The sequence below is a fragment of the Gemmatimonas sp. genome, assembly GCF_044376735.1.
Classification (GTDB): domain Bacteria; phylum Gemmatimonadota; class Gemmatimonadetes; order Gemmatimonadales; family Gemmatimonadaceae; genus Gemmatimonas.
This window is the reverse complement of the sequence record NZ_JBILKJ010000008.1, coordinates 1-56,299: the sequence shown is the minus strand read 5'-3', so window position 1 is coordinate 56,299 and position 56,299 is coordinate 1. Positions and strand designations below refer to the sequence as shown.

55 protein-coding genes (1 of these 55 cut by a window edge) are annotated in these 56,299 nt (G+C 66.6%); 28 read left to right on the top strand and 27 right to left on the bottom strand.

The features are described 5' to 3' along the window. The 5 genes in view from glp to gpmI are tightly spaced (at most 44 nt apart) and all read right to left on the bottom strand, a layout consistent with a single transcriptional unit that may run on beyond the window. Nucleotides 1-1,080, bottom strand: partial view of a gephyrin-like molybdotransferase Glp gene (gene glp / locus ACIRA7_RS02440; RefSeq protein ID WP_396219206.1) — the 5' portion only. Its footprint begins 186 nt before the window's first position; only the first 1,080 of its 1,266 coding nucleotides appear in the window; the start codon lies at nt 1,078-1,080; its stop codon lies off the left edge, out of view. A gap of 26 nt (nt 1,081-1,106) precedes the next feature. Then, a complete protein-coding gene (gene dacB, locus ACIRA7_RS02435; protein WP_396219205.1) occupies nt 1,107-2,699 on the bottom strand; it encodes a D-alanyl-D-alanine carboxypeptidase/D-alanyl-D-alanine-endopeptidase in 1,593 nt (530 codons plus the stop codon). After that, nucleotides 2,696-3,124 carry a 6-pyruvoyl trahydropterin synthase family protein gene (locus ACIRA7_RS02430; RefSeq protein WP_396219204.1) on the bottom strand — a complete coding sequence of 143 codons (429 nt, stop codon included), beginning with the start codon at nt 3,122-3,124 and terminating at the stop codon, nt 2,696-2,698. The genes dacB and ACIRA7_RS02430 overlap by 4 nt, the downstream gene beginning before the upstream one ends. A gap of 6 nt (nt 3,125-3,130) precedes the next feature. Beyond that, on the bottom strand, nt 3,131-3,856 hold the full coding sequence (locus ACIRA7_RS02425) for a hypothetical protein (RefSeq protein ID WP_396219203.1): 726 nt from the start codon (nt 3,854-3,856) through the stop codon (nt 3,131-3,133). A 44-nt stretch (nt 3,857-3,900) separates the two neighbouring features. Further along, complete coding sequence (gpmI, locus tag ACIRA7_RS02420; RefSeq protein ID WP_396219202.1) at nt 3,901-5,469, bottom strand: 2,3-bisphosphoglycerate-independent phosphoglycerate mutase; 1,569 nt, start codon at nt 5,467-5,469, stop codon at nt 3,901-3,903. 164 nt (nt 5,470-5,633) lie between these two features. Between gpmI and ACIRA7_RS02415 the strand changes: the two genes are divergently transcribed. The 9 genes from ACIRA7_RS02415 to ACIRA7_RS02375 all read left to right on the top strand — a co-directional run bounded on the left by ACIRA7_RS02415 (nt 5,634) and on the right by ACIRA7_RS02375 (nt 14,571). Then, a complete protein-coding gene (locus tag ACIRA7_RS02415) occupies nt 5,634-6,293 on the top strand; it encodes a hypothetical protein (protein ID WP_396219201.1) in 660 nt (219 codons plus the stop codon). Continuing rightward, nucleotides 6,293-7,183 (top strand): L,D-transpeptidase, encoded by an 891-nt coding sequence (locus tag ACIRA7_RS02410; RefSeq protein WP_396219200.1) that lies wholly within the window; start codon nt 6,293-6,295, stop codon nt 7,181-7,183. Before ACIRA7_RS02415 ends, ACIRA7_RS02410 begins: the two co-directional genes overlap by 1 nt. 122 nt (nt 7,184-7,305) lie before the next feature. Further along, nucleotides 7,306-8,262 carry a hypothetical protein gene (locus ACIRA7_RS02405; RefSeq protein ID WP_396219199.1) on the top strand — a complete coding sequence of 319 codons (957 nt, stop codon included), beginning with the start codon at nt 7,306-7,308 and terminating at the stop codon, nt 8,260-8,262. Beyond that, complete coding sequence (locus ACIRA7_RS02400) at nt 8,259-9,245, top strand: D-Ala-D-Ala carboxypeptidase family metallohydrolase (protein ID WP_396219198.1); 987 nt, start codon at nt 8,259-8,261, stop codon at nt 9,243-9,245. The genes ACIRA7_RS02405 and ACIRA7_RS02400 overlap by 4 nt, the downstream gene beginning before the upstream one ends. A gap of 64 nt (nt 9,246-9,309) precedes the next feature. Continuing rightward, nucleotides 9,310-9,759 carry a hypothetical protein gene (locus tag ACIRA7_RS02395; RefSeq protein ID WP_396219197.1) on the top strand — a complete coding sequence of 150 codons (450 nt, stop codon included), beginning with the start codon at nt 9,310-9,312 and terminating at the stop codon, nt 9,757-9,759. Then, nucleotides 9,756-10,172, top strand: coding sequence for a YkvA family protein (locus ACIRA7_RS02390; protein WP_396219196.1), 417 nt, complete (start codon nt 9,756-9,758; stop codon nt 10,170-10,172). Before ACIRA7_RS02395 ends, ACIRA7_RS02390 begins: the two co-directional genes overlap by 4 nt. Nucleotides 10,173-10,210: 38 nt before the next feature. Further along, on the top strand, nt 10,211-11,785 hold the full coding sequence (gene guaB, locus ACIRA7_RS02385) for an IMP dehydrogenase (RefSeq protein WP_396219195.1): 1,575 nt from the start codon (nt 10,211-10,213) through the stop codon (nt 11,783-11,785). 177 nt (nt 11,786-11,962) lie between these two features. Beyond that, entirely contained in the window at nt 11,963-13,540 is a 1,578-nt protein-coding gene (locus ACIRA7_RS02380) for an amino acid permease (RefSeq protein WP_396219194.1), read from the top strand. An 8-nt stretch (nt 13,541-13,548) separates the two neighbouring features. Beyond that, entirely contained in the window at nt 13,549-14,571 is a 1,023-nt protein-coding gene (locus ACIRA7_RS02375) for a bifunctional oligoribonuclease/PAP phosphatase NrnA (protein WP_396219193.1), read from the top strand. A gap of 27 nt (nt 14,572-14,598) precedes the next feature. Here the strand turns inward: ACIRA7_RS02375 and ACIRA7_RS02370 are convergent, their stop codons facing one another. From ACIRA7_RS02370 to ACIRA7_RS02360, 3 genes are read right to left on the bottom strand one after another with little or no spacing between them, the layout of a single operon-like run. Further along, nucleotides 14,599-15,699, bottom strand: a complete 1,101-nt coding sequence (locus ACIRA7_RS02370) for a 6-bladed beta-propeller (RefSeq protein ID WP_396219192.1) — start codon at nt 15,697-15,699, stop codon at nt 14,599-14,601. Further along, nucleotides 15,700-16,242, bottom strand: a complete 543-nt coding sequence (locus ACIRA7_RS02365) for a hypothetical protein (protein ID WP_396219191.1) — start codon at nt 16,240-16,242, stop codon at nt 15,700-15,702. It lies immediately after the preceding gene. Further along, entirely contained in the window at nt 16,242-16,622 is a 381-nt protein-coding gene (locus ACIRA7_RS02360) for a hypothetical protein (RefSeq protein ID WP_396219190.1), read from the bottom strand. Before ACIRA7_RS02360 ends, ACIRA7_RS02365 begins: the two co-directional genes overlap by 1 nt. Nucleotides 16,623-16,871: 249 nt before the next feature. Between ACIRA7_RS02360 and ACIRA7_RS02355 the strand changes: the two genes are divergently transcribed. From ACIRA7_RS02355 to ACIRA7_RS02325, 7 genes are all read left to right on the top strand, one after another. Then, nucleotides 16,872-18,032, top strand: coding sequence for a P-loop NTPase (locus tag ACIRA7_RS02355; protein ID WP_396219189.1), 1,161 nt, complete (start codon nt 16,872-16,874; stop codon nt 18,030-18,032). A gap of 7 nt (nt 18,033-18,039) precedes the next feature. Continuing rightward, nucleotides 18,040-18,306: a hypothetical protein gene (locus tag ACIRA7_RS02350; RefSeq protein WP_396219188.1), complete on the top strand. Its 267-nt coding sequence runs from the start codon at nt 18,040-18,042 to the stop codon at nt 18,304-18,306. A gap of 75 nt (nt 18,307-18,381) precedes the next feature. After that, on the top strand, nt 18,382-18,885 hold the full coding sequence (locus tag ACIRA7_RS02345; protein ID WP_396219187.1) for a hypothetical protein: 504 nt from the start codon (nt 18,382-18,384) through the stop codon (nt 18,883-18,885). Continuing rightward, nucleotides 18,875-20,218 carry an MATE family efflux transporter gene (locus tag ACIRA7_RS02340; RefSeq protein WP_396219186.1) on the top strand — a complete coding sequence of 448 codons (1,344 nt, stop codon included), beginning with the start codon at nt 18,875-18,877 and terminating at the stop codon, nt 20,216-20,218. The genes ACIRA7_RS02345 and ACIRA7_RS02340 overlap by 11 nt, the downstream gene beginning before the upstream one ends. A 13-nt stretch (nt 20,219-20,231) precedes the next feature. Next, on the top strand, nt 20,232-20,990 hold the full coding sequence (locus tag ACIRA7_RS02335; protein WP_396219185.1) for an S-adenosyl-l-methionine hydroxide adenosyltransferase family protein: 759 nt from the start codon (nt 20,232-20,234) through the stop codon (nt 20,988-20,990). A gap of 30 nt (nt 20,991-21,020) precedes the next feature. After that, nucleotides 21,021-21,284 carry a hypothetical protein gene (locus ACIRA7_RS02330; protein ID WP_396219184.1) on the top strand — a complete coding sequence of 88 codons (264 nt, stop codon included), beginning with the start codon at nt 21,021-21,023 and terminating at the stop codon, nt 21,282-21,284. 3 nt (nt 21,285-21,287) lie between these two features. After that, nucleotides 21,288-21,716 carry a type II toxin-antitoxin system VapC family toxin gene (locus ACIRA7_RS02325; protein WP_396219183.1) on the top strand — a complete coding sequence of 143 codons (429 nt, stop codon included), beginning with the start codon at nt 21,288-21,290 and terminating at the stop codon, nt 21,714-21,716. Between the two features lie 13 nt (nt 21,717-21,729). Here the strand turns inward: ACIRA7_RS02325 and nhaD are convergent, their stop codons facing one another. The 4 genes from nhaD to ACIRA7_RS02305 form a co-directional block, all read right to left on the bottom strand. Next, nucleotides 21,730-23,172 carry a sodium:proton antiporter NhaD gene (gene nhaD, locus ACIRA7_RS02320; protein WP_396219182.1) on the bottom strand — a complete coding sequence of 481 codons (1,443 nt, stop codon included), beginning with the start codon at nt 23,170-23,172 and terminating at the stop codon, nt 21,730-21,732. 39 nt (nt 23,173-23,211) lie between these two features. After that, nucleotides 23,212-23,946 (bottom strand): hypothetical protein, encoded by a 735-nt coding sequence (locus tag ACIRA7_RS02315; protein ID WP_396219181.1) that lies wholly within the window; start codon nt 23,944-23,946, stop codon nt 23,212-23,214. Between the two features lie 20 nt (nt 23,947-23,966). Continuing rightward, complete coding sequence (locus tag ACIRA7_RS02310) at nt 23,967-24,416, bottom strand: hypothetical protein (protein WP_396219180.1); 450 nt, start codon at nt 24,414-24,416, stop codon at nt 23,967-23,969. Nucleotides 24,417-24,659: 243 nt separating this feature from the next. After that, nucleotides 24,660-25,262, bottom strand: a complete 603-nt coding sequence (locus ACIRA7_RS02305) for an RNA polymerase sigma factor (protein WP_396219179.1) — start codon at nt 25,260-25,262, stop codon at nt 24,660-24,662. A gap of 65 nt (nt 25,263-25,327) precedes the next feature. Here ACIRA7_RS02305 and ubiE point away from each other — a divergent pair, with 65 nt between their 5' ends. The 6 genes from ubiE (at nt 25,328) to ACIRA7_RS02275 (ending at nt 30,492) form a co-directional block, all read left to right on the top strand. Beyond that, nucleotides 25,328-26,098, top strand: coding sequence for a bifunctional demethylmenaquinone methyltransferase/2-methoxy-6-polyprenyl-1,4-benzoquinol methylase UbiE (ubiE, locus tag ACIRA7_RS02300; RefSeq protein WP_396219178.1), 771 nt, complete (start codon nt 25,328-25,330; stop codon nt 26,096-26,098). A 34-nt stretch (nt 26,099-26,132) separates the two neighbouring features. Continuing rightward, nucleotides 26,133-27,623 (top strand): menaquinone biosynthesis decarboxylase, encoded by a 1,491-nt coding sequence (locus ACIRA7_RS02295; RefSeq protein WP_396219177.1) that lies wholly within the window; start codon nt 26,133-26,135, stop codon nt 27,621-27,623. Further along, on the top strand, nt 27,620-28,573 hold the full coding sequence (locus tag ACIRA7_RS02290; protein WP_396219176.1) for a UbiA-like polyprenyltransferase: 954 nt from the start codon (nt 27,620-27,622) through the stop codon (nt 28,571-28,573). The genes ACIRA7_RS02295 and ACIRA7_RS02290 overlap by 4 nt, the downstream gene beginning before the upstream one ends. Then, complete coding sequence (locus tag ACIRA7_RS02285) at nt 28,570-29,181, top strand: UbiX family flavin prenyltransferase (RefSeq protein WP_396219175.1); 612 nt, start codon at nt 28,570-28,572, stop codon at nt 29,179-29,181. Before ACIRA7_RS02290 ends, ACIRA7_RS02285 begins: the two co-directional genes overlap by 4 nt. Nucleotides 29,182-29,398: 217 nt before the next feature. Then, nucleotides 29,399-29,977, top strand: a complete 579-nt coding sequence (locus ACIRA7_RS02280) for a hypothetical protein (RefSeq protein ID WP_396219174.1) — start codon at nt 29,399-29,401, stop codon at nt 29,975-29,977. Further along, nucleotides 29,974-30,492: a metallophosphoesterase family protein gene (locus ACIRA7_RS02275; RefSeq protein WP_396219173.1), complete on the top strand. Its 519-nt coding sequence runs from the start codon at nt 29,974-29,976 to the stop codon at nt 30,490-30,492. Before ACIRA7_RS02280 ends, ACIRA7_RS02275 begins: the two co-directional genes overlap by 4 nt. Nucleotides 30,493-30,588: 96 nt before the next feature. Here ACIRA7_RS02275 and ACIRA7_RS02270 read toward each other — a convergent pair whose 3' ends face one another. The 6 genes from ACIRA7_RS02270 to ACIRA7_RS02245 all read right to left on the bottom strand — a co-directional run bounded on the left by ACIRA7_RS02270 (nt 30,589) and on the right by ACIRA7_RS02245 (nt 37,449). After that, nucleotides 30,589-31,773, bottom strand: a complete 1,185-nt coding sequence (locus ACIRA7_RS02270) for a GIY-YIG nuclease family protein (protein WP_396219172.1) — start codon at nt 31,771-31,773, stop codon at nt 30,589-30,591. 13 nt (nt 31,774-31,786) lie between these two features. Beyond that, a complete protein-coding gene (gene mutM, locus ACIRA7_RS02265; protein WP_396219171.1) occupies nt 31,787-32,644 on the bottom strand; it encodes a bifunctional DNA-formamidopyrimidine glycosylase/DNA-(apurinic or apyrimidinic site) lyase in 858 nt (285 codons plus the stop codon). Then, entirely contained in the window at nt 32,637-33,917 is a 1,281-nt protein-coding gene (gene purD / locus ACIRA7_RS02260; RefSeq protein WP_396219170.1) for a phosphoribosylamine--glycine ligase, read from the bottom strand. The genes mutM and purD overlap by 8 nt, the downstream gene beginning before the upstream one ends. 166 nt (nt 33,918-34,083) lie before the next feature. Then, nucleotides 34,084-35,157 (bottom strand): M48 family metallopeptidase, encoded by a 1,074-nt coding sequence (locus ACIRA7_RS02255; protein WP_396219169.1) that lies wholly within the window; start codon nt 35,155-35,157, stop codon nt 34,084-34,086. 80 nt (nt 35,158-35,237) lie between these two features. Further along, a complete protein-coding gene (locus ACIRA7_RS02250) occupies nt 35,238-36,407 on the bottom strand; it encodes a trans-sulfuration enzyme family protein (protein WP_396219168.1) in 1,170 nt (389 codons plus the stop codon). Nucleotides 36,408-36,618: 211 nt separating this feature from the next. Continuing rightward, nucleotides 36,619-37,449 (bottom strand): hypothetical protein, encoded by an 831-nt coding sequence (locus ACIRA7_RS02245; protein ID WP_396219167.1) that lies wholly within the window; start codon nt 37,447-37,449, stop codon nt 36,619-36,621. A 188-nt stretch (nt 37,450-37,637) separates the two neighbouring features. Here ACIRA7_RS02245 and glmM point away from each other — a divergent pair, with 188 nt between their 5' ends. From glmM to ACIRA7_RS02230, 3 genes are all read left to right on the top strand, one after another. After that, nucleotides 37,638-39,008: a phosphoglucosamine mutase gene (gene glmM, locus ACIRA7_RS02240; RefSeq protein ID WP_396219166.1), complete on the top strand. Its 1,371-nt coding sequence runs from the start codon at nt 37,638-37,640 to the stop codon at nt 39,006-39,008. A gap of 13 nt (nt 39,009-39,021) precedes the next feature. Next, nucleotides 39,022-40,848, top strand: coding sequence for a glutamine--fructose-6-phosphate transaminase (isomerizing) (gene glmS / locus ACIRA7_RS02235; protein ID WP_396219165.1), 1,827 nt, complete (start codon nt 39,022-39,024; stop codon nt 40,846-40,848). Nucleotides 40,849-40,952: 104 nt separating this feature from the next. Continuing rightward, complete coding sequence (locus ACIRA7_RS02230) at nt 40,953-42,569, top strand: peptide chain release factor 3 (protein WP_396219164.1); 1,617 nt, start codon at nt 40,953-40,955, stop codon at nt 42,567-42,569. A gap of 48 nt (nt 42,570-42,617) precedes the next feature. Here the strand turns inward: ACIRA7_RS02230 and ACIRA7_RS02225 are convergent, their stop codons facing one another. Next, nucleotides 42,618-44,129 (bottom strand): hypothetical protein, encoded by a 1,512-nt coding sequence (locus tag ACIRA7_RS02225; protein WP_396219163.1) that lies wholly within the window; start codon nt 44,127-44,129, stop codon nt 42,618-42,620. 140 nt (nt 44,130-44,269) lie between these two features. Between ACIRA7_RS02225 and dtd the strand changes: the two genes are divergently transcribed. Beyond that, nucleotides 44,270-44,752, top strand: a complete 483-nt coding sequence (gene dtd / locus ACIRA7_RS02220) for a D-aminoacyl-tRNA deacylase (protein ID WP_396219162.1) — start codon at nt 44,270-44,272, stop codon at nt 44,750-44,752. 199 nt (nt 44,753-44,951) lie between these two features. On the opposite strand, the gene ACIRA7_RS02215 is transcribed toward dtd, so the two are convergent. Continuing rightward, entirely contained in the window at nt 44,952-46,136 is a 1,185-nt protein-coding gene (locus ACIRA7_RS02215; protein ID WP_396219161.1) for a trans-sulfuration enzyme family protein, read from the bottom strand. Nucleotides 46,137-46,183: 47 nt separating this feature from the next. Here ACIRA7_RS02215 and ACIRA7_RS02210 point away from each other — a divergent pair, with 47 nt between their 5' ends. Then, nucleotides 46,184-46,828, top strand: a complete 645-nt coding sequence (locus tag ACIRA7_RS02210) for a Maf family protein (protein ID WP_396219160.1) — start codon at nt 46,184-46,186, stop codon at nt 46,826-46,828. Here the strand turns inward: ACIRA7_RS02210 and ACIRA7_RS02205 are convergent. Genes ACIRA7_RS02205 through ACIRA7_RS02195 form a run of 3 tightly spaced genes read right to left on the bottom strand, consistent with a single transcriptional unit; the run spans nt 46,813 to nt 50,195 of the window. After that, nucleotides 46,813-47,871: a glycosyltransferase family 9 protein gene (locus ACIRA7_RS02205; protein ID WP_396219159.1), complete on the bottom strand. Its 1,059-nt coding sequence runs from the start codon at nt 47,869-47,871 to the stop codon at nt 46,813-46,815. The genes ACIRA7_RS02210 and ACIRA7_RS02205 overlap by 16 nt on opposite strands. A 1-nt stretch (nt 47,872) precedes the next feature. Beyond that, nucleotides 47,873-48,649, bottom strand: coding sequence for a lipopolysaccharide kinase InaA family protein (locus tag ACIRA7_RS02200; protein ID WP_396219158.1), 777 nt, complete (start codon nt 48,647-48,649; stop codon nt 47,873-47,875). Nucleotides 48,650-48,689: 40 nt separating this feature from the next. Beyond that, nucleotides 48,690-50,195 (bottom strand): anthranilate synthase component I family protein, encoded by a 1,506-nt coding sequence (locus ACIRA7_RS02195; RefSeq protein WP_396219157.1) that lies wholly within the window; start codon nt 50,193-50,195, stop codon nt 48,690-48,692. A gap of 57 nt (nt 50,196-50,252) precedes the next feature. Between ACIRA7_RS02195 and ACIRA7_RS02190 the strand changes: the two genes are divergently transcribed. Then, nucleotides 50,253-50,777, top strand: a complete 525-nt coding sequence (locus ACIRA7_RS02190; protein WP_396219156.1) for an NUDIX domain-containing protein — start codon at nt 50,253-50,255, stop codon at nt 50,775-50,777. Between the two features lie 13 nt (nt 50,778-50,790). On the opposite strand, the gene ACIRA7_RS02185 is transcribed toward ACIRA7_RS02190, so the two are convergent. From ACIRA7_RS02185 to clpX, 4 genes are read right to left on the bottom strand one after another with little or no spacing between them, the layout of a single operon-like run. Next, nucleotides 50,791-51,480, bottom strand: a complete 690-nt coding sequence (locus tag ACIRA7_RS02185; protein ID WP_396219155.1) for a hypothetical protein — start codon at nt 51,478-51,480, stop codon at nt 50,791-50,793. 1 nt (nt 51,481) lies between these two features. Beyond that, the gene (yihA, locus tag ACIRA7_RS02180) at nt 51,482-52,225 is read right to left on the bottom strand and encodes a ribosome biogenesis GTP-binding protein YihA/YsxC (protein ID WP_396219154.1); all 744 of its coding nucleotides are present in this window, start codon (nt 52,223-52,225) and stop codon (nt 51,482-51,484) included. Then, the gene (lon, locus tag ACIRA7_RS02175) at nt 52,222-54,582 is read right to left on the bottom strand and encodes an endopeptidase La (RefSeq protein WP_396219212.1); all 2,361 of its coding nucleotides are present in this window, start codon (nt 54,580-54,582) and stop codon (nt 52,222-52,224) included. The genes yihA and lon overlap by 4 nt, the downstream gene beginning before the upstream one ends. Nucleotides 54,583-54,617: 35 nt before the next feature. After that, a complete protein-coding gene (gene clpX / locus ACIRA7_RS02170; RefSeq protein WP_396219153.1) occupies nt 54,618-55,880 on the bottom strand; it encodes an ATP-dependent Clp protease ATP-binding subunit ClpX in 1,263 nt (420 codons plus the stop codon). Nucleotides 55,881-56,299: the final 419 nt, after the last annotated feature.

Genomic DNA, 56,299 nt, shown 5'->3' with positions numbered 1-56,299 from the left:
GACGCGGAGGAAGTACGTGAGCGGCGCTGGTGTGTCGGCGTGATCGAGAAAGCGCACGGGCAACCGCAGCGGGCGATAGCCGGCGTGTCCGCCGAGCCGCCGAATCAGCGGCCAGGCGAAGAGGGAGCCCGTGACCATGGTGGACACGGGATTGCCCGGCAGTCCGAGCCACGGCACGTCGCGAACGGTGCCGGTCCCGATTGGTCCGCCGGGGCGAATACGGGCGCGCCAAAACGTCTGACGTCCACCCAGCGCGGCCAGCGCGTCGCGGGTGTAGTCGTGGGCACCCACCGACACGCCGCCGGTCGTGATCAGCAGATCACAGCCGTCGTCGAGGGCGCCGACGAGGGCGCCGGTGAGGGCGTCGAGAGTGTCGGGCACGAGCGGCAGCGTGCGGACGTCGGCACCGGCGGTGCGCAGCATGGCCGGGAGCGCATAGCTCGTGGACGACACGATGCGCTGGCCCGCCTCCACCTCGTCGAACCGGTCGAGCATCACCAACTCGTCGCCGCTGGATACGATCGTCACGCGTGGCGCGCGGTGCACGGGCACGGTGTGCGCACCGATGCTGGCCAGGACGCCCAAGTGCGAGGCGCCGATGGTGGTCCCACCGGCGAACAGGTCGCTGCCCGCGGCAACGTCTTCACCACGTGGGCGCACATTCCCACGACCGTTCGCGTCGCGGTCGTCGAACACGGCTACCTGTTCGATCCCTTGGTCCGTGTCTTCGATGCGAAGCACGGCGTCCGCCCCCGGCGGCATCGGCGCACCGGTCATGATGCGCAGCGCGGTGCCCTGCTGAACCCATGGCAGCGTGGTCGCATCGGCACCGGCCGCGCTCATACCCAGGACCGGCAGCACGCGCGGCGCATCGCGCGTGGCACCCATCACGTCGGCGCGCCGCACAGCGTAGCCGTCCATACCGGCATTGTCCCACGGTGGGAGCGCGACGCCGCTGCGTACCGGCGCACCGAGCGCGCGGCCCAGCGCCCGCTCGATCGCGACCTGTTCCGTTTCGGTGGTGCGACCATCCGCCTGCTGCAGGATGGCGTCGAGCGCTTCATCGAATGAGAGTGGCACGTGCCCTGCCAGTGGCAGCGAGTTCGTCAATGCGGCGCGCGCGGCGCGGTGCCGCCCAACGCACGGCCGGCCAATGTCGTGACCAGCAGATCCTGCACGCGCTCCACGTCGCGCGTCGGCACCGTGAAGTTGTTGCTCACCATCGCAAACAGGACCAGCCTGCCATCGGCCGTGGTCACGTAGCCCGACAGTGCGCGCGCCTTGTCCAGCGTGCCCGTCTTGGCGCGGGCATTGCCCGCCGCCGGCGTGCCCTTCATGCGATTGCCAATCGTCCCGTCCACGCCGGCGATGGGCAGTGCCTCGCGATACGTCGCGAACCACGGCGAGCGGCGCATCGCGTCCAGCACGCGCACGATCGCCCGCGGCGTGACATAGTCGTGGCGCGACAGCCCGCTCCCGTCGCGGTATGCGGCGTCGCTGGTGGTGATGCCCCAGCCGGCCAACGTCCGCACGCCCACGGCGCGGGCACTGTCGGCCGATCCGTCACCGCTGCCCCGAAGGCCCGACGTCCGGAACAACAGTTCGGCAATCTGATTCTGCGACGGTTTCTGCATCCGACGCAGCACGTCCGACAATGGCGCCGACTGCAGCACCACCACCGTATCGGCCGCACGACCAACGGTATCGGTCTTCGCGAGGCGGCGACCCGCGATACGAATGCCGCCGTCGTCGAGCGACTGCGTCAGGGCCGCCACATAGGCATCGCTCGGATGGCGATACGACATCGTGATGGAGGCGCTGTCACCCAGCGCCAGCGTGCCCGTCACGACCACGCGATCGCCGATGCTGTCGTACACGGCGTCCAGGCGCGGTGGACGAGGGCTACCGGCCGGTAGCGCCACCGAATCGCGCGTGGTCGCCTGCACCACGAGTCGCGGATACGACCGCGTCGGCGCGCTCACCACCGTCACGGTGCCGCCCACCCGCGCCGCCGCACGCGCGCGCAGCTCCAGCACGCCTTCGTTGAACATCAGTTCATCGACCGCCGCGCTGTACGCCGCATCGAAATCGTCATACGCCCACCCGAAGCCGATGGTGGCGCCCGGGAATGCATCGCCAATCGCGCGAACACGGCCCGCGATGCGTGTGATGCCGCGCGCGGCCAACGCCGAACGAATCGGCGCGAACGCGTTCATCGCCGACCCGCCACTCAACGAATCGCTCACGCCGGGATCGCCGCTTCCCGACACCAGCAGATCCCCGTGCCACGTGGTCCCGCGTTGACGGCCATGCAACAGCACCGGCGTGCGCCAGCGATAGTCGGGACCCAGCGTCTGCAACGCGATCGCACCGGTCAGCAGCTTCTCGTTGGACGCCGGCATGAACAGCTTGTCGGCATCGTTGCTCAGAATCGTATCCCCACGTTCCGCATCGACGATCAACAGCCCCCAGCGCGCATTGCGCCACATGGGTGCGGCCAGCACGGAATCCACGATGCCCTGCAAAATGCCTTGGGTGGTCGGCGACGGGGCGGCCGCCGGCGGCATCAGGACGGCGGCGGCCGGCTCCGGTCGTGGCGCCTCCACCGTGCCGTGTGCACCGCGCGCGCACCCTGCCGCCAGCGCCGTACCGAGCGCGAGCGACCAGATCGCCACCCCGCGTGAGGAGAACACGGTCATGCGTCGACCTCATAGCTACTGCTGAGTGTCGTGTCCTCGGCCAGGTGCACACGAATCACCACCGCGGTGGTGTGCGCGAGCGCGCTTTGCACACGCTCGCAGATGAAGCGTGACAGATTCTCGCCGGTGGGGATCAGTCGGCCGTCGCCGAACTCGGGGACGTCGAGGTTGATGTTGCGGTGGTCGAACCGGTCGCGCACCTCGCGCTGCAGCACGCGGTCGAGAAACCCGAGGTCAACCACGAAGCCGGTTTCTTCATCGACCGGGCCGGCCACGGTCACATCGCACACGTACGTGTGTCCGTGGTAGTTCGGATGCGCACAGGCGCCGAACACCTCGGCGTTTTCCTGATCGCTCCAATCGGGGCGACGGTAGCGGTGGGCCGCGGCGAATGTCACGCGGCGGGTGAGTGACGTGCGCGGCATGCGTGGTCAGCGGAACAGTGGCAGCGTGACGCCCACCGTGACCGTGCGCGCGCCGCGCCACGCCGAGCGATTGCGCGTGTCGGTCAGCACCGACGTCGTGTCCGACGCCTTGACGAAATAGCGGTCGGGATAGTCGTACTGCCACATGAAGTTCGTGAGGTCCACCCGGATCATCGGTCCCTTGCGCGGCAGATAGCGCAGGCCGAGGCCGTAGGAGAACGAGAACTTCGTGCCAAACCGGTAGGCGCCCGTATCGGCGGCCGCGAAGTCCGTGACGATGCCGGCGCCACCGGTGATCGACGGAATGAGCCGATGCCACGTCTTCTTCCCGGTGAGCGCCAGATCGAGCCCGGTGTCGAGTTGGTGCGTCGTCACGCCCGGCGTGCCGATCACCCGCGTGGCCCGCGGATTCGTGGGCAGCAGCAGCTTGCGATCGGACGGCGCGACGATGTAGCGCACGTACAGCGACGCCGGACCGCCGATGGCGACATCGTACCGCAGCGCCGCCGCGAGCGACGACGATGGCGCCACATCGGCCGGGTCACGCTTCATCGCCATCCACCCGCCCATGATCGACAGGTTCTGCCCCAGCTTCACGTCTTCGAACGGGCTGTTGGCGGGGAGATGACCCACTTGGGCCGTCACGAGTGACGGCATCAGGCTGCCCAGCGCGATCAGCCCCATCCCGGCGAAGGAGCGCCGAGCGCGGGTCGAGCACACGAACGTGGACATCGCGGAATCCAGAGGGGAGCGCAGAACGGAAGACAAAGCGGACATCACACGGTGGGTGAAGGCGAGCGATCGCTCAGGTCGCGCAGATCGCGACCCGTGATTTCTGGAGGCAACGTGAGCCCAAGCAGCGCGAGCGCGGTCGGCCCCACATCGCACAGGGCACCGCCGCGTCGCAGCGGGACCGTTTCATCGGGGTCGAGCACGACCAGCGGCACCGGATTCGTCGTGTGCGCCGTGTGCGGCTGATGCGTGACTGGATCGACCATCACATCGGCGTTGCCGTGGTCGGCGGTAATGATCAGCCGCGCACCACCGGCTTCGGCCGCGTCGAGGATGCGACCGAGGCAGGCATCGACCGCTTCCACCGCGCGAATCGCCGCTGGAATCGAGCCGGTATGCCCCACCATGTCGGTGTTCGCGAAGTTGCACAGCATGAAGTCGTGCGTGCGATGCGCCAGCGCGTGGCACAGGATGTCGCACACGCCCGCCGCGCTCATCTCCGGCTGCAGGTCGTACGTCGCGACTTTGGGGCTGGGCATCATCTGTCGCTCTTCCCCGGGGAACGGCTCATCGCGCCCGCCGTTGAAGAAGAACGTGACGTGCGGATACTTCTCCGTCTCCGCGATACGCAGTTGCGTCAGGCCGGCGTTGGCGATGACCTCACCCACGAGGTTCCGCATCGATTGCGGCGCGAACGCCACCGGAAACGGAAACGCGTCGTCGTAGCTCGTCATGGTCGTGATCGACAACGTCGGTCGCGCGCCCGTGTCGAAGCCGGAAAAGTCGGGCATGGCGAGGGCGCGCAGCGTCTGCCGCATCCGGTCGCTCCGATAGTTGAAGCAGATGACGGCGTCGCCGTCGCGCATCGGTGCGATGGCCGCGCCGTCCGGCCCCGCCATCACGTACGGATGCACGAATTCGTCGGTGGTGCCGGCGTCGTAGGCGCGTTGCAAGGCCGCCAGCGCATCGACTTCCACCGGGGCGTCGCCGCGCACCGCCGCGCGATACCACAGGCCCGTGCGCTCCCACCGGTTGTCGCGATCCATGCCGTAGTAGCGGCCGGACACCGACGCGAGCTGCGCGCGGTCACCGATGCTCGCGAGCGCGGCCCGCAGAAACCCCATCGCCGATTGGGGCGGAGTGTCGCGGCCGTCGAGCATCGCGTGCAGCACCACCCGCCTCACTCCGCGCTGCTGTGCCAACGCCACCAGCGCCATCAGGTGCGCGTCGTGCGCATGGACGCCGCCATCCCCCAGCAGTCCCAACAGGTGGAGGGTACCGCCCGTGGCGTGAACGGCGTCGCAGGCCTGCACCAGGGCGCCGTTCTGGAAGAAGCTCCCGTCTTCGATCGCGCTGCCGATCCGCACCAGATCCTGCATGACGATCCGGCCTGCCCCTAAATTGAGGTGCCCGACCTCGCTGTTGCCCATCTGCCCGTCTGGAAGTCCAACGGCGCGTCCCGAGGCCGTCAACAGGGTGCGCGACTCGTGGGCCCAACTGCGATGCCAGTTCGGCGTGTCCGCCATCAGGATCGCATTCGAGTCCCGTTCTTCCCGGTAGCCCCAGCCATCCAGAATGATGAGGGCTACGGCACGTGCAGGTCGCGCAGTCATCAGGAAATTGGGTAAGCTGAAGGGGCCGGCCGCGCCACCGAAGCATGGGGCCGTGCGCGATCCGGTTCGGGATCGCGGAAGCATGTCGCACTGTTGGAATCTACTGGAAGGCGCGACCGCGACACCACCGTCCGCCCCCCTGTTCTATCCCCAATCGAGCTCCGATGCGCGTTCGTCGTCGTACGCTGATGCTGCTGTTGCTGCTGCTGGCCATCGGCGCGTTCGATGGATTCCTGCTCCTCCGGCGGGCGCGCTATCGCGACGAGACGACGCGACTGCGGGCCGGCATGTCCACGCTCGAGCGTACCCGCGCTGATGCCATTGTTGCCGCGCAGGCCGATCGGGCCGAGTTGATGCTCGAACTCATGCGCCGGCAGGCCGACGGGGACGACGACCTGCACCTCGCCATCAGCACCGATTCCTCGTATCTGGCCTTGGATCGGGGGGCCGCCCGCCTGCGCGTGATCACGGCCGAAATCGGCCCGGCCCGTCGGGTCGGCGTGGCGCCCGACACCATGCACGTGGCCATCCCGCGCGGGCTCCGGGCCGTCCAGCGCCTGCTCGTCGCCAGCGACCGCTACGAACTGCCGGCGTGGGTGTGGGTAGATCGTGGGCTACCGGTCCCCACCGTGCGTGCCGATAGCGGGTGGGTCGGTCGCGGTGCCATCGTCACCACCGGTGGCACACTCATCTACTCGCTCCCGGCCTCGGGACCGCTCGCCGACAGCAACTATGTGATGCCCGGCAGCATTCGCGTGCCCGCGGGCGACCTCGCGGCCATTCGTGAGAATCTCTCCTCCGGCATGCGGGTCTATTTCTTCTGATGACCACCACTCCGCTCTCTTCGCGCCGCGGCTCGCCCATCGGTCGGCGCACCGGCTGGCGCGGCGCGCCTCGGTGGCTGCTCCTGCTGGTCGCCGTAGCCGTCGTGCACGCCGTGTGGCTACTCCGCGGCACCCTGCGTGACCGCTTCGAACGCGACGTGGCCCGCATGGTCTTCAACGACAACAGCGAGGCGCTGGAGCAGGCCGAGCTGCAGGCTGGGGTCGTGACCGATAGCCTCCGGGCGGTCCTCGACGACACGCCCCCGCCGCCGTCCGTCGACGCCAACTACCTGGTGGTCTCCATCGCCGACCGCCGCGTCTGGTACAAGAATCGTGACAGCGTGCTGTTCACGGCGCCGGTGGCCACCGGCTCCGGCAAGCAGCTGGTCATCAAGGGCAACAACCGGGTTCTGCGCTTCGAGACCCCACGCGGTCGCCTCACGGTGCAGCGTCGGGATTCGGCCCCCGCCTGGATTCCCCCCGACTGGCACTACCAAGAACAGGCGAACAAGCGCGGACTTGGCCTCGTCCAGCTCGTGCGCGGTGTGCCTCTCAAGCTCCGCGACGGCTCCCAACTCCTCGTCCAAGGGAACGACGTCGTGCGTCGCGGGCCCGACGGCAGCATCCGTCCACTCACGGCGAGTGATGGTCGTGAAATCGTCGCCGACAGCAAAATTGTGATCCCCCCGTACGGCACGAACCAGCGAAAATACACCGACGTGCTTGGCACCCACCGCCTGTACCTCGGCGACGGCTATGCCCTGCACGGCACCAATAACCCCGCCTCGATCGGGCAGGCCGTTAGCCATGGATGTGTCCGATTACGGAACCAGGACATTGCCGAGCTGTATGACCGGGTCGCAGTCGGCACTCCGGTCTACATCTACTGATTCCCGGGTCGGCTATATTTCCTGACTGTCGCTCAATCGTCTCTCGTTTGAGCGCCTAACCCGATGCCGTGACCCAGCGCACTCTCGAGACACCGCAGGCAGCCCAGGAGAGACCACCCTCCGTGCGGCGCCGTCAGACATACAACTGGTACCGGCTCGCCGTCACGGTGGCCGGTGCGGTCGCGTGCGCCGGTGTCATGGCGTTTGCGCATCCGGCATCGGCGGACGTCGCGGCCCATCGTGCCGTGCGCGGTGCCACGCGTCCCGTCGCCGCGCTGCCACGTCTCCCGCTCCTCGATTCCCTGAAGGGCCGCAGCCGCAAACTTCGCGCCCGTTTCCTTAGCCCGACCCGTGCCGCGGGTATTCCGTTGCTGCGCGAGCTGTTCGGAGACAGCGCCGTGTCGCGCGCCGGCGTCTATGCCGCCAACGATACCGCCGGGGCGTTCCATTTCATCACCATGCGTCCGTTCGCCGATAAAGTGAAAGGACGCATCGGCGGCTATCGGATCGGATTCTTCCCCAGTGAGCAGCGCTCCGTGCGTTCGGCCGCCTATAGCAATCCCGACGGCTTTCTCGAGGTCACGGCCCGCAATCAGGACACGCCGATCTCCGAGCACTTCCGGCTACGCGATTTCCTCACGCACGATCAATCCGCGGTCTGGCCGAAGTACCTCGTGCTCCGTGAGCCGCTGGTCGACAAGCTCGAGCTGGTGCTGGCCGAGCTGCGTAGTATGGGCGTCCCAGCCAACCGGCTGCGGGTCATGTCGGGCTTCCGCACCCCGCAGTACAACCAGCAGGGCGTCGGCGCCGGTGGACGGGTGCAGGACAGTCGGCACCAGTACGGCGATGCGGCCGACGTCTATGTCGTGAACGGTGATCGCGACTGGATGAGCGATCTCAATCGCGATGGACGCATCGACACGCGTGACGCGAAAGTCCTGGCTCAGGCCGCCGAGAACGTGGAGCGTAACCACCCCGACCTCATCGGCGGTGTCGGCATCTACAAGGCCACCTCGACGCATGGCCCGTTCGTGCACATCGATGTGCGTGGGACGCGGGCGCGTTGGGGGGCGATGTGATTCGTCGTCGTGTCGCCTTGGTGCTGAGCGGGACGGCGGCCATTGCGGCCGCGGTCCTGTATCAGCCGCCCGCTGAGCTGCTGGCCGGGTCGTCCGCGGTGAGCGTCAAGCGAGCCGTGCCCATTGTCGAAGCGGCACCGGAGTCGCGCGGCGTGAGTGGCGACGTCCACATGCAGTTTGTGCGCGCCGGTGAACGCGTGGCGTTCCCCGTGCGTGTACGTGGCAACGCGCAGGGGTTCACGTACCAGTGGATCGAGGTGCGCAGCAATAGCTCGGCCGATGTCGCGCGTCCGCTGCAGGGCGACACGTTGCTTGCGCCGCTTACGCCTGGCTTCTACGAACTGGTCGTGACGCGGGCCGGCGTGGCGCAACGCATCACCGAGCCGCGTCTCGCGGTGCTCGTGCCCTTCGAGCTCAAGCTGGGCAGTACGCTCAACGGCTATCAGATCGGTCGTTATCCCGCCGAGTGGGGGCGCGACGAGCAGGCCGAGCGTCCGGCCGGCTTTGCCGAGGTACGGGAGGCCGACCTCGATATGCAGCTCACGCGGCACATCAAGGTGCGCGATTTCGTGACGCACGATCGGCAGACGATCTGGCCGCGCTATGTAGCGGTCGATCCGCGTGTGCTCGACAAGCTCGAACTGGTCATGCGCGAATTGGCGCGCCGTCGCGGTGAAGAGCACATGGATTTCGATGTCGAAGTGCACAGTGGCTTCCGCACGCCGATCCACAATGCCGGTGTCGAAGGCTCGGCTCGCGATTCGCGCCACCTCTATGGTGACGCCGCCGACGTCGCGATCGATGCCGATGGCGACGGCAAGCTCACGATCTTCGATGCCTATCGGGTCGAGCAGGCGGTCGACTGGGTGGAACGGCTGCACCCTGAACTGGCCGGTGGGCTCGGTGTGTACAGCAGCCGACGCTTCGCCACGCCATATTGCCATATTGACGCGCGCGGCGAACGGAAACGCTGGCGCGGCTGAGTCGTAGGGCAGGGTGGCGCTCCTGTCCCGCCCGAACGTGCGTCCCCGAGACGCCGGAGGTTCGATGAATCCGTACGTCCGCGACCGCATCAATCGCAAGCTCGACACGCTCTCCGATGAGCGTCTCTATCAGATCCTCGACTATGTCGAGTTTCTGGAGTCCAAGTACGCTGAGAAGTCCGCCCCGGTGGCCAACGTCTTCACGCGATTCGCCGAAGGCGTCGAGGATAAACTGCGCGCCGGCGGTGTCGCGGTCGGCACGGTGGCCGAGACGATGGGCTTCCTCAACAAGGCGATGGGCGTGCTGAATGGCGTCGCCCAAACCACGATGACGGTGGCCGGCGACGTGGTGAACGCGGCGAAGACCGCCGCCGATCAGGTGGGGGCTCCCCCGCCGGCCGCGCCGTCGCCCGTCACACCGCCCGTCACACCGCCCCCCGCACCGGGTATGCCACCGTCCGCGACCGCGACACCGTCGGCGCCGCCGTCGGCGCCGCCTGGCGCGGCCGCATGATGAAGAACGGGGACGACGAATTGCCCCGGCCGCAGACCGGTCTGAAGCGCTCCGTGCTCGGCGCCATCCGGCAGATTCCGTCCTACCTCCGGCTGCTTGTCGGATTGATCGGCGACCGTCGGGTGTCGAAGTTCGACCGCATCCTCGTGCTGGCCGCTGCGGCCTACTTGGTGTCGCCCCTCGACTTCATTCCGGACGTGATCCCGTTTTTCGGCGAGGTCGATGACCTGTTCCTGCTGCTGACCGCGCTGCAGCGCCTGATCGCCAACGCGGGGCGCACCGTATTGCTCGATCACTGGCGCGGTGCGCCGGACGAACTCGACGACATGAACCTCGCGCGGCTCGCGAGCGCGGCTGGATTCTTCCTGCCCATCGGGCTCCGTCGTCGGCTGCGAAAAATGGCCGGGCGCTAACCGCTGGACAGCGTCCTCGAGGCCGTCTACTCTTCAAGATGGCACCCTCGACGACAGACCACCCGACGCAGCAGCAACCGCCCGCCGCCGACGCCACGTCGGCGAGCGGGCTTTCGCGTTCCCATACCAGCAGCGCCAGCATCGGTGCGCGATCGCCCTCGCGCGTGCGCGACGACCTCGCGTTGACGTTCGACGATGTTCTGCTCGCCCCGCGCCATTCCACGACGCATCCGCGGGAAGTCAGCATCGCCTCGCGCTTCACGCGCGGGATCACGCTGAACGTGCCCCTCGCCTCGGCCGCGATGGACACCGTGACCGAGAGCGAGATGGCGATCGCGATGGCGCGGTTCGGCGCCATCGGCGTGCTGCACAAGAATATGTCCATCGACCGGCAGGCCGCCGAAGTCGATCGCGTGAAGCGCAGCGAGAGCGGGATGATCCTCAATCCGATCACGCTCTCACCCACTGCCTCGCTCCGCGAGGCGGTCGCGCTCATGATGCGCTTCAAGATTTCCGGCGTCCCGATCGTGGATGACAGCGGCTTGCTGGTCGGTATCCTGACCAATCGCGACCTGCAGTTCGAGCGCGATCTCGACCGCCCGTTGCGCGATGTGATGACCTCGCAGGACCTGGTCATCGCCCCCGTCGGCACCACCCTCGACGAGGCGGAGCGCATCCTGGGCAAGCATCGCATCGAGAAGCTCCCGGTGGTCGACGAGCGCGGCGTGCTCAAGGGCCTCATCACCGTGAAGGACATCCATAAGCGGCGCCAGTATCCCGACGCCAACAAGGACATCCACGGTCGGCTGCGCGTGGCCGCGGCGCTGGGGGCGGGCGGAGATTACCTCGATCGTGCCCGCGCGCTGATTCAGGCAGGGGTCGACGTGCTCATCATCGACACGGCGCACGGCCACAGCGAAGGGGTGCTGCAAGCCACCGCCCGGGTACGCGACGCGTTCCCCGAGGTGCAGCTGGTTGCCGGCAACGTGGCCACCCGGGCCGGGGCCGCCGCCCTGGTGGAGCGCGGCGTCGATGCCGTGAAGGTCGGTGTGGGACCGGGCTCCATCTGCACCACGCGCGTCGTCACCGGCGTCGGCGTCCCGCAACTCACCGCCGTCATGGATGCGGTGGAAGGGGCGGGCGATGTCCCGGTCATCGCCGACGGTGGCGTGAAGTATTCGGGGGACATCGTGAAAGCACTCGCCGCCGGTGCCTCGAGTGTCATGATGGGGTCGATGCTGGCGGGCACCGAGGAGAGCCCGGGCGAGTCGTTCCTGCTCGAGGGACGTCGGTTCAAGATGATCCGCGGCATGGGATCGCTGTCGGCCATGCAGGACGGTTCGGCCGACCGGTATTTCCAGGACGGCGAAATGTCCCCCAAGAAGCTGGTGCCGGAGGGCATCGAAGGGCGCGTGCCGTACAAGGGCGCGGTCGGCGACGTGATCTTCCAAATGATCGGGGGGCTACGAAGCGGCATGGGCTACGTCGGCTGCGGCACGATCGAGCAGCTGCGCACGGACGCAGAGTTCGTGCGCATCACGACGGCCGGATTGCGCGAATCGCACCCCCACGACGTTACAATTACCCGCGAGGCGCCGAACTACTCGCTCTGAGGTTCGGCCCTCGGCTCGACCTCACGGGCCCCCTCCCCACCACGGACGCGGTGAGACCGCGTCCGCGAAGTGACGCGAAGGCGGTCCGCGCCGTATCGTTCCGTCCAGTGCTCCCTCCCTGCAGATGCGCGGTGCCGGCATCCGCGTCCCACCCCACCCCGTCCCCCCCCCCGACTGATGGGAATCTGGTCCAAGAAGTCGATCACGGCGCTGCGCGCCGAAGCCGCGAGTTCCGAGGGCGGCCTGAAGCGAACGCTCGGCGCGCTCAATCTCACGATGCTGGGAATCGGCGCCATCATCGGTGCCGGCATTTTCGTGCTCACGGGTACGGCGGCCGCCAACTTTGCCGGACCCGGCGTCTCGCTGTCATTCGTGCTGGCCGGCCTCGCCTGTCTGTTCGCAGGGCTCTGCTACGCCGAATTCGCGTCGATGATTCCGATCGCCGGCTCGGCCTACACGTACAGCTACGCCACGATGGGTGAAGGGGTGGCCTGGTTCATCGGCTGGAACCTGGTGCTCGAGTACCTGTTCGCCGCAGCCACGGTGGCGGTGGGCTGGTCGGGCTACTTCAGCGCGATGCTGAGCAGCGTTGGCATTCATGTGCCGGCGGCGTTTGCGTCCGCCCCGCTGACGGTGGAGAACGGGCATCAGGTGGTGCGCGCCTTTACCTGTGTGGACGCCACCACGGGTTCGACACTCGTTGATGCCGTCACCAAGGCCGCGTTCGTCGCCCGCGACGCCTGCACCGCGGCGGGGGGCGAAGTCGTGAACGGCTTGATCAACCTGCCGGCGATTCTGCTCATTCTCGGGTTGACCATGCTGCTGGTGCGTGGCGTGCAGGAATCGGCCACGTTCAACAACATCATCGTCGCAATCAAAATGGTGATCGTGTTGCTCGTGATCGGCTTCGGCTTCATGTACGTGAATACCGACAACTGGCACCCGTTCATCCCCGACATGGTCACGAACCCCGACGGCAGCACGAAGTTCGGCATGTCGGGCGTGCTGCGCGCGGCACCGGTCGTGTTCTTCTCCTACATCGGCTTCGACGCCGTCTCCACTGCGGCACAGGAAGCGAAGAATCCGCAGCGTGACCTGCCGATCGGTATGATCGCGTCGCTGTTGATCTGTACCGTGCTCTACATCCTGATGTCGCTGGTGATGACCGGGCTCGCCCCGTACACGGCACTCGGCGTGGCGCACCCGGTATCGGCCGCCCTGGAAGCAGTTCCGCAGCTCAAGTGGCTCGAGTACCTCGTGAACATCGGCGCCGTCGCTGGGTTGTCGTCGGTCGTGCTGGTGATGCTCATGGGCCAGCCGCGTATCTTCTACACGATGTCGCGCGACGGCCTCCTTCCGAAGATCTTCGCCAAGGTGCATCCGAAGTACCAGACACCGGCCGCGTCCACGTGGATCGTCGGGATCATCGCGATCATCATCGCGGGCTTCTTCCCGCTTGGCCTGCTCGGTGAGCTCGTGTCGGGTGGAACGCTGGCAGCCTTCGCCACGGTGTGCATCGGCGTACTCGTCCTGCGCAAGCGCTCTCCGGAACTCGAGCGTCCGTTCCGTACGCCTTGGGTGCCGCTCGTACCGATCCTGGGAGCGGGGGCCACGCTGTACATGATGTATCAGCTGCCCGGGCTCACCTGGACGCTGCTCGGTATCTGGACGGCGATCGGCATGACCGTGTACTTCGTGTACGGCATGGGGAACTCGAAGATTGGCAAGGCGGATAACACAAGCGGCGCCAAATGAGTGATGGCGTGCTGACGGCGTCCACGTCACGGCGCGACGCGATCGAAGCATGGTTTGCGACCCTACGCCCCGGCATGACCGTGGCGCTGTCGACGCATATCAACTCCGATGGCGACGGCTGTGGTTCGGAGACGGCGTTGGCACGCCTGCTGGCACAGCGTGGGATTCATGCCCGTATTGTGAATCCCACGCCCTGGCCGGCCATGTTCAACTTCCTCCTCGGTGATGACATTGAGGAGGCCAGTGCGCGCGGGGCCGTCGCTCTCGACGGCATCGATGCGCTGATCGTACTCGACATCAACGACGTACGCCGCCTCGGGCAGCTCGCCGACAAGGTGCGTGCGCTCACCGTGCCGATTTCGGTGGTCGACCACCATGTCGCCGGCGATGAACCCGTGGGCCACATCGCGGTGGCCGACACCGCCGCCTGCGCCACCGGCGAATTGGTGTTCGACATCGCCATGACGCTCGGTCTGGAGCTCACGCCGGCGGTGGCGCAGTCGCTGTACGCGGCGATCCTGACGGATACGGGCAGCTTTCGCTTCAGCAACACGTCGCCGCGCGCGCACGCCATTGCGGCCGCGCTGTTGGCGGCCGGGGTGAACCCGGAAGAGATGTACCGCCGCATCTACGCTCAGGTAAGCGTGGGGCGCCTGCAGCTGCTGCGCGAAGCGCTGGGCACGTTGCACGCCGACCCCGAGATCGGGCTGTCATACATCGCGGTGGCCGCCGGAGCGATGGAGCGCTTCGATATCTCCAGCGAAGAGCTGGACGGTATTGTGGAGCATCCGCGATCGATCACGGGCACGCGCATGGCGATGTTCTTCCGCGACCTCGGGCACGGCAAGGTGAAGGTGTCGTTCCGGAGTACCGGATCGGTGGACGTGCAGCAGTTCGCGCGTCGCTACGGTGGCGGGGGGCATGCCAAGGCGTCAGGGGCGTTGCTCACGGGGAATCTGGCCGAGGTGCAGGAGCAGGTGGTGGCAGACGCCCGTGCGTATCTGACCGGCGGGGACACCGCGACGGCGTAGGGGTGCGCCTGCATTCGGACGCCCGTGCTATTTCCGTCGCTGCTGCTTGGCGATCTCGCGTGGGGAGAGGGGCGTGGTGGAGAGCGCCACCACCAACGACGTCTCCGTACCGATCAACGCGGCCACGAGTCGGCCGTCTGGCGTCATGGCGAGTGCCGAGGGCGCAAATGGCAGTCGGCGCGAATAGAGATACGCGCCGTCGCTGGCGCGGTAGTAGTCGAGCAGTTGGTGTGGATGCAACTTCGTCGCGCCTGCCTCGATAATGACCGTGTCTCCACGCTGCATGGCACCGCGGGTGATCGGGCTGACCTCCGAGATCATGGTGGTCTGCGTCGTGATGTGCTTGGCCGTGCGCTCGAGTCGACGCTGCGTGGTCACCACCACCGCCTCAGCTCCCGCTTCGATGTACGGGAATCGTTTGGCGGTGCCATTCGACGACACGCTGTACCACGAACTCCCAAAGTACGGCGCGACGGCCACGGTGTCGCCCACGCACGCATCGGCGATATAGGCGGCGTTGGCGAACGATGGGGCAGTCTGCCGCGCGGTGGCGACTGGCAGCGAGGTGCGCGTCAGTGTTTTCCCGCTGCTGTCGATCAGCGCCAATGCCCGTAGGGCGCCAAGATACTTCACCCGGATGCGTCCTCGAGGCAGCAGGCACATCGCCTCCACCGCGGGGCCGTCGGGCACGATCGTCGTCCAGAGAAATCGTCCGGAGTCCGAATAGACGGTGAGCCGACTGGTTGCGGCGTCGAGCACACCCACATGCCGCGCGGTGGCCGCCACCTGGATGGGTTGCTTGAACTCTCCCGGACCTTGGCCGGTCGCCTTGAGGACGAATCGCTTCGCACCAGACGTGACATCGAACGCGTGCACTTCCCGTGTGCCGGCGTCGAGTACGACCACCACCTGGTTGGTGATGGCGATCCCACGTGGTTCGACCAGGAGATCCGGATCCTTGGTCCCGCCGCGCACCCACTCCCGGATGTAGAACGAATCCGCGTGGAATCGGCGAGTCGTGGACGACCGCTGTGCCTGGACGGCGGTGCTGCTGATGGGTGTAGTGACCACCAGCGCCACGATGATCCGGGCAAGCGCGCGAAGCGGTACGCGAGACGTGACAGGCATTCAGAGTTCCTCGATCCAGGTGAGTCCTTCGATGATGCGCCGCAGTCCGGCCACTTCGCGTGAAGAGCGCGGACTCTGCGTGGTGAAGCGCACGCGCCCTTCCTGATCGAGCACGAGCAAGGCGGGCGTGGTGGTGTGACCGAGGGACGCGAAGTGCCGCACGACCGCGGGCGGGGCCGCGCGGAGGGGGATCGCGGCCGTCCACGACGGCAGTGCCATCCGGATGTTTGTCGAGTCAGATACCGGGCCCACATACCAAACGACGGCCAGCTGGATATGTCGTGGTGTCGAACCGCGATGCAGCACGTGCAGCATGCGCAGATTGCCGGAGCAATCGGCGAGTTGCAGCAGGACCGCGGCCTGCACGGCCCTGGGAGCCCGCGCACTCGCCGACGTGGCCGGCGTCAGCGTGCGCGCGGCGTGCCGCATCGCACCGGGGAGCGTCCGCTGCGGCATCGCTCGCGCGACGTCGTATCCGACGCCGGCGAGCGAGACCACAAGCGCCGCGACCACCCAATGCCGCAGGGTCGGGGCGCGATGCATCAGTCTTCGCAGAGTTCGATGTTCTCTTCGAATCCGTCGTCCGACGTTCCACTGGTGGGCGTGGCGCTGCACGTCTTGTACGCACCCCCAGTGGTGGAGCCGGAGTTTTGGGCGGTCCGGTCCTTGTACAGCGTCTTGTGGCCCGTGGAGCAGTTCGTCTGCGTAAACTTGAACCCACCAGTGCGCAGAAACAGGTTCAAGTCGAATTGGATGGTCGTCTCGCAGGTGGTGATCGGCTGCGATCCGCACGCCGTGAGCGTACCCATCGCACAGGCCGTCGGCGTCACCGTCGTACTCTGCGCCCGCGCGCGCGACACATCGACCGTGGCCACTGTGAACAGCACCGCGAACACGCCGAACGCGGCGCGGGGAATGGTCATCATCATGAGATACCTCGGGATCTATCCGTGAAGTGGTGCGCCGCGGAATACGTCGCACCGGTCGCCGCGCCCCGGATCCGCGTGACGGGGCCAGCATACCACCCCCGCGTCATTCGGCTGTCATCCGATTCGTGCACCCGTGGCCATTCCACCGCCGAACCGCCGTCTGGACGGTCGCTTCCCGCTTGGAGCGTCCCCGCAAGGCGCCTACTTTTCGGGACGTAGTTCTCCCGATACCCCGACTCTCCCATGCAGCCTCTCATGGAGCGGATCACCGGCGCCCTCGCCACGGTCCGCAACCCCCGCACTGGCGCCGATGTCATGGCCGCCGACATGGTGCGGGATATCGCCACCACCGTCGACGGCAAGGTGCGCCTCACGCTCCTGCTGGCGGCCGATGACGACGCCACGCTCGTGCGCGACGTCCGCCAGGCCATCGAGGCGCTCGCGGGCGTGTCCGATGTCCGCGTTGATGTGCGCGACCCCGCGCAAACCGAACCCACACCGGCGCGCCGCGCGCCGACTTCCGCACCGCCAGCCATGAATCAGCCGCAAGCGCCCGCCACCGGCGGCATGGGACGCGCTCTCCCCGTCATGGATGCCGCCCCCAAGGCGCCGCCCAAGGTCCCCGAGCCGGTCGCCTATCCGCAGCTCGGTCGCATCATTGCCGTGTCGTCGGGCAAAGGCGGCGTGGGCAAGAGCACCGTGGCCGTGAACCTCGCCGTCGCGCTCGCCAAGATGGGTAAGCGGGTCGGCATCATGGACGCCGACATCTACGGCCCCAACCTGCCGCTTATGCTTGGCGTCGACGCGGCGCCCTCGGTGGTGGACGAAAAGATCATTCCGCTCGAGGCCTACGGCATCAAGGTGATGTCGATCGGCTTCCTGATCGAGAAGGAACAGCCGGCCATCTGGCGCGGCCCGATCGTCATGAAGATCCTCACGCAGTTCCTGAAGGACGTGGCGTGGGGCCAGCTCGACTACTTCCTGGTCGACATGCCACCGGGCACCGGCGACGCGCAGCTCTCGCTCGTGCAGGCCACGCAGGTGCACGGCGCCGTGATCGTGACCACGCCGCAGCAGGTGTCGGTGGGTGACGCGCTCCGCGGCGTGAAGATGTTCGAGCGCACCGCCGTGCCGGTGCTCGGCATCGTGGAGAACATGTCGTACTTCGAGAACCCCGAAACGGGCAAGCCGATCGCCGTGTTCGGTACCGGCGGTGGCGCTCGGTTGGCGGCGGAAACCAACCTGCCGCTCATCGGACAGGTGCCACTCGATCCGCGTATTCAGGAAGGCGGTGACACCGGTCGTCCCATCGTCGACGCCGAGCCGACCTCGCGCGCTGCGAAGGAACTCGAAGCGATCGCCCAGCGGGTCGTGGAGCGCCTTGTCGGCATCTACGGCGCCTAGTCGATCGATGAACGACACCACCACCGCCACACAACAGGCGTACGATGCGCTGCTCGCCGGCATGACGCCGGCCGAGCGGCTGCAGCGTATGCTGTCGCTCACCTGTCTCGCACGCGATCTCGCGTGGGCGGGAGCCGAGCGCGCGGTGGGGCACTTGGGTCGGCCGAAGGTGGTGGAGCGGTTTTTTCTTCAGCTCTATGGGCCGGACGTCGTGGTGCCACCACGCGTGCTCGCTGCGGCGGCCGAAGCATCGGCGGTCCCACATGGGTTGTGACAGCCTGTGACTGCAGATCCTGCTGAGCTCTCGCTCGTCATTGAACGGATTGTGGCCGCGTTCAGGACGGCCAGCGTGCCGTACTTCATTACCGGGTCATTCGCGAGCAGCGTGCACGGCGAGTTCAGGGCGACGAACGATGTAGACTTCGTGGCGGACTTCCGTCGCGGTGATCTGCCGGGACTCCTACGCGAGCTGTCCTCCGAATTCATCGCTGATCCCGCGGTTGCGGCAGTCGCAGTCTCGAGGGGAGAGTCCTTCAACCTCATCCACGCCACGACGTATTTGAAGGTTGATGTATTTCCTGCGACCGGAGAGTTCGAGCGTCAGGCGATTCGTCGCGCGATCACCGTAACCCTGTCTGGCGCCGGTGCGGCAATCGCGGTTGCGGCCGTCGAGGACATTCTGCTGGCCAAGCTGCGATGGTTTCGGATCGGCGGCGAGGTGTCTTCGGTACAGCAACGCGACATTGACCGACTCGTCGCCCTCAACCGCGAGCAGCTCGATCTCACGCACCTCGCGCAATGGGCTGCAGTCCTCGGCGTCAGCGATTTGCTAGAGCGCGCGATTGCTGGCTGAAGACAACGCCCCACGCGGCGCGCTCGTCGGGGAGCCGTTAGCCCTCACGATTCGCCGCGTGGCGCTGCCGGCGGTCGTCGCGAACCTGCTCATGACCACGTTTCACAACGTGGACACGTACTGGATCGGACGCACGCTCGGCCCCGATGCGCTCGCCGCCGCGACGAGTTCGATCTTCTGGATCTGGCTCGTGATATCAATCGGCGAGATGGTCAGCATCGGCCTCGATGCGATCGCCGCGCGTCGACATGGCGAGCGCCGCCCGTCGGAGGCGGCGCGCACGATCAGCGAAGGCTTCGTGCTCGCATTGTTGCTCGGCGGCGCGATTGCGCTAGCCACGCCGTTCGTGTTGCATTGGCTGTTTGCCGTGATGAACACCGGCGCCGCGGTAAGTGCCATCGGCCGGCAGTACCTCGGCACCTATCTGCTCGGCATGCCGCTCATCTTCGGCTTCTTCGCCGTCGATGCCGCCTTCCGCGCGAAGGGCGACACGCGCACGCCGCTGTATATCCTGGTGGTCACCACGGTGTTCGGGCTCGTGCTCGACCCGATCCTCATTCGCGGCTTGGGGCCCGTGCCCGCGTTCGGCATTCGCGGCGCCGCGCTCGCCACGCTGGTCCCGCGCGGACTCGGCTGCATTGCCGGCGTGATCATTCTGCAGCGGCGCAGCATGCTGCGCTGGGCGAAACCGCGGTGGGATGTCATTGCGAGTATCGCGCGCGTGGGGGCGCCAGCGGCGCTCACGGGCGTCGCGTTCAGCGCGATTTACGTGCTGCTCACGCGCATCACCACGCAGTTCGGCACACCGGCCTTGGCGGCACTTGGACTTGGCTTTCGCATTGAAAGCGTGGTGTACGTGGTGTCGGTAGGCATGGGTGCGGCCGTGGCGGCGATCGTAGGGCAGAGCATGGGTGCCGACGATCCCGATCGCGCCGAACGCGCGGGTTGGACGGCGACCGGAATCGTGAGTGTGGTCGGCGCGATCATGGCGGGAGCCTCGTTCCTCTTTGCCGACAGCTTTGCGGCCATTTTCTCCACCGATCCGGCCGTGATCGCCGAGGCGGCGCACTACCTGCGCATTGCGGCTTTCTCGCAGCTGTTCCTGGGCGCCGAGGTGGTGCTGGAAAGTGCGATGGGCGGCGCCGGGTGGACGCTGTGGCCGATGATCGGCTCGAGCACGATTACGTTCCTGCGACTGCCGATCGGGGCGTGGGCGGCGGCACAATGGGGCACCAGCGGCCTGTGGTGGACGCTGGCGCTCACGGCGGCGGCGCGTGGTCTGCTGATGGCGGCGCTGTGGGGCAGTGGACGGTGGCGGCGCGTGCGGGTGTAGCGCACGTTACGACATGATCGCTCCCGCCATCACGCTGCTCACCGACTTCGGCACTGCCGACGGCTACGTCGCCGAAATGAAGGGCGTCCTCACCACGCTGGCGCCCGGCGTTCCGCTGCTCGATCTCACGCACGATGTACCGGCGCAGGATGTGGCGTTCGCGCGCCTCACGGTCGCGCGCTACTGGCGTCGCTTTCCGGTGGGCACGGTACACCTCGTGGTCGTCGATCCCGGCGTCGGCACGTCGCGCGAGGCGATCGCCGTGTGCAGCGAAGGACGCTATCTCGTGGGGCCCGACAACGGCGTGTTGTCGCCGGCGCTGTTCGCGCTCGACGCGCGCGTGGTCTCGCTCGCGGTCGATGTGCAGGCGTCGCCCACCTTCCACGGGCGTGATGTGTTCGCGCCGGCCGCGGCGCAGCTTGCCCGCGGGATCTCGATTGATGTGATCGGCGAGCCGTTCGCGCAGCCCGTGCGACTGCGTACGCCGCAGCCACGACGCGCCACCGATGGCGCCTTGCACGGCGAGATCCTCACCATCGATCGCTTCGGCAACGCGATCACCAATCTCGCCGCCCGCGACGGAGTGGCGGTGCAGGTGGGCGGCCACCAGGTGCGCGTGGTGCGCACGTACGGTGAGGCGGCGCCCGGTGAACTGGTGGCGCTGGTGGGGTCCAGCGGCTTTGTGGAGATCGCCGTGCGCGACGGGCATGCGGCGGCCCGACTGAGGCTGTCGCGCGGTCAGGCGGTGGAGCTCGCACCGGTGATGCGTTGACATCATATAAATGATGCGTTAGCATCATGCATGCGCACGACTATCGATCTCGACGACGCGCTCCTCCAGCGTCTCCGTGACACCGCCCACCGCGAAGGCGTGCCGTTCAAGGCGCTGCTGCATCGCGTGATTCTGCGGGGGCTCGAAATGCCACCAGAGGCACAGGTGCCGTATCGCACTCCGTCGTATTCGATGGGGCAGGTGCGCGAAGGCATCGATCTGGTGAAAGCGCGATGGATCGCAGACGACCTCGAGGACGAGGAGATCATCCGCAAGATGGCCGAAGGCCGTTAGCGCGTGATCATCCCCGACGTCAATCTGCTGGTGTACGCCGTGCATGCCGAGAGCGAACAGCACCCCGCCGCACGGGCGTGGCTGGATGCCCTGCTCACGGGTGATGAGCCGGTGGGCTTCTCGTGGACCGTGCTCACGGGGTTCATTCGCGTGAGTACGAATCCGCGTGTGGTCTCGTCGCCTGCTCGGCTCGATCGTGCCACGGAATTGGTGGACCTGTGGCTTCAGCAGCGCATCGTGAGCGTGGTCGAGCCCGGACCCGGGCATTGGCCGATTCTGCGCGCCTTGCTGCGCGAAGCCGGCCGCGGTGGCAACCTCACCACCGACGCCCATCTCGCCGCGCTCTGCATCGAGCGCGGTGCCACGTTGCACAGCGCCGACGGCGACTTCGCCCGCTTCCGCGGACTGCGCTACGAGAACCCGCTGCGCTGAGCCTTCGGCCGTCCTACCGCACCGCCACGCCGGTGAACAGCGCGCCGTTCACCAGAAAGTGCACCCAGATGCTGGCCACGTAGCCCAGGGCAATTGCCCAGCTCCACTTCAGGTGCGCCATGAACGTGTACGTGCCGCGCGCTTGGCCCATCAGCGCGACACCGGCGGCGCTGCCGATGGAGAGCAGAGACCCGCCCACACCGGCGGTGAGCGTGACCAACAACCATTGCCCGGTGTCCATCGGCGGTTGCATCGACAACACCGCGAACATCACCGGGATGTTGTCGATGAGCGCCGACAAGACGCCGATGGCGATGTTCGCCTTGGTGGCACCAAAGCCGCCGTACGCCACCTGCGACAGCGCCTCGAGATAGCCGATGGCTCCGAGACCGCCCACGCAGAGGATCACGCCGTAGAAGAACATCAGCGTGTCCCATTCCGCCTTCTCGAGTCGCTTGAACACATCGAACGGTTCGCGTTCGGCCCCCGCGTGCGAGACCACCTCGAAGGGATTGTCCGAATCCACGCTGTGCCGCTCCGCTCGCACGGCGATCTCGCGAATCGCCGTGCGCTGCAATGTCCAGCCGTACAGCTTGAGGGCGCCGAGGCCGGTCATCATACCGAGCACCGGCGGTAGGTGCAGGAACTGATGCACGCTCACGGTGGCGGCGATGGTCAGCAGGAACAACCCGACGATCACGAACGCCCCCGGTTGCAGTCGCATCTGATCGGTAATCGGCGCCGGTCGTCCTTCCCCCACCGCGGTGCTCATGATGGCCGCGGGAACCAGCCAGTTCACCAGCGACGGGAGAAAGAGCGCGAAGAACCCGGTGAAGGGGATGAGCCCCTTCTGCCACACCATCAGCGTCGTGATATCGCCGAATGGCGAGAACGCGCCGCCGGCATTGGCCGCCACCACGATGCTGATGAGCGATACGATCACGAAGCGCGGATTGCCGACACCGACACTGAGCACGACGGCGCCCATCAGCAGGGCCGTCGTGAGGTTGTCGGCGATCGGCGAGATGCAGAACGCCAGCGCCCCCGTAATCCAGAACAGGCTGCGCAAGCTGAAGCCGCGCGATACCAACCATCCACGGAGCGCGTCGAACACGCCGCGCTCCTCCATCGAGTTGATGTACGTCATCGCCGCCAGCAAGAACAAAAAGAGCTCGGCGTACTCGAGCAGGTTGTGCCGAACCATCTGTTCGGCGAACTGCGTGAGCGCGAGCTTCGCGGCCGGGTCGGTCGCAGCGTCGGCGGCCTGCGCGTAGCGCCAGCCGATGAGCGCCCAGATGACGCCCGCCGCGATCAGCACCGGCTTGGATTTGCGAAGATGCAGGTACTCTTCGCCGATCACCACGGCGTAGGCCAGCAGGAACACCACCAGCGCGGCAATGCCGACGCCCGATGTCGTCAGATCGAGACGCGCGGCCGCTTCGGAGAGTTCAACCATCATGAAGCATAGCCACGGGAACGCGCACCGCCGCGCCGATTACAACTCGGCGCCGTTCCCCGTACCGTTGTCGGTGCTCACCGGCCGCCGCGCGGCCACGACGCCCTGCACGGGCGTGGGCGTTTGCCAGCCCGGGGCGGCGACTTCGGTGGTCGTGGTGGTCGAGGCCGCGCCCCAGCGCGAGCTGAAGCCCGTCATGCCGAAGCGCGAGCCGCCGAAGCGCATGGACAGCTGCGCCACGCCCATGCGCGACTTCACCACGGCGCCCAGTCCCACGGTGGCTACGGCCCAGGTGAAGGCCACGGCAATGAGTCGGGCGATGGCACCGGCCACCGGCACCTTGGCGGCGATAGCCGCGCCGAACCAGATCAGGCTGAGCGTGAGGAGCCCGACCGTGAGTCCGCGCACCGCCGCGCTGCGATCGCTGCTGCCGGCACCGCGTCCCGCCAGCGCCCGTCCGATCACCAGCGCCACAGCCAGAATGCCAAGCGTAAAGGCACCGGCGTAGGCCAGGGCCCAGGCCAGGGCCGCGATCGGGATCATCAGGATGCCGATGATGGTGATCGCGCAGGCCACGAGCAGCACAACCAGCAGGGGCACGGCCAGCAATTGCCAGAGCAGTCCCACCCAGAAGCTGCCGGAGATGTCGCGGGCAGCGGTCTTGGCGACCGCCGTGAGCGCCTCTTCGGCGGTCATGAGCACCACGAGGCCGATGATCAGGCCGATGCCGAACACGCCGGCGACCGCGAGCAGATTGGTGGTCGCCGTCAGCATGTTATGACCATGTCACAACCTTATCGGGCCCGACGCGAGGCGGTGGCGAGGGCCCGAAGCCCAACGACCCCCATCCCCACGATCGCCACGAATCCACCCACGGCAAGAGCGGCCATTTCCGGCGATCCGCTCTGCATGGCGGCCATGCCCGGCTGCCCCAGCACGGTCGACGCCACGTCGTTCGAGGCGGCCACGATCTGGTCGCGAACCCCTTCGGCCCCGAGCTGCGTGAGAATGAACGCCATGTCGGCACGGGCCACGACCCACGTGGCGCCGGCGGTGGCCAGCCCCGCCGTGAGCGCCGCGCCGAAACCGGCGGCGATTCGCGCCGGGCGCGTGGCGGGGACGAACTCCTGCACGGTGCGCGTGGCGGCGGCATGCCACGGCTCGAACACCTGCACCTGAGACATCACCCGATCGGAAAAATTCGCGGACGGGGCGAAGTCGGGGAGCGCATCGAGGGCCACCATGAGCTCCCGGGCACGCTCCAGTTCCTGACGGCACGAAATGCACGATTTGACGTGCGCTCTCAAAGGAGCGACGCCAAACCCTTCCTCCCCGTCCAGCAGGAGCTCGATTTCGTCGGATCTCAGGTGTCTGTCATGCATTGGTGGCCTCCACGGGGCATTACGCGCCTGCCCAAAGGCAGGTTTCACAGGGTTTCCGTCGGTTTCTCGACGAGTGCTTCGGTAATCGGTCCGTCACCGGTTCCATCAGTCGCGTAGCCCCTCGAGCGCCTTCCGGAGCTCGTGGCGGGCCCGATGGATGTAGGTCTTCACCGTGCCCAGGGGCAGGTCGAGCGTGGCCGCGATTTCCTCGTAGGCGCGCCCTTCCACATGACGCAGCATGATGCAGGCCCGATACTCGGGGCGCAGCCTGGCGATGGCCTGCTCAATGGCCGAGCCCAGCTCCTTGGCCTCAAGTTCGTCGAGGGCGCTCTCCTGCTCGGACTCGAGGTTGAGGGTCGTGGCCTCGACCTCGCTGGCCGTGGAGGCGTGCGGGGAACCGTCGATACTGATCGTATCCAGGCGCCGCTTCCGGAGATGATCGATGGCGACGTTGTTGGCGATCTTGAACAGCCAGCTCGAAAACTTGAACTCGGGGCTGTACTTGTCGATGTGGTTCAGGACCTTGACGAAGGCGTCCTGCGCCAAGTCCTCCGCCGTCTCCCGGTCTCGGACCATCCGGAAGACGAGCGAAAACACCGGCCGTTCGTAGCGGCGCACCAGCTCGCGGAACGCGAGCTCACGGCCCTGCTGCGCCAGGCGAACGACATCGGCATCGGGGAGCGTCCCCAGCTCGTCGAGAGTCTGCATCGGTTGGCATAACCTAGCACGGGCATGCGCTTGCTCGCACTCCCCCGCCTGTCGATGTTTCGCCCATGCCAGTCGTCCCGCCTCCGAACGAGGCCCCCGAACGCGCGCAGTCCACCGGTCGCGCCGAACAGGCCGCCCGTGGGGACGGGAAGCGCGAGTACGTGCAGCAGATGTTCTCCGACATCGCGCCGCGCTATGACCTGCTCAATCACGTCCTGTCGATGAACATCGACAAAGCGTGGCGGCGAAAAGCCCTGCGCGCCCTGCGGTGGACCCAGTGGCCGGCCGGGAGCTACCTCGATCTCTGTGCCGGTACGCTCGATGTGGGTGCCGCCCTGGTGAAGCAGCCGGGGTTCACCGGCTTCGTGGCCGGTGCCGATTTCGCCGTGCCGATGCTCCGGTGCGGCAACGGGAAGGCGTCGCGGGAGGTGCTCGCTCCGGTGGGTGCCGATGCGCTGGCCCTGCCGTTTGCCACGGCGTCATTCGACGGCGCGATCGTGGCCTTCGGTATCCGCAATGTGGCCGATCTCGACGCCGGACTGCGCGAAGTGCATCGCGTGCTCAAGCCCGGCGCCCGCTTCGTGATCCTCGAGTTCTCCACGCCGCCATTGGCGATCGTGCGCACGTTCTATCATCTCTACTTTCATCACGTGCTCCCGCTCGTGGGGCGCCTCGTGAGCGGCCACGGCAGCGCGTACACGTATCTGCCCATGTCCGTCTCGCATTTTCCTACCGAAGAGACGCTCGCCGGCCACATGCGCCGCGCCGGTTTCACCACGGTCACGTGGGAACGCCTCACCTTCGGCATCGCCGCGATCCATGTGGGGACCGCGTGAGGAACAACGTGACGCTCTGCTTGGTTGACTGCTGATGTCTCTCGATACGCTTTCCGACTTCATCGCGGCCATCGATCGCGCCGGCGAACTGCATCGCATCACCGAGCCGGTGAAGGTGCATCTCGAGATCACCGAGATCGCTGACCGCGTCTCCAAGATGCCCGGCGGCGGCAAGGCGCTGCTGTTCGAGCATCCGATTCTCCGCGACGGGACCCGCTCGCAGTTTCCCGTCGCCATCAACCTGTTCGGCTCGATGCGCCGCATGGCCATGGCGCTTGGTGTCGACGATCTCGATGCCATCGGCGACCGCATCACGGCGCTCATGGACCTCAAGGTCCCCGATGGCTTCCTCGGCAAGCTGTCGTTGCTGCCGCGCTTGCTCGAAGTGTCCAAGTTCCCGCCGCGCACCAAGAGCGGCACGCCGTCGTGTCAGGACATCGTGTGGCAGGGCGACGAGATCGACCTCGACAAGATCCCCGTGCTGCACTGCTGGCCCGAAGACGGCGGTCCGTTCGTGACCATGACAGCAGTAATCAGCAAGGATCCGGTGCGCGGCATCCGCAATGTGGGCATGTACCGCGTGCAGCAGCTCGACAAGAAGTCGGTGGCGATGCACTGGCAGCGGCACAAGACCGGCGCCGAGCACATGCGGCAGATGGCCGAGCGGGGCGAGAAGATGCCGGTGTGCATCGTCGTTGGGGCTGACCCGGCCAGCATGTTCTCGGCGAGTGCGCCGCTACCGCCCAACATCGATGAATTCCTGTTCGCCGGCTTCCTGCGTCGCGATCCCGTCAAGCTCACGAAGGCGGTGTCGTGCGATCTTGAAGTGCCGGCGGACGCCGAGTTCGTGATCGAAGGCTACATCGATCCGGCCGAGGCGCTGGTGGTCGAGGGGCCGTTCGGCGATCACACCGGTTTCTACTCCGAAGCCGATCTGTACCCGAAGGTGCACGTCACCGCCGTCACGATGCGGAAGCACGCGGTGTACTCCACCACCATCGTGGGCCGTCCGCCCATGGAAGACTTCTACCTCGGGCACGCCACCGAGCGCATCTTCCTGCCGCTGCTCAAGCTTACCACGCCGGAGGTGGTGGACTACCACATGCCGGCCGAGGGTGGCTTTCACAACCTCGTGTTCGTGAGCATCGACAAGAAGTATCCGGGGCACGCCGACAAGGTGATGCACGCCTTGTGGGGGCAGGGGTTGATGTCGCTGGCGAAAGTGCTGGTGGTCGTGGATAAGGAAGTGAACGTGCGCAATCCCGTGGAAGCGTGGTGGGTGGCGCTCAACAACATGGATCCGCAGCGTGACGTGCGCTTTACCATGGGGCCGGTGGACGTGCTCGATCACGCCAGCCGCGCCTTCACGTACGGCAGCAAGATGGGCATCGACGCCACGCGGAAGTGGCCGGAGGAGGGCTTCACGCGCGCGTGGCCCAAGGTGATCACCATGGACGACGCCACTCGGCGTGCGGTCGATGCGAAGTGGTCGAAGCTGGGATTACCGCCCATGGGTAAGCCATGAGCAGCGTCGTGCCGCCGAAGGGTGCCCGCGACGGCCAGCTGATCACCGGCGAGTCGCTGCTGGTGCGCCTGGCAAACTTCGTGAAGTTGCCGCACACCGTGTTCGCGATGCCGTTCGCGCTGGTGGGGGTGCTGTGCGCGAGCGTGGTGGCACCGGTCACGGTGGCGATGGTGGGCTGGGTGTTGCTGGCGTTCACGGCGGCGCGTTTCGCCGGCATGGGGTTCAATCGTATCGTCGATCGCGATGTCGATGCGATCAATCCGCGCACGGCCAAGCGCGAGCTTCCGGCGGGTACGCTCTCGTTGGCGCAGGCCAAAGGATCGGTCGCCGTGGCCAGTGTGTTGTTCGTGGTCGCGGCGTGGCAGTTGAATCCGCTCTGTCTCGTGCTGTCACCAGTCGCGCTGCTCTGGGTGCTGGGGTACAGCTACACCAAGCGCTTCACGCGCTATTCGCACCTGTGGCTTGGCCTTGGACTCGCCATCGCGCCGGTGGGTGGCTTTCTGGCGGTGACCGGTGCGTGGAGCGATCCGTGGTGGTTTCTGTGCGTGCTCGCACTGGCCATTGTGTGCTGGAGTGGCGGCTTCGACATGCTCTATGCATTGCAGGACGCCGAGTTCGATCGTGCCAACGGATTGCACAGCATGCCGTCGGCCATCGGCGTGCCGAAGGCCATTCTCTTTTCGCGCACGCTGCATGTGATCGCCGTGGGCTGTCTGGCGGTCGTGGTGTCCACGCAGCCGCTGGGCACTGGCGTGGCCATCGTGCAGGCGGTGTTATGGAGCGGCGTGGCCTTCGTGGCGGCGATGCTGGTGTGGGAGCATCGTATGGTGAAAGCCGATGATCTCACGAAGCTCGATGCTGCCTTCTTCACGATGAACGGCATCATTTCGCTGGGCTTTCTCACGGTGTTCGCGGTCGCTCGCTTTCTCGCCTCCGGATCCGTCGCATGACGCAGGTGGCGGTTCGACATCCGGTCGTGCTGGCGATCACCGGCGCCTCGGGGGCGCCGTACGCGGTGCGGTTGCTGCAACAGCTGGTGCTGTTGCAGGTGCCCACGTGGCTGATCGTGTCGAGTCACGGATTCCGCCTGCTGGCCACCGAAAGCGAGATCCCCGATCTCCACACGCTGCGGATGAACGTGGGGGCGGAGCTGTTCGACGCCTGCGTGACGGTGTTCGATGACAACGACCGCGGGGCCGCGCCGGCATCGGGGTCGGCGAGGTCGAGCGGTATGGTGGTGTGCCCGTGCAGCATGGGTACCGTCAGTGCGATTGCTCACGGCACCTCACGCTCGCTGGTGGAGCGCGCGGCCGATGTGGCCCTGAAGGAGCGACGCACGCTCATTCTGGTTCCTCGGGAAACCCCACTGTCGCTCATTCACCTCGAGAATCTCACCCAGGTCACGCGGGCCGGTGCCACGGTGATACCGGCGGCGCCGGGGTTTTACCACAAGCCTGCCAGTATCGATGATCTGGTGGATTTCGTCGTCGCGCGCATTCTCGATCATCTCGACGTCGAGCACACGTTGGGCAAGCGCTGGGGCGGCGAGGTCGCGTAGTCGCGTGGACTTCGCCCGGACGTCGCACGCGCCCGCGCCACTCGTTCCCTTTGTCGCGGCGGGTCGTCGGAAGACGGATAATGCGAGTGCGTAGGGAGTCCACGCCCAGGAGCTGAATGCCGCCGATCAGGATCGAGCCGATCACGCTCACGTCCGACAAGTACCGCCACGAGTTCAAGCGGAAGGTCACGAACGTGGTGCTGATGTTTGCGCTCTGGTGCCCGTTCGGGTTCGGGATCGCCTCGATCATGGCTACCGGGGGACGACGCGGTTTGGGGTTGCCCTGGGGCTCGCCGTGCTGCTCGCCGCCGTGGCGATCCTCGCCATCCTGTTCGCGCAACGGGCAGGATCCGGCGTCGTGCTGACGTTTCTCGGTGCGAACAACAGATCGGGGGCGCCCCGTGTGATCACGAGCCATGCGGAGTCGCTGGCGGCGCGCGGGCGCTACGACGAGGCGACGGCGGAGTTCGCGGCGCTTCGAGCCGCGTTCCCGCACGATATCCCGTTGCGACGCACGGAGGCGGAGTTTCAGGCGGGCGTTGGGGGGAATCCGCAGATCGCCGCGCAGGTGCTCAACGAGCTGCGCCGGGTGCCGAATCTCCCAGGACCCGTCGAGCGGTATGCCACACATCGGCTGCTGGACCTGTATCTTGGAGTGCTGGCAGATCCCGGCCGCGCCATGGTGGAACTGCGGCGCATGGCCGATCGCTTTCCCGATACGCCCGACGGGCAGGGCGCGCTCGCCGAACTCCGGCGCCGGCGCGAGCACCTCGCACAGGACCATACGCAGACATGAAGGACGCCACGATCATCGGTCTGATCTCCGACACGCACGGACTCGTGCGCCCCGAAGTATTCGCGGCGCTCGACGGTGTGTCGCGCATCTTTCACGCGGGTGACGTGGGGCCGCCGGCGGTGCTGATCGAGCTGGCCACCATTGCGCCGATTCAGGCGGTTTGGGGCAACACCGATGCCCCCGGGCGGCCAGACTTGGTGGAGCGTATCGAAGAAACGATCGACGGCGTGCGTATCGTGGTCACGCACGGCCACGAAATCGGCAGCGTGAATCCACCGCGGTTGGTGAGCGCCTACATGAACGCCGATGTCATCGTGTATGGGCACACGCACGTGCAGCTCGTCACCAAGGCCGCGAAGCGCATCGTGGTAAACCCGGGTGCGGCGGGCCCGCGCCGGTTCAAGCTGCAGCCCAGTGTGGCAAAGCTCTACATCCTGAACGGCAAGGCGGATGTGGAGTTGATTCCGCTGGGGATTCCGGAGGACGTCGTAGTGGAAGAGGACGGATTGGAGTAGGCGGACGGACTCACGTGGGTTTCGAGTCTCGAGTTCGGGTTTCGGGTCGTGAGTGAGCCCACCCACCACGCGAAACTCGAACCCGCCACTCCAAGCTCACGTGAGTAGTTCGGCGTAACGCCGATCTCGCACCAGTGCTTCAAGTGCCCCCACCACGGTGTCGCCCTTGAGCGCCGCATCGTTCGGCCTCGTACGGAACCACGACTCGATCATCAGCAACTCGTCGAGCTGGTCGACCAGCGCACCAGTGGGCACCTGCGTACCGCGCTGCTCCATCGCCTGCAACGCCGTCACGGATTCCGGTTCGCTGCAGCGGGCCTCGGCCACCACGCGACCGTGTCGTACGAGATACAACCGGTCATCGCCGTCGCGCCCGGGCATGGCGTACACGAAGCTGGGCTTGGTGATCGCCTCGCGCACGCGCGCCAGCTGCCCGTCGAGTTCCTGCAACGCCGTGAGCCGATCGCGCAGCCAGCCGGCGCGCTCGTAACTCAGTGCGGCGCTGGCGGCCGACATCTCGCGCACGAGGTGCTGATGAGGCGAGTCATCGCGTCCCTCGAGTACGGCCCGCGCCCGCGCGAGCTGCGCGCGATAGACGTACTCGGTGGTAGCACCGACGCACGGCCCCAGACAGCGGCGCGTCTCGTAGCGATGGCAGCCCGGTGTACGCTCGAGTGACGGATGCACCATGTCGTCGAACAGATCGACGGCATCATGCAGGACCATGGGCACCCGGTCGGTGCAGTCACGAAGCCCCAGCGCATCGTTGAGCACACGGAGCGCCTCGACGAGTGGACGACGCGACGCGAAGGGGCCGATGACCTGCGCCGCCTGTTTGGCGCGCGCGGCAGCACTCGCCCGCTGAATGCGAAGCCGTGGGGCGGGGCCACCGGCCACGGTGATCACCCACCACTTATCGAGCGGACGCGCCGCCTTGATGTTGTACTTCGGAAGATGGGCGCGAATGAGACGCACTTCGCGCAGCAGGGCCGCGAACTCGCTGGGCATCGGCTCCCACTCGATGCGCGCGGTTTCGCGCAGCAGCCGCGCATGACGGTGCTCGGGCCAGGGCAGGCGGAAGTACGACAGCAGCCGTGTGCGTACCTGCGTGCTCTTGCCCACATACAACACGTCGCCGTGCACGCCACGCATGAGATACACACCAGGCACGTTACGCGTCTGCTCGCGCACGTGGTCGCGCAGTCGCTGCACATCGGCATCCGGTGAACCGACCGAGAGGTCGAGCTGGGTGGCCAGCTTGGCGCGCGATTGTCCACGCACCGTACCGCGCAGCTTACCGCTGGCAGTGCGCGCAGAAGACCGTGCTGCGCCCGTCGATCGCGTGCGTCCCGACCAAACGGTAGCCGCAGGCACGGCAGGGTTGACCTGCACGGCCGTAGGCTGCCAACTGCTCGACGAAAGATCCCCGTTCACCGCGGGCATCCCGGTAGTCGCGGAAGCTCGTCCCGCGGGCCGCAATGGAGGCGGTCAACACGGCGCAGAGCTGCGCCCGCAGCGCCCCGCTTTCCTGCGCGGAGAGAGTGCGCGCTTCGCGCGACGGATCGATCCTGGACAGCCACAGAGCCTCGTTCGCGTAGATGTTGCCGACGCCGGCGAGTCGCCTCTGGTCCATCAGGAACACCTTGATGGCCTGTCTCGACTCCCGAACAAGTCCCGAAAACTCGGCGTCGCCGAGTCGCGGGTCAAGAGGTTCGGGACCTAATGCGTTCGAATACGTGGTGAACCGTGCGGGGGACATGAGGGCGACCGTGCCCAGTCGGCGGACGTCGCGGTAGTGCAGGGCGCGCCCGTCGTTCAGCCGCAGCGTGACGGCCACGTAGGCCCGGTCAGCTTCAGTGAGCGTGCCGTCGTCCACGACCAAGCCGCCAGTGAAGCGTGGTTGCACGACCACCCGCCAAAGTGGCTCGGCGGCCTCCGGGACGGCCGTGCAAGGCCGTGTATCCAGCACGATCAGCTTGGCGCGGCGCCAGACGTGCGCGAGGGAGAGCCCGGTGAGCGCCGCGGCGAAGCCGTCGGCATCGGCTTCGCGTAGCACGTCGGCCTTGAGTACGTCCACACCGACGATGGTGGTCCCGCACACCATCGCGTCGAGATCCCGCGCGATGGTTTCCGTTTCGGGAAGTTCAGGCAAGGCGCGCCGCTTCCCGCCAGCCGATGTCGCGACGGTAGATCGCCCCCTCGAATTCGATGCGCGACGCCGCCGTACAGCTCGCCGCTTGCGCCTGGGCGAACGTATCCGCCATCGCCGTGACCGCGAACACACGACCGCCACTGGTGCGCAGCGATCCGTCGGCGGTGAGCGACGTACCCGCGTGATACACCCGCAGGTCGTCGCTGAACGACGGCAACGAGATGTGCTGGCCCGTGATCGGCGCATCGGGATAGCCCGGCGAGGCCACCACCGTGGTCACCGACGCACCCTCACGCCACGTGAACGGCGACAGGCTGCCGATGCGACCACCGTGGGCCACGGTCATCATGGGATCGAGCAGGCTGCTGGTCAGCATCGGGAGAATTGCCTGTGTCTCGGGGTCGCCGAACCGGCAGTTGAACTCCACGACCTTGGGGCCTTCTTCCGTGAGCATCAGCCCCGCGTACAGCAGCCCCGTAAACGGCGTGCCGCGCTTACGCAGCGCGTGCAACGTGGGCAGAAAAATGCGCTCGGTGACGTCGTCCACGAGTGCCGGCGTGGAAAACGACACCGGCGCGTATGCACCCATACCGCCGGTGTTCGGGCCTTCGTCACCATCGAGCAGTCGCTTGTGATCCTGGGCGCCGATCATCGGCATCACGTTGTAGCCGTCGGTGACCGCGAACAGCGAGAGCTCCTCGCCGGTCATGAACGATTCCACCAGGCACTCGCTGCCGGCGTCGCCGAAGGCTTTGTCCTCGAGCACGCGCTCGATCGCGGCGTCGGCTTCCTTGAGCGTGTGGCAGATGATCACGCCCTTTCCGGCGGCCAGACCGCTGGCCTTGATCACAACCGGCACCCCGAAGCGCGTACGAACGGCCTCCTTCGCATCGGCCGACTTCTTGTGCGTTTCCGCGCGGGCGGTGGGAATGCCGGCGGCCATCATCAGCGCCTTCGTGTCGGCCTTCGACGTTTCCACCTTGGCCGCACCCATCGTGGGCCCGAAGACGGGAATGCCGATGTGCTGCAGATGATCCACCAGCCCGATCGCCAGCGGCGCCTCGGGCCCCACGACCACCAGCTTCACCTGTTCACGCTCGGCCATTTCCGCGACCTCGATCGGGTCCGAGGCGTTGACCGAGACCACCCGCGCCAATTGGGCAATGCCAGGGTTTCCCGGGCCGGCCACGATATCGACGGTGGTGTTTTCGCGCGCGAGTGCGTCAGCGAGTGCGTGTTCGCGGCCGCCAGAGCCGAGGAGCAGGATCTTCATGGCGGGAAATCTAGTCCAAAACGAGAGGCATGCGTGCGTTCCCTACCGCCACTGAAACGATCACGCAGAGAGGCAGAGGGCGCAGGGGACGCAGAGAGAAATGCTGTTCTCTGCGTCCCCTGCGCCCTCTGCCTCTCTGCGTGATCAGTTCAACCAAGCGGTCAAATCACACCCCGACCGGCGGCTCTGGAGCCGGAGGTGGCGAAGGAGAAGCCGGTGGTGGTGGCGGCGGCATGTCATCCCCCATGCTGGCCGCACTCGCCGCTGTCTTGAAGGCATCGCGGAATGCGTCGGCCGCGCGATTGATCACGTCACCGACCGTCTCGGCGGCAGCCTTGGCTTTGTCGGCATAGTAATCCTTCGCGTCGCGCAGATCGTCGCGCAGCGGGCGCTCGGCTTCGCTGCCGCGACGGATGTAGTCGCCGCCCAGGATGGCGCCGTACGCGCCCGACTGCTGCCAACGATGCAACTCGCCTGCCCGCACCGTGTGGAACGGGTGTTCGCGCAGCGCCGTGTTGAGCGCCTTGAGCACGTGGTCCCACGCCGACCCGCCGAGTTCGTATTCGGCGGCCTGTGCGAGGTACGCATCGAGGTTGATGGTGTCACCGTAGGCCCGACCGCCCGCGAGCTTGAGGAACGTCATCAGGCTGGCGCGCGGGTCCTGCGTGCCGAGCATGCCGGCGCGATCGGCCGAGAGCTCGGACTTGCGGTACCACTCGAGTAACGCGAGCTGGAACGGGAGCAGCGCGATCGACGCCAGGAGCGGCAAGGCGCTCATGCCGAAGAACAGTACGATCAGGGCGATGGTGCGATACGTGGTGCGCCCGGTCATGATGTGCCCGAGCTGCTGCGCCAGCATGAAGCGCTGCTCCTCGGGATCGAGGAGTTCGAGAACGCCCGAGTTGATCACGATGAACGGTTGATCGAAGCCGACGGCGCCGGCGTTGGCGATCGGGTTCTGCGCTACGTAAAGCTGCGGGATCGGGTGTCCCGCATGGGGCCAGTCGAGCGCCTGCAGGACGTCGAGGTACAGCGCGTGCAGCATGGGGCGCTGCGTGGGGCCTACCAGCACGGCGTCGCCGAGGAAGAGATTGCGGACGCCGCGTTCGCCGAAGGCAGCGGCGATCTTGCGCACCACCTCGTCGAATCCGGGAAGGGCGCGGAGTGTCTGCAGGGCGGCGCGGTCGGCCGGGTGCTCCCAGGAAACCGACGAAATCTGCGTGAGCGGTGTGGCGGGCATAATCAGGGGCTGGAGACACCCTCCCTACGGCGGGAGGGCGCTCAAGTTCCAGTGTGGGACGAATCCCGGTCAGATCATTGTCAGAGCCCTTCCAGCGCCCCGTCGAGATCGGCGATCAGATCCTCGGCGTCTTCGATACCGCAGGACAGGCGGACCATGCCGTCGTTCAGCCCCATCGCCATTTTGATCTCGGCCGGGACCGAGCCGTGGGTCATGCTGAACGGATGATTGGTGAGGCTTTCCACGCCGCCCAGCGACTCGGCCAGCGAGAATACCCGAACCCGCTCGAGGAATTTCCGAGCGTTGTCGATGGTCTTGAGGTCGAGCGTCATCATGCCGCCGAAGCCGCTCATCTGTCGCTTGGCCAGCTCGTGGTGCGGGTGGTGCGCGAGACCCGGATAGATCACCCGGTCTTCTCCGAGGCGCTCCAGTAACCAGGCCCCCACGGCACGGCCGTTGAGGTCATGCTGCTTCATGCGAAGCGGCAGGGTTTTCGTGCCCCGCAGTGCCAGCCAGGCATCGAACGGGCCGGGGACGGCGCCGGCTGCGTTCAGGATGAACTGGAGCCGATCGGCCAACTCATCCTCAAGTACGACCGCGAGGCCGCCGATCATATCGGAGTGACCGTTGATGTACTTCGTGGTCGAGTGCCAGACGATGTCGGCGCCCAACTCCAACGGCCGCTGGAAGATCGGGGTCGCGAAAGTGTTGTCCACGATCAGCAGTGCCCCATGTCGCTTGGCGATGTCGCTCATGGCGGCCAAGTCGGTGAGTCGCATGAGGGGGTTCGTCGGCGTCTCCACGAGCAGTGCGCGCGTGGACGGCGTCATCGCGTCTGCCACCCGCTGCGGATCATCCGTATCCACATACGTGAACGACAATCCAAAATGAGACAGGATTCGATCGAACAACCGGAACGTGCCGCCGTACACGTTCTCGCCGCACACGATGTGATCACCGGCGCGGAACAGCTTCATGATCGAGTCGAGGCAACCCATACCGCTGCCGAACGCGAACCCGTGTCGGCCGCCCTCAAGCGTCGCGACGTTCCGTTCAAGCGCCTGTCGGGTGGGATTCTTCCCCCGGGCGTATTCATAGCCCTTGTTGACGCCGATGCTTTCCTGCACGTAGGTAGACGTGAGGTAGAGCGGCGTCATGATGGCACCCGACACGGGGTCGGGGCGCTGGCCGGCATGGATGGCGCGAGTGGCCATGCCACCCGCGAGGTCGTCGTCGAAAATGCGCGTCATGGGCTCCGTGTGGTCCGAGGCGGTCGAGCGGAGGAAGCTACTGCCGGCACGGAGCGCCTGCGAGTTGCCCTGCGGCCATTTCGTCGTGAGGGGAACCCCCGACCCACGGTGCGGCAGCCGCCGGCCGTCGTCTGGCCCGTGTGGCCGCGCGATCCCAAGCCCGCCGCCTGATTCACTGCGCCGACTCCGTGCGCAGCACCGCGAGGAGCGCTTAGCGTTCGTCGCGGTATAGCAGGCCGTCGCGGAGCGCCGGAACACCCTGTGCAACGCGAGCGGCGGTTACTCGGACACCGGACGCCGTGTGCCAGCGGCCGGCCAGCATCGAGACGTCGTGTTGCGCTATCGCCGTCGCGATGTCGATCTCGCCGCCCGGTGTGAGGAAGGAGACCCGTGCGCCTGCCAGGAGAGGCGCCGCCAGGCAGACCGCCAGTGCCTCCGGATCACCCCACGACAGCAGCGAGAGCAGGTGGTCTTCCGACGTGAGCCGCAGCTCCGCCACGGCGGACCGGCCTGCGGCCAACAGCTCGCGATGCGTGCGGGCGCTTCGCACTCCCGACGCGCTGTAGCACACAATGCACTCCTCGTCGCGTCCCTCGGTCTCCGGGTCGCCTTCGAGCGCGAGCCCGTGGTGCGATCCCAGATCGACGTCCATCGTGCGTGCCGGTGTGATCACGCGCGCCCGCCGCGGTGCGTCGTCCAGCAGCACCACCGGCAACCCGTCGGGAAGCAACGGCATGAGCGCCTCGAGGGTGAACACGGCACCCACCTCGGCGTCGGCCAGCTGCCAGGCAATCGTTTCGGGCGACGCCTGCTCATCGAGGAGCAATGCTCCGCGGCCATCCGAGGCGGCGAGCGCCACGAGAAAGGCGGGTCCGCTCGGCAGCAGCAGCGCGGATCGCCGGCCGGCCAACGCGCGTACCAGCGGGGCCGATCGCTGCAGGAGCGTGAGGCCAGCGGCGGTCAGCGGCGCCGCCGCGAAGGCGCCGAGTCGGCCCCCCGCGGCGGCCATGGCGAGCGGGAGCAGGGCAAGTGGGTCGGACATGTGCGAACAGACTAGTACAGCGTACCGGCGCGTGCCACCGTGGTAACGGGAGACGGCCCTGAATCGTCTGGGAACGTGGCCACCTCACGTAACGAATGCGTCGTCCCTGTGACGGTGTTTGGTCGCGGGCAGCGTGGCGCCTAGCTTTCCGTATTACCCGAAAACACGCCGATTTACCGAGGAATGGGATGGATTTCGAAGGGCTGATGGTGAGTGTGTCTGGTGTGCGCGGACGTGTCGGATATGGGCTGACGCCGGAAGTCGTGGCCACCTTCGCCGCGGCGTTCGGTGCGTGGGCGGCACGGCACGGCGGCCGGACGATCGTTGTGGGACGTGACAGTCGGGTCTCCGGACCCATGTTCACGCGGATCGTGCATGGCGCGCTTGAGTCGGTCGGCTGCACCGTGATCGACATCGGCATGGCTCCTACCCCCACCATTCAGCTGGCCGTTGAGTACCATCACGCGGCCGGTGGCCTTGGCATTACGGCCAGCCACAATCCCATCGAGTGGAACGCGCTCAAGTTCATCGGTCCGTCGGGGCTGTTCCTGTCCGCCGACGAAGGCGCCGAAATGCGCGCGCTGATGGACAGCGGGATTCCGCGCGCCACCTGGGACGCCTTGGGCGAGATCGTGCATGACACCGAGGCGGTGCAGCGCCATATCGACCAAGTGTTGGCGCTCCCGTACCTCGATGTCGAAGGCATTCGGGCCCGACGCTTCCGCGTGGCGCTCGACTGCTGTCGTGGCGCCGGCGGCGTGATCATGCCGCAACTGCTCACGGAGCTGGGCTGTGAGGTATACGCCATCAACATGGAAGCCGATGGGCAGTTTCATCGTCCGCCGGAGCCGGTCGCCGAAAACCTCGGCGAGTTGGCGGCGCTGGTGAAGGCCACCGACGCCGACATCGGCTTCGCGACGGATCCCGACGTGGATCGCCTCGCGCTCGTCCTCGACAACGGTATTGCGCCGGGCGAGGACTACACGCTGGCGCTGGCCGCCCGCACCGTGCTGCGGCACCGGCCGGGCCCGGTGGTGACGAATCTCTCGACGAGCAAAGTGGTGGCCGATGTGGCTGCCGATGCCGGCGTGCCGTTTCACTTCGCCAAGGTGGGTGAGGTGAACGTCGCCATGACCATGCGCGACCTGGGCGCGACGATCGGTGGCGAGGGCAATGGCGGCGTCATCCTTCCGGAAATGCACTTGGGACGCGACGCGCCGGTCGGCGCCGCGCTGTTGTTGCAGTTGATGCTGGAAGAGGGTCGGCCGCTGTCGGCGCTGATCGCCGAACGACCGAAGTATGTGATCGTGAAGGACAAGCTGGATCGTCCGGCCGCGCCGCTCGATGCCGTGTACGTCGCGCTGCGCGCGGCCTTCCCGGATGCCGTGGCCGATACGCAGGACGGACTCCGGCTGGACTGGCCCGACCGGTGGGTGCACCTGCGCCCGTCGGGCACCGAACCCATTGTGCGCGTGATCGCCGAAGGACCCACCGAGCTGGACGCGCGCACCTTGATCATGCAGGCCCGGGCGCCGCTGTCGGCGCTGGGATCACTCTAGACCTCGAACAACCATGTGCGGAATCGTCGGCTACGTTGGTAACCGGATCGCCCCTCCCCTGCTGCTCGAAGGGCTGAAGCGGCTCGAATACCGTGGGTACGACTCGGCGGGCGTGGCCATCATGAACGGCACGGGCGTAGAAACGCGTCGGGCCGCCGGCAAGATCTCCCGGCTCGAGGCCGTCATCGCCAGCGATCCGCCGCAGGGTACCATGGGTATCGCGCATACCCGATGGGCCACACACGGACCGCCCACAGAGCGGAATGCGCACCCGCATGCCAGCCAGAACGGCAAGATCGCGGTGGTGCACAACGGCATCATCGAGAATGCCACCGCCCTCAAGGCGGGGCTGGAAGCGCGCGGTTACGTCTTCCAATCGGACACCGACACCGAAGTGCTCGCCCACCTCATCGAGGTGGCCTACGCCGGGAATCTCGAAGCGGCGGTGATCGAAGCGCTGCGCCAGTGCGACGGCACGTACGGCCTCGCGGCCATTACGAGCGACGAGAAAGACAAGATCGTGGCCGCCCGCAAAGGCAGTCCGCTGCTGATCGGCATCGGCGATGGCGAGTACTTCGTGGCCTCCGACGCGTCGGCAATCCTGGCCCACACGCGCAACGTGGTCTATCTCGATGACGGTGATATCGCCGTCGTGACGCGCGATGGCTACAAGGTGCTCGACCTCGACTCGGCCATTCGCGACAAGCCGGTCACGCGCATTGATTGGGACCTGCAGCAGATCGAGCGCGGCGGCTATCCGCATTTCATGCTGAAGGAGATCTTCGAGCAGCCGACCACGGTGGAGAACACCATGCGGGGCCGCCTCATTCTCGAGGAAGGCTTCTCCAAGCTCGGTGGTCTGAACATCTCGAAAGAAGACCTGCTCAATATCGACAACATCATCATCACCGCCTGCGGTACGAGCTGGCACTCGGCGCTCATCGGCGAAATGATGATCGAAGAGTTGTGCCGCATTCCCGTGGAAGTCGAGTACGCCTCGGAGTTCCGCTATCGCAATCCGATCGTCACGCCTGCCACGCTCTGCATCGTGATCTCGCAGTCGGGTGAAACGGCCGACACGCTTGCTGCCATGCGCGAAGCCAAGCGGCGGGGTGCCCGTACCCTCGGACTGGTGAATGTGGTCGGCTCCACGATCGCGCGTGAGGACGACGGTGGGATCTACCTGCACGCCGGCCCCGAGATCGGCGTCGCTTCGACCAAGGCGTTCACCAGCCAGGTGGTGGCGCTGGCGCTGTTCACGCTCAAGCTCGCGCGCCTCAAGAATCTCAGCGTGGCGCGCGGTCGCGAGATCGCGCAGGCGCTGGCCAACCTGCCGGCGCAGATTCAGTCGATTCTGGACCGTGCGCCCGAAATCGAAGAACTCGCGGAAGAGTTCAAGCGCGCGTCGAATTTCCTGTATCTCGGCCGTGGCTACAACTTCCCGGCGGCACTCGAAGGCGCGCTCAAGCTCAAGGAAATCTCGTACATCCACGCCGAAGGCTATCCGGCCGCGGAGATGAAGCACGGTCCCATCGCCCTCATCGACGAGATGATGCCGGTGGTGTGCATTGCCCCGCACGATGCCGTGTTCGACAAGATCACGTCGAACATTCAGGAGGTGAAGGCGCGCAAGGGCAAGATCATCGCGATCACCACGCGCGACGAGCCCTCGCTGGCCGGCAAGCTCGATTACGAGTTCCGGATCCCCGAAACGGTAGACCTGCTCACGCCGATTCTCGCGAGCGTGCCGTTGCAACTGCTGGCGTACTACATCGCGGTCAAGCGCGGATGCAACGTGGACCAGCCGCGTAACCTCGCCAAGTCGGTGACGGTGGAGTAGGCACCAGCCGCCGTCCCGGCCGGACGCACGCGGTTCGCACCAACAATCATGGTGCGGACCGCGTGGCCGTTTCGGATCCCCCAGGGGAGCGCTTAGCTTTCGGGATGACTGACGCTGTCTCCCCCGAAATCGCCGCCGAACGCCTCGCGCACGAAATCGCCCGTCGCCGGACGTTTGCGATCATTTCGCACCCTGACGCCGGCAAGACCACGCTGACGGAAAAGCTGCTCCTGTACGGTGGCGCCATCCACCTGGCCGGCTCGGTGAAGGCGCGGCGTGCCACGCGGCACGCCACCTCCGACTGGATGAAGCTGGAGCAGGAACGCGGCATCTCGGTGACCAGCTCCGTGCTCCAGTTCGAGTACCTAGGGTATCAGCTCAATCTGCTCGATACGCCGGGACACGAAGACTTCTCGGAAGACACCTATCGTACGTTGGTGGCGGCCGACTGTGCCATCATGCTGCTCGACAACCGCCGCGGCGTGGAAGAGCGCACGCGGCAGCTGTTCGAGGTGTGCAAGCGGCGGCGCACGCCGATCTTCACGCTCGTGAACAAGTGCGACCGGCACGGTGAGGACCCGCTCAAGCTCATTCAGGATGTCGAGGCCGATCTCGGCATCGACTGCTTCGCGGCCACGTGGCCGGTGTTCGACAACGATGTCTTCGTGGGCGTGTACGATCGCCTCAAGCGCGAAGTGCACTTGTTCGAGCGCAGCGGCGACCGCGGTGCAACGCGGGCCGACGACACCATCGTAAGCATCGACGACGTGGCGCTGATCGAAGCGATGGGAGAGAGCGCCTTCGATCGCCTGATGACCGATATCGACCTGCTCGACGCCGCTGGACACACCTACGATCACGACCGGGTGATCGATGGGTCGCTCACACCCGTGTTCTTTGGGTCCGCCCTCACGAACTTCGGCATCGAGCCCTTCCTGCGCGAGTTTCTCGAACTGGCGCCCGCGCCGGGCCCGCGTGAAACGAACGCCGGCAACGTGGATCCGGAGAGCACGGAGTTCACCGGCTTCGTGTTCAAGATCCAGGCGAACATGGATCCGAAGCACCGCGATCGTGTGGCGTTCGTGCGAATCGTGTCCGGCCACTTCGAAGCGAACATGCAAGTGCTGCATCAGCGTAGTGGAAAACCGATCCGCCTGGCGGCGCCACAGCAGTTCATGGCGCGCGATCGCGTCAGCATCGAAGAAGCGTGGCCCGGTGACGTGATCGGCATCATGGACCGCGGTAACCTGCGCATCGGCGACACGCTGGGCGGTGACGGGAAGCTGGAGTTTCAGGGCATCCCGCGCTTTCCCCCCGAGCACTTTGCCCGCGCCATTCCCGCCGATCCGCTCAAGCGGAAGCAGTTCGACAGCGGGCTGCGGCAGCTCACCGAAGAAGGGGCGGCGCAGGTGTTCTTCGCCGAAACCTCGGCGGGCTCACAGCCCATCGTGGGCGCGGTCGGCCAGCTGCAATTCGATGTCATGGCATTCCGTCTCGAGCATGAATACGCGGCGCCGTGCAAGTTCGAGAAGATGACCTATCGCTGGCCTCGCTGGATTACGGGACCGAAGGCCGATGTGGAGCGCGTGGCCACGGGGCAGGGGCGCCTCAAGCTGTTCGACCACAAGGGCCATGTGGTCGTGCTCTTCTCCGATGCGTGGGCCCTCCGACGTGCCTTGCAGCACGAGACCAGCGTGGTCTTCCACGAAACGGCCCCCTGACGAAGAAGGCCCACCGTGTGAACACGCGGTGGGCCTCCTCGTCTGTGGCTACTCCACTTCGTCCGCTGGTGGTGTTGGCGCCGGCGGCGCGACGATCTCGATCTGTCGACCGGCGTGGCCGATCACGAATCCGCCGTCTTCCGACGACGTGAAGTAGATCCGCAGACACGTGAGCGGATTCGCCCCCTTCCGCAGCTGGTCGGCGCACTCGACCTCGCGCTCGCCATCGCGGAAGATGTACGGCGTCTTACGGCTGCCATCGGCGGGGCCGGCGGAGAAATCGACACCGAGATCGGTGAAGACGTCGCCGAGTGGACGGCCGAGGGCGCGGTCCTGGCGACGACGGCCGACTTCGCCGAGCGCCTTCAGGTACGACCACGCCGTATCAGGGTCGGGGAACGAAGATTCGCGGGCCGAGGTGAAGGCCGACGGTAGCAGGCGAAGCGCATCCGAATACAGTGCCTGCGCGCGTTCGACGGCTTCGAGCACCGACTGCGGGGCATCGCTGGCCGGCTTGGAGATCGGCTGGCGTTCCTTGTGGGCAGCCAGCGTCGTTCGGAGGGCGCGGGCCGTAGCGCGCTCGGCTTCGAGCAGTGCGCGTGCTTCCACGAGACGCTCGCGCGTGCGGGACAGCTCGCCCTCCGCGGCGCGGACGGCATCCTCGTACTGCCGGACCAGCGAGATCAGCTGACCCTTGTCCATTTCCACTCCGGACTCGGCCGCCGCGAGGGCCTCCGTGGCATCCGGGCGCTTGCCGTAGGCCGCCGCCCGCTGATCGCGGAGCGTTTCCACGATGGCCGGGTCGGAGAACGGACGCTGCACGGAGACTTCGGCCAGTCGCTGCACCAACCGGCGACGTTCCCCGGGAAGGGCGAGCGCACGCGCCAGCACGAGCGGATGCTGGAACGGATCGGACTCGAGGGTGAAGCCGGGCAGATACGCGCGGGCCGAGCCGAGGAACACGCTGCGCGCGTGACCGCCCACGGCATCGGACAGGGCAAACGTGTCGGAGTGCCGCAGCATGAAGTAGAGGCCCAAGCCGAACATCTCCGCCGCGAACTGCTCTGGCGGTAGCACGTAGCCGCCGTCGGGCAGTTCAGTGAGGAGCAGCACCGGCATGGTGCGGGCCGGATCGCAGAGCACGAACCGCACGAAGGCATCGAGCGTGCCGGCTTCCAGCTGTGTCGGGACCCGCTGAAGCGGGCCGTCGTTTGAGACCAGCGTGAATTGCGTGTCGAGTTCCGCGAGCAGGCGCGGGGGGCGGACTGGCGGGGGCGAGCCATTGCTGAGGCCGCCCTCGGTGCCGACACGGAGGTTGACCTGACGGTGAACCGCGCCGCTCGGGCTCGTGGTCACCACATACGTCACGTGCGTGGACCACTGCAGCGAGCGATCCAGTGGATCGGGCGCGTGCACTACAATGTCGGCCAGCGCCGTTCCGCCGTTGCGGTACGGAGCCCACCGGAGAATCCGGCCACCATCAAGCGTATGATTGGAGGGCGTGTCCCAGCCCAACTGCTGGCCCTGATCAAGCCCAAGCCACGCAACGCACGCGGCCAAGAAGGCCGCGTCGGCGTCTGATGCGGCCGAGCGCGGAGTTATATCAAAGTGTAGGGCAAGTCGTGGTTGCACGGTCGTCATGATTGACATTTTTCTTGGGCACTTCCGAGAATCGGAGTGCGGTGCCAAACTGTCGCGCTATGAGAGTCTTACTGCAGCGCGTCAGCCGGGCCGAGGTACGCATCCTTCCGACAGATCTCGCCGCGGAATCGAGAACGGCCGGTCGTATCGAAGCGGGTTATCTGCTCCTAGTTGGGTTCACGCACGCGGACACCGATGCGGAACTCCGCTGGATGGCCAACAAAATCGTCAGCCTTCGCCTGTTTGCCGACACCGACGGCAAGCTCAATCACGATCTGGCCGAGAGCGCCGGCGCGCTCCTCGTCGTCTCGCAGTTTACGCTGTACGCCGATGTCAGCAAGGGGAAACGTCCAAGCTTCGTGGATGCTGCCCGCCCGGAAACCGCTATCCCGCTATATAACCAATTCGTGATGCTTTTGCGCGAGCACCACCACACGGTCCACACCGGGGAGTTCGGCGCCAACATGCACGTCGAGCTGATAAATGACGGTCCCGTCACAATCTGGCTCGAACGCGAACCGACGGTCTCCGGCACTCGCTGACGCGCACGGCAACGCTTCGTGGCGTCCACGACGCGGAGCGGCAGCAGACGCGACCTTTCCGTGAATACCGTGACGAGCACGATGGTGCGGCGATATCCGCGGATCGCCGTGCCGCTGCTGTCACGGACACGGCACAGCAGTTCACTTCGTGGCACGGTGTGCCGGTGGAATCACGCCCGGATCGAGCGCAGAGACGAACTCAGCGACTCGCGGCGGTGAGTGCCTGTTCAAGGTCTGCGGTGATATCGGCGATGTGCTCGAGACCGACGCTTACGCGAATGAGACCATCGGAAATGCCGACGGCGGCACGCTCGGCTGCCGTGAGCTTCGAGTGCGTGGTCGAGGCCGGATGGGTCACGATGGTGCGCGTATCGCCAAGGTTCGCGGAATGCGAGACCATCTGCACGGCATCAAGGAACCGCCGTCCGGCCTCGAGACCGCCCAGCAGTTCCAACACGACGATGCCGCCACCCTGCGACATCTGCGCACGCGCCAGATCGTGTTGCGGATGCGACGGCAAGAAGGGATAGCGAACCGCCGACAACGCCGGGTGCCCCTCGAAATGCTGCGCGAGCGCGAGCGCCGTGGAACAGTGACGATCCATGCGCACCGCCAGCGTTTCCAACGACTTCGACAGGAGCCACGCATTGAACGCGCTCATCGCCGGACCAGTATGCCGTGCGAAGAAGCGACAGTCGACGATGTACGAGGCGTCGCCGACAATGGCCCCACCAAGCGCACGCCCCTGGCCGTCCATGTACTTGGTGGCGGAATGGATCACCACGTTCGCGCCAAGCGCGAGCGGCCGCTGTAGGTAGGGCGTGGCGAAACAGTTGTCGACCACGAGTGGAATACCGCGGGCGGCCGCGAAGTCGCCAAGCCAACGCAGATCGATCAATTCGAGCCCGGGGTTCGAAGGGGTCTCGATGAAGATCAACTTCGTCGTGGGACGCACCAGCCGCTCCCACGAGGTCGGATCGGCCGCATCGGCATAGTCCGACGAGACGCCCCACTTGGGCAGGACGCGCGTGAAGAGCTGATGGGTCGACCCGAAGAGCGCACGCGACGCCAGCACGTGATCGCCTGACGACACCCGGGCGGCGATCGCCGTGAACACCGCCGACATGCCGGAGGCGGTGGCGATCCCATCCTCACCGCCCTCAAGCAAACAGAGCTTGCGTACGAACTCGTCGGTGTTCGGATTGGCGTACCGGCTGTAGATGTTGCCCGGCACGTCCTCGGCGAACAGCGCGCGCGCATGTTCGGCGTCGTCGAAACGGAAGCTGGACGTCAGGTACAGCGGCACGGAATGCTCACGCTCGGCGGAGCGGGGCACCTGCGTGCGGATGGCACGCGTCTCGAAATGGGTCGATTCGTCGGACATGCGTGACTGGGATGCGAGAGGAAATGTCGTCGCCTAAACTTAGTCGCATGGCCGACTCCACTCCTCCCTCGACTGCTCCGGGAACCCGTCCCCGAGTTATCCTCGCGTCCCAGTCGCCGCGTCGGCGCGAACTGCTGGCGCTGATCGGGATCCCTCATGAGGTGCGTCCGGCCGATGTGGACGAATCGGTGCACCCCGACGAGGCGCCAGTCCCGCACTGCGAACGCCTCGCCCGGGAGAAAGCGCACACACTGGCGGTGCAGTATCCGGACGCGGTCGTGATCGGCTCGGATACCATCGTGGTGATCGATGGCGATATTCTGGGCAAGCCCGGCGACCGGGCAGAGGCGATCGCGATGGTCACGCGCCTGAGTGGTCGCACCCACACCGTGTTCACCGCGGTGGCCGTCGCGCACGGCGGAGTGACATGCTCGGGTGTGGAGTCGGTCTCGGTCACCTTCCGCACGCTCGACGCCGCGCAGATCGCCGCCTACGTGGACACCGGCGAACCGATGGACAAGGCCGGCGCCTACGGCATTCAGGGGTTTGGCGCGACCAACGTGGAGCGCATCGACGGTGACTACTTCGCGGTGATGGGGCTGCCTCTCGGGCGCATGGTCGCGCTACTTCGCGAACTGGGATTCGCGTACGCGTACGGCCCGCTCACGACGGCCGCTCAGGGCGCGCGATAGCGCTCCTGCCAGCGCGTCAGCATCGCGCGAACGTCGTCCACCGTGATCCGGGCCATCCGGTGCTCGCGATAGGTCATGTCGACGGGATACTCCTCGCCGGGATCGCCGTAGGCATCGATCATCAGGTCGCGTGAAAAGTCGTACGGGCCGACGCGCTTCGGGTTGGTATACCCCAACAGCGAGATCACGGGGGTGCGCAGCGCGATGGCCAGATGCAACGGGCCGGTGTCTGGGGAGAGCGCGACGGCCGCCCCGTCGAGAATCGCCGCGAGGCGGCGCAGGCCGCTGCCAAGGGCCGAGTGTGCCATCGGTGCATCGCGCAGGATGATCGCTTCGGCGGCCACTTCGCGCGGTGAACGTCCGCCGACGAGTACCGGCTGCAGCCCGAAGTCGTTCCACAGGATATGGCAGACCGCCGCCCAACGTTCGGGCATCCAGTCTTTGGCCTCTTTGCTGGTGGCCACCACGATGGGGGCAATGGGGCGATCGAACTGCGCGTGGAAGGTGCGCTGCCACGCCCGCTCTTCGTCGTTCCACGGACCCAACGTCCACTGCGGGGTACCGTGCGGGACATCGAGCGCATCGAGGAATTCGAAGTACTGATCCTGCACGTGCTGGCCCGCGTGCGGCGGAATGCGATGCGTGGTGAAGAGCCAGTTGGCGTCGCGTGCGCGCTCGCGATCGAACCCCAGCTTGACCGGCGCGTGCGTGAAGCCCGTGATGAGGCCGGCCTTGAAGTACACCTGCAGTGCCAACACCACGTCAAACCGACGGGACGCCAGTGCACGCCGGGTTTCCAGAAATCCCCGCCATCCCTTCGCACGATCGAACAGCACGATGTCATCGACCAGGGGATGTCCACGCACCAGCGTGGCCGGTCCGGGCTGCAGCACCCAGGTGATGCGCGATGCCGGCGCGTGGGCCTTGATGGCGTGGATGATCGGCATGACGTGCACGGCGTCGCCCACCGCACTCATCATCACGATACCGACGCGATCGAGTGCGACGCGCGGCAGGGGCGGGGTCGTGCGGGACGCGGTCACGCTAGCGTGCATCGGGAGGGGAGGCGGACATCAGGTCAGCGGCCGCCGCCGTGAACGCCGCGAGGCGCGCATCGGTCACGTTGCAGCCGAAGTGCGTCCGCCACTTGCGGACCGATCGGGTGAGACGCGCGACGTTCGCGCGCATGGTGTCGCTGCGGGAGCGGGCGGTGTTCCAGCGCACCACGTCAACGTCGATGATCAGCGCTTCGATGCCATCAGTTGTGGGGCGCAGCAGAATGTTCTTGACGTTGAGATCGGGATGGAGCACACCGTGCTGGGCCAGCTGGACGAGCAGTCGAAGGGTACAGGCCAAGGCGGTCTCGTCGTCCACGAAGGGGGCGAGTCCGGCCAGCACCATCCCAAGATCCGCCGCGTCCGCGATATAGCGCGTCACGACGTCGACGTGACAGAGCCCGAAGGACGCCGGATAGCGGGCGAAGCCGAGTACGTCGGTGGTGGGTATGCCGGCGGCGCGCAGAGCGGCTGATTGCGCCATCTCCACGGGAGCACGGGTCGGACGGCGAAAGCGGTCGGCCGTGATCGGCGACAGCAGGCCGCCGTGCCAGCCATGGCGCACCACTACCGGGATACCGCAGGACGGGAGCGTGGCGACGTACACCGGTGCGCGACCGCGGAGCGCGCGTGGCTGCGGCTGTTCGGCCGCCCAATCGTACAACGTGTCGTATTCGCGTACGATCTCCGCGAGATCATCGAGGACGGCCGACGTGCCCGTTACATCGGCGGCGCCGACGGCGAGGGTGCGCGGGGCCGGACTCATGTCACCACCCCGGCGGAGACGAGCACGAGCGACACGATGGCTATGACGCGGCGCGCGCGCGGCCGATGGCGGTGAGCAGCGCGCGGGCCTTGTTCTCGGTTTCGGCCCACTCGCTCTCCGGCACCGAATCGTGCACGATGCCGGCACCGGCCTGCACCGATGCGATCCCGCCGGCGACGACGCAGGTGCGGATCGTGATCGCCAGATCCATGCGCGTATCGCCGGCGCCGATGAAGCCGACCGCGCCGGCATAGGCCCCGCGGCGCTCGGGTTCGAGTTCGTCGATGATCTCCATCGCCCGCACTTTCGGCGCCCCGGTCATCGTCCCAGCGGGGAACACCGCCCGGAACGCATCGAGCGCGCTTGAGCCATCGGCCAGTTCGCCGTCTACCTGACTCACGATGTGAAAGACATGCGAGTAGCGCTCGACGGTCATGAGATCGGTGACCCGCACCGTCCCGTAGCGCGCGAGACGGCCCACGTCATTGCGGCCGAGATCGACCAGCATGACATGTTCGGCGCGCTCCTTCTCATCCGCGAGCAATTCGGCCGCGAGCGCCGCATCTTCGTCCGCCGTCATGCCACGTGGCCGTGTGCCGGCGATGGGACGTACCGTGAGACGGCCGTCGGACACGCGCACCAGTAGCTCGGGCGAGCTGCCAACCAGTTCCATGCCGTCGAGCATGAGGTGATACATGTACGGCGACGGATTGAGTGCGCGCAGCGCGCGATAGAGCGTGGTCGTGTCGAAGTCGAGGGGCACCGACATGCGCCGAGCGAGCAACACCTGAAACACGTCGCCCGACAGGATGTACTCCTTGATGCGCCCCACGTCGCGGAGGAAATCCTCGCGGCGATAATTCGACTCGGCGGTGGCCGCCGGCGCCGATTCCTCCAGCGTAAGTGGCGGCAGGACGTCGGGCCCCTGCAACCGGGCGATCATGTCGGCCAGCGTGTGGACGGCCTCGGCGTGCAACGCGTCGAGCGCCTCGTCGGACACACCGGCCGGCACTGGCACCGATACGATCACGCGGGCCTGTCCACGCCAATTGTCGATGACGACCATGGCCTTCGTGAACACGAAGCAGGCGTCGGGATAGGGCAGCGCGCGCGGCGGTGAGTTCGGCAGCGTCTCGATGTGCCGGACCACGTCGTAGGCGAAAAAGCCGACGGCGCCGCTCCACAGGGCTCCCAGCTCCGGGGCCGGCACTGGCGCCATGTCGCGCACGAGATCGCGCAGGTCGGCGATCGGATCGGCCGGTGTGCGCGCGCCATGCCAGCCCCGCACCGCATCCCAGTCCTCGACCACGCCATCACGCAGGCGCCAGGCGCCGCGCGGCTCGGTGCCCAGATACGTATAGCGCGCCCACGACTCGCCGCCGGCGGGCGCTGACTCGAGCAGAAACGCGAACGGGCCACGGCGTAGCTTCGCGAACGCGGCGACGGGCGTGCAGAGGTCGAGCAGGCAGTCGCTCCACACGGGGACGAGTCCACCAGCGGCACGGCACGGTGCAGCCTGAGCGCGGAAATCAGCGAGAGCAGTCATCACGAGGAAGTTCGCCGCCGCGCTCGCTGCAGGGCAAGCGACGCGGTAGCATTGCTCATGACCTCTTCACGTGCCGCACAGCCGGCGGTCCCGACGGCCGACGTCCGAATCTCGGTGGGTGTGGTCGATGTCGTCGTGCTCGCGCCAGCCCCGCACGGGCGCCGCGATCGCTGGCGGGTGTTGACCCTTCGGCGGGCTGTCGGCGTGCGGTGTACGGGCGCCTGGGAGCTCGTGCACGGCCGCATCGAGCCGGGGGAGTTGCCCGCCGACGCCGCGCGGCGTGAGGTCCTCGAGGAGACCGGTCTGGTCGTCCAGCGACTGTACGCGCTCGCCGTCAACCCGTTCTACCTCACGCCGCGCAACACGATCCAGATGGCCGTGGTGTTCGCCGCCGTCGTGGAGCACGCCAGCGTGGTCATGCTGAGCGACGAGCACGACGCCACCGCGTGGCGCACGCCCACGGCGGCCATCACGCAGCTGGCGTGGCCGCGGGAACACGAGGCCGTCCGCTATGCGATCCACCTGTTGCGCGATGGTGACGCCGGCGCCGTGGAAGACGTGCTGCGCATCCCCGACGCCTGACGGACGTCCGGCGTCAGGCTGGCGGTTTCTGAGCGGCGGCGGCGCGCGAACGGACCAGCGACCGCTCGCGCTCGATCCGCTGGATCACGCGATTCCAGTCGGTCACGCTCGGGGTGCTCTCCATGAGCGCGGAAATTGGCTGATTGACGTCGACCTGCCCATCGAAAATGAGCAGCGCCGATTGCACTTCGCGCTGCTTGAGGCGGTACTGACCGAAGCCCGGCGTGATCGGCAACATGTCGAGTGGACGGAAGTCGCGACCGGTGTTGCTGATGATGAACTCCTGCGGCGAGAAGCGTGTTTCGCCTTGCTCCTGCGCAAAGAAGCTCACGTACCAGATCGAATAGCTCGGCAGACGGTTCCGCTCCTTCACGGCCAGCAGCTCCCGGTCCTTGCTGGTCACGAGCTCGCGCAGCGACCGGTACGAATCGGGGGAGAGCAGCCGGATGATCCGCTCATCGAGCGGGATGGCGCGCACCTGCAGGCCGTTCGCCGGCGACACCTTGAGCGCGATATCGTCCTGACGCAGCGTGCCGAACCCGGCGGGAATCCAGTTCGGGTCGAGCGTGTCCGCCGGCGTGCCCGACTGGCCGGCCGGCGGCATGGGAGGCGGTCCCTGCGCGACGATCGTCGAGGTCGAGGCACAGGCGGTGAGCACGCTCACCACGACGGCCATCAGGGGGAGTGTGGGCGCCACCTTCACGTCAGGTGTCCTCGCGCGCAGAGAGGTCGCCGGAGGGCCCGTCTGGCCCATCGTTGGGGGAGTCCTCCAACGGATCCGGAAGCTTCCAGTCGGGAAGCGCCAGCAAGTCGATCAAGGCCGACGCCAGTTCATCGCGACCCTGACCCGTGGTCGCGCTGAACGGCACGATCTGATCGATGTCCAACCCGAGGAACTTGGACAGCGTCTCGAGGCGCGGTGTCACTTCGCGCGTCCGCAGCTTGTCGATCTTGGTGACGGCGAAGATCGTGGGCACACCAAGATCGGCGAGGAAGTCGAGCATCGTCAGGTCGTCCTCGGTAGGATCATGGCGCACATCGAGTAGCTGCACCACGCCGCGCAACACCGGACTGTCCGTCAGATACCCCTCGATCAGCGGACGCCACTCGGCCTTGCGTGCCTTCGAGATCTTCGCATAGCCGTACCCCGGCAGGTCGGCCAGGCAGAAGAGCTTGTTGACGTTGAAGAAGTGGATCTCGCGCGTGCGACCGGGCGTGTTGCTGACGCGCGCGAACGACTTGCGTCGCATGAGCCGGTTCAGCAGCGACGACTTGCCCACGTTGGAGCGGCCGGCGAAGGCGATCTCCGGCAGGTCGGGGTCGGGACGCCATCCTCCCTGCTTGGCCATCGGCCCGAGATACTCGAGGCTCTTGATCACCAACGGGTCGATGCGAGGCACCACCACCGGCGCATCCAGCGCGCCGATCGGCGGCGACGCGTCGCTCACGTGGGGCGCTCCATCTCGGAATCCATCACCATCGCATCACTCACGTCGGGCAGGGGAGAACGCAGGGCCAGCGCGAGCACTTCGTCCATGGTACGCACGGGATGCCACGTGACTTCGTTCCGGACATCGTCGGGTAGCTCTGCCAGATCCTTGGCGTTCCCCTGCGGGACGATCACGTGCGAAATGTGGTGACGGTGCGCCGCCACGCCCTTCTCGCGCACGCCGCCGATGGGCAACACACGCCCACGGAGCGTGATTTCGCCCGTCATGGCGACATCGCCCCGCACCGGGATTCCCGTGAGTGCGCTGGTCAGCGCGGTGGCCAGCGCGATGCCGGCCGACGGTCCGTCCTTCGGCGTGGCGCCGGCGGGCAAGTGCACATGGATGTCGCGCGTGCGATGAAAATCGGCCGGAAGTCCCATCGCATGAGCGCGTGAGCGCACATAGCTGAGTGCGGCCGCCGCCGATTCCTTGATCACATCGCCCAGGGTACCGGTCAGCTGCAGGCGTCCGCGGCCGGGAACGACACTGACTTCGATCTCGAGGAGTTCGCCGCCCACGTGGGTGTAGGCGAGTCCCGACGCCACCCCGACCTGATCGCGCAGGCCGCTCTCCTGCTCATCGTGCGGGGCCGGGCCCAGCATCGACGGCAACTCGTCCTTGGTGATGACCACCGTCGCGTCTGGCGCGAGCGCGCGTCGCGCGAGCTTGCGCGCCAGGCGCGCGATGCGCCGGTCGAGATCGCGCACGCCCGCTTCGCGTGTCCACCCACGGATCAGCGCCGACAGCACGTGCGGGTCGAGCGTGACCTGTTCGGGCGGAATGCCGTGCGCCGACAACTGTCGGGGGAGCAGGAACCGCCGCGCAATCGTGAGCTTCTCCGGCTCGAGATAGCCCGGCAGGCGGATGATCTCCATGCGGTCGCGCAGGGCCTCGGGAATGGAGGCTAACGAATTCGCGGTCGTCAGGAAGAGCACCTGCGACAGATCGTAGTCGACTTCGAGGAAGTGATCGTTGAACGCGTGATGCTGTTCGGGATCGAGGACCTCGAGGAGCGCCGCCGCCGGATCCCCGCGCCAGTCGCTGCCAAGCTTGTCGACTTCGTCGAGCAGAATCACCGGGTTGATCGTTTCCGCGCGACGCATCGCCTGAATGATCCGCCCGGGCAGGGCGCCGATGTACGTCCGTCGGTGTCCGCGAATCTCAGCTTCGTCGCGCACGCCGCCAAGCGCCATCCGCACGAACTTGCGGCCAAGGGCGTGCGCGATGGACTTGCCGAGCGACGTCTTCCCGACGCCTGGCGGGCCCACCAGACAGAGGATCGGGCCGGGCAGATGGCCGACGCGACCGAGCACGGCGATGTAGTCGAGAATGCGTTCCTTGACTTCCTCGAGCCCGTAGTGATCGGCTTCGAGCACCGCGCGGGCGTGGTCGAGATCGATGGTATCGTCGGAACGTACCGTCCACGGCAGGTTGAGCGCCCAGTCGAGCCAGCCGCGCGTCACCGTGGCATCGGGGGACATCGGTGACGCGCGCTTCAGCTTTCGCAGTTCGCGATGCGCCCGCGTCGCCACCATCGGCGGCAAGCCGCGGTCGGCCACCTGCTTGGCGAGCTCGTCGAACTCGTCGCCGTCGTCCTGCCCGAGTTCCTTGTGAATCGCGCGCAGCTGTTCCTGCAGGAAGAATTCGCGCTGATTCTGAAACAGCGACCCGCGCACCTGCTCGTCGAGCTTCTTCTCGAGCTTGAGCAGCTCGAGTTCGCTGCCAAGGATCGTGACGAGTTGCGACGCCAGATCGGCCAGCGCCGGGGCTTCGAGCAGGCGCTGGCGCTGATCGATGGGGACTTGCAGGTGGGCGGCGATGCCGAAGGCAATGCGCGGCTCGTCGTCGAGGGCCTGGAGCAGTCCGACGACTTCTGCCGGCAACCGCCGCTGCAGGCCCGCGTACTCCTCGAACATCGTGAGGGCGTGCCGCAGCGTGGCGTGCGCCTGATCGCGCGGCGGCGCCGGAGTCGTCGCCGAAAGCAACGGCCACGGCGTGACGCGCGCCTCGAGCAGGGCGCTGGTGCGCGACGCGGTATAGCGTTGCACCCGGACCCGCGAGACGGCTTCCACCAGAATCTTGGTGGTGCCACCGGCGAGTCGCGTAACCTGCTGCAAGCGGGCGAGCACCCCGACGCGATGCAGGTCGGACGAGCCGGGTGCATGGACGTCGGCGTCACGCTGCGTCACCAGCAGCAGCTCCTGTGTGCCATCGGTCGCCGCGCGTACGGCAGCGAGCGACCCCTCGCGTCCGATCAGGAGGGGCATGGCGACATGGGGGAACAACACCACGTCGCGAAGTGGAAGGACCGGCAGCCGTTGGCTGCCGGTCCTTGAAGTGCGGGGCGTGCTCAGGCTTCCTTCTTCTGCCGCTTCGGCGCGATTTCGAGGAGCGGTGGACCGCCGTGCAACACGGCGGCTTCCGTGACGCGAACTTCGACCACATCATCCCGGGTGGGCAGGTCGAACATCGTGTCCTGCAACGTTTCTTCGAGGATGGCACGCAGGCCGCGCGCGCCGGTGCCACGCCGCAGTGCCTTGCTGGCCACCGCACGCAGGGCGGACTCCTCGAAGGTGATCTTCACATCCTCGAGCCCAAACAGACGCTGATACTGCTTGGTGAGCGCGTTCTTCGGCTCCTTGAGGATCTGGACCAGCGCGTCTTCGTCGAGCGCTTCGAGCGGCACGCACACCGGCAGGCGTCCGACGAGTTCCGGAATGATGCCGAAGCGGAGCAGGTCATCGGGCTCGACTTCGGCAAACGGCGTTTTTGGCGTGGTCTGCTTGATGGAGACCACCTTCCCGTCGTCCTTCTTGGAGTCGAAGCCGAGCTGGCGACGTCCGGTACGGGCCTCGATGATCTTCTCGAGGCCGTCGAAGGCGCCTCCGCAGATGAACAGGATATCCTTGGTGTTGATCTGGATGTATTCCTGCTGCGGGTGCTTGCGGCCACCCTGTGGCGGCACGCTGGCCACGGTGCCTTCGAGAATCTTGAGGAGCGCCTGTTGCACGCCTTCGCCCGAGACGTCGCGCGTGATGCTGGGGTTCTCCGACTTGCGCGCGATCTTGTCGATTTCGTCGATGTAGACGATCCCGCGCTCGCACTCGGCGACGTTGAAGTCGCCAGCCTGCAACAGCCGCACGAGGATGTTCTCGACATCTTCACCGACGTAGCCCGCTTCGGTGAGCGTGGTCGCATCGGCGATCGTGAAGGGCACATCGAGGATGCGGGCGAGCGTCTGCGCGAGCAGCGTCTTGCCGGTACCGGTCGGGCCGATGAGCAGGATGTTGGACTTGTCGAGCTCGACGTCATCCTCACGCGCATTCCCCGCCGCGTTGATGCGCTTGTAGTGGTTGTACACCGCCACCGCGAGCGCCTTCTTCGCGTTTTCCTGCCCGATCACGTACTGATCGAGGGTGTGCTTGATCTCCCGGGGCGTCGGTACCTGGGTGATCGCTTCGGCGACTTCCCGCTCCTCGTCCTCGGCCAGGATCTCATTGCAGAGCGCGATGCACTCGTTGCAGATATAGACCGACGGGCCCGAAATGAACTTTCGGACGGCGTCCTTGGACTTGCCGCAGAAGGAGCAGCGGAGATGCTTGTCGTGGGACATGTCGGTCCGGACCAGTGGGCAATCGATGACGGCAGGTGGCGAGACAAGCCACCCACCTACATACAGTTAACTCGCTTGGGCACGCAGGGTCAAGCGAAGCGGGCCGTCTTCCGATGGGAAGCCGGGAAATACTCGTCCAATAAGTGTCGGCAGCGAGGGCGAAAAACTGCGCCCGGTTGATGCGGGCGGCAGACGGGCGGAGAATCTTTACGCTGGCGTCGCCGAGAGCCGCGGCGTACCCTAGAGGCTGCCCGGCAGAGGCCGGAACGAGAGGTGGTCCCGCCAACCCTGGCCCGGTTCCCGAGGGAGACGTCGCAGCGCATGTGGCCGTTCAAATCGTTCCTGATCGTGCATGTCACCACCGGCGCCATCGGCTTGGTGCTCTTCTGGATTCCCGTCTTCGGCAAGAAGGGGAGCCA

Coding starts and splice junctions, on each gene's coding strand:
- dacB (WP_396219205.1), bottom strand. CDS start 2,699: ATGACCGTGTTCTCCTCACGCGGGGTGGCGATCTGGTCGCTCGCGCTC.
- ACIRA7_RS02430 (WP_396219204.1), bottom strand. CDS start 3,124: ATGCCGCGCACGTCACTCACCCGCCGCGTGACATTCGCCGCGGCCCAC.
- ACIRA7_RS02425 (WP_396219203.1), bottom strand. CDS start 3,856: ATGTCCACGTTCGTGTGCTCGACCCGCGCTCGGCGCTCCTTCGCCGGG.
- gpmI (WP_396219202.1), bottom strand. CDS start 5,469: ATGACTGCGCGACCTGCACGTGCCGTAGCCCTCATCATTCTGGATGGC.
- ACIRA7_RS02415 (WP_396219201.1), top strand. CDS start 5,634: ATGCGCGTTCGTCGTCGTACGCTGATGCTGCTGTTGCTGCTGCTGGCC.
- ACIRA7_RS02410 (WP_396219200.1), top strand. CDS start 6,293: ATGACCACCACTCCGCTCTCTTCGCGCCGCGGCTCGCCCATCGGTCGG.
- ACIRA7_RS02395 (WP_396219197.1), top strand. CDS start 9,310: ATGAATCCGTACGTCCGCGACCGCATCAATCGCAAGCTCGACACGCTC.
- ACIRA7_RS02390 (WP_396219196.1), top strand. CDS start 9,756: ATGATGAAGAACGGGGACGACGAATTGCCCCGGCCGCAGACCGGTCTG.
- guaB (WP_396219195.1), top strand. CDS start 10,211: ATGGCACCCTCGACGACAGACCACCCGACGCAGCAGCAACCGCCCGCC.
- ACIRA7_RS02380 (WP_396219194.1), top strand. CDS start 11,963: ATGGGAATCTGGTCCAAGAAGTCGATCACGGCGCTGCGCGCCGAAGCC.
- ACIRA7_RS02370 (WP_396219192.1), bottom strand. CDS start 15,699: ATGCCTGTCACGTCTCGCGTACCGCTTCGCGCGCTTGCCCGGATCATC.
- ACIRA7_RS02365 (WP_396219191.1), bottom strand. CDS start 16,242: ATGCATCGCGCCCCGACCCTGCGGCATTGGGTGGTCGCGGCGCTTGTG.
- ACIRA7_RS02360 (WP_396219190.1), bottom strand. CDS start 16,622: ATGACCATTCCCCGCGCCGCGTTCGGCGTGTTCGCGGTGCTGTTCACA.
- ACIRA7_RS02355 (WP_396219189.1), top strand. CDS start 16,872: ATGCAGCCTCTCATGGAGCGGATCACCGGCGCCCTCGCCACGGTCCGC.
- ACIRA7_RS02350 (WP_396219188.1), top strand. CDS start 18,040: ATGAACGACACCACCACCGCCACACAACAGGCGTACGATGCGCTGCTC.
- ACIRA7_RS02335 (WP_396219185.1), top strand. CDS start 20,232: ATGATCGCTCCCGCCATCACGCTGCTCACCGACTTCGGCACTGCCGAC.
- ACIRA7_RS02330 (WP_396219184.1), top strand. CDS start 21,021: ATGCGCACGACTATCGATCTCGACGACGCGCTCCTCCAGCGTCTCCGT.
- nhaD (WP_396219182.1), bottom strand. CDS start 23,172: ATGGTTGAACTCTCCGAAGCGGCCGCGCGTCTCGATCTGACGACATCG.
- ACIRA7_RS02315 (WP_396219181.1), bottom strand. CDS start 23,946: ATGCTGACGGCGACCACCAATCTGCTCGCGGTCGCCGGCGTGTTCGGC.
- ACIRA7_RS02310 (WP_396219180.1), bottom strand. CDS start 24,416: ATGGTGGCCCTCGATGCGCTCCCCGACTTCGCCCCGTCCGCGAATTTT.
- ACIRA7_RS02305 (WP_396219179.1), bottom strand. CDS start 25,262: ATGCAGACTCTCGACGAGCTGGGGACGCTCCCCGATGCCGATGTCGTT.
- ubiE (WP_396219178.1), top strand. CDS start 25,328: ATGCCAGTCGTCCCGCCTCCGAACGAGGCCCCCGAACGCGCGCAGTCC.
- ACIRA7_RS02295 (WP_396219177.1), top strand. CDS start 26,133: ATGTCTCTCGATACGCTTTCCGACTTCATCGCGGCCATCGATCGCGCC.
- ACIRA7_RS02290 (WP_396219176.1), top strand. CDS start 27,620: ATGAGCAGCGTCGTGCCGCCGAAGGGTGCCCGCGACGGCCAGCTGATC.
- ACIRA7_RS02285 (WP_396219175.1), top strand. CDS start 28,570: ATGACGCAGGTGGCGGTTCGACATCCGGTCGTGCTGGCGATCACCGGC.
- ACIRA7_RS02275 (WP_396219173.1), top strand. CDS start 29,974: ATGAAGGACGCCACGATCATCGGTCTGATCTCCGACACGCACGGACTC.
- purD (WP_396219170.1), bottom strand. CDS start 33,917: ATGAAGATCCTGCTCCTCGGCTCTGGCGGCCGCGAACACGCACTCGCT.
- ACIRA7_RS02255 (WP_396219169.1), bottom strand. CDS start 35,157: ATGCCCGCCACACCGCTCACGCAGATTTCGTCGGTTTCCTGGGAGCAC.
- ACIRA7_RS02250 (WP_396219168.1), bottom strand. CDS start 36,407: ATGACGCGCATTTTCGACGACGACCTCGCGGGTGGCATGGCCACTCGC.
- ACIRA7_RS02245 (WP_396219167.1), bottom strand. CDS start 37,449: ATGTCCGACCCACTTGCCCTGCTCCCGCTCGCCATGGCCGCCGCGGGG.
- glmM (WP_396219166.1), top strand. CDS start 37,638: ATGGATTTCGAAGGGCTGATGGTGAGTGTGTCTGGTGTGCGCGGACGT.
- glmS (WP_396219165.1), top strand. CDS start 39,022: ATGTGCGGAATCGTCGGCTACGTTGGTAACCGGATCGCCCCTCCCCTG.
- ACIRA7_RS02230 (WP_396219164.1), top strand. CDS start 40,953: ATGACTGACGCTGTCTCCCCCGAAATCGCCGCCGAACGCCTCGCGCAC.
- dtd (WP_396219162.1), top strand. CDS start 44,270: ATGAGAGTCTTACTGCAGCGCGTCAGCCGGGCCGAGGTACGCATCCTT.
- ACIRA7_RS02215 (WP_396219161.1), bottom strand. CDS start 46,136: ATGTCCGACGAATCGACCCATTTCGAGACGCGTGCCATCCGCACGCAG.
- ACIRA7_RS02210 (WP_396219160.1), top strand. CDS start 46,184: ATGGCCGACTCCACTCCTCCCTCGACTGCTCCGGGAACCCGTCCCCGA.
- ACIRA7_RS02200 (WP_396219158.1), bottom strand. CDS start 48,649: ATGAGTCCGGCCCCGCGCACCCTCGCCGTCGGCGCCGCCGATGTAACG.
- ACIRA7_RS02195 (WP_396219157.1), bottom strand. CDS start 50,195: ATGACTGCTCTCGCTGATTTCCGCGCTCAGGCTGCACCGTGCCGTGCC.
- ACIRA7_RS02190 (WP_396219156.1), top strand. CDS start 50,253: ATGACCTCTTCACGTGCCGCACAGCCGGCGGTCCCGACGGCCGACGTC.
- clpX (WP_396219153.1), bottom strand. CDS start 55,880: ATGTCCCACGACAAGCATCTCCGCTGCTCCTTCTGCGGCAAGTCCAAG.